This is a genomic window from Mycobacterium sp. RTGN4 (genome assembly GCF_033804635.1).
In the GTDB taxonomy this organism is placed as follows: domain Bacteria; phylum Actinomycetota; class Actinomycetes; order Mycobacteriales; family Mycobacteriaceae; genus Mycobacterium.
On the sequence record NZ_JAPZLB010000003.1, the window covers coordinates 227,244 to 283,483 of the forward strand.

Genomic DNA, 56,240 nt, shown 5'->3' on the forward strand with positions numbered 1-56,240 from the left:
CGTCCGCGTAGGCCGTCAGCAGCACCCGACGCGCGAGCGGGAAGATGTCCATCGCCTCTTCGAGGAACTCGATGCCGCTCATCTGGGGCATGCGGTAGTCGGCGACGAACACGGCAACGGTGTCACCGCGGAGCTTGAGCTCCTTGATGGCCGCCAGTGCGTCGGGTCCCGACTCGGCGCGGATGATGCGGTAACGCTCGCCGTAGTGGCGGCGTAGGTCGCGGGCAACCGCACGCGAGACTGCGGGGTCGTCGTCGACGGTCAGAATTGCGGGTTTACGTGGCTCGGGCGCAGGTCCAGTCATCGGTAATAAGTATGCGCTGCGCGTCCAACAGATATCGGGTCAGGAGATGTGCTTGAAGCGAACGCGCGGCCGGGACGCGCCATCGCCGGTAATGTGGCCCGTGACCTGGCCCGAGTGGGAACCGCGTGACCCGGTGATGGACGATTTTGGGCGGGCCGTTTGAGCGGGTACTATTGACCAACGGTGCGGTTTCCGCGCCGGCTCTTGCGTGCCCTGCCCTGGAATTACTGGAATTTCTCGTCACCGGCTCACGTTTTGTAGTCGGAGTTTCAGCTGCGCCACGGGGCACGACCCTCACTGCTCGACGGGCGGTGACGTGCGCCAAAGAATTCAGGACAACGGAGGACATGGCCAAGAAAGACGGTGCCATCGAGGTCGAGGGCCGGGTGGTCGAACCCCTGCCCAATGCGATGTTTCGCATTGAGCTGGAGAACGGACACAAGGTGCTCGCGCACATCAGCGGCAAGATGCGGCAGCACTACATCCGCATCCTCCCCGAGGATCGCGTCGTAGTGGAGCTTTCGCCCTACGACCTGACCCGGGGCCGCATCGTTTACCGCTATAAGTAACTACTTTCCAGTGACGAGCGCTTGCGCGAGTCACCGAACAATCCAGAAGGATCGAACAGCCGTGAAGGTGAACCCGAGCGTCAAGCCGATCTGCGATAAGTGCAGGGTGATCCGCCGGCATGGGCGGGTCATGGTGATCTGCTCCGATCCGCGCCACAAACAGCGTCAGGGCTAGTGCCCGAGGCTGGGCGCGACCGAAGCACCCACAACTGAATGCAGACCTCCCAGTACCAGTGAGCAGATTGGCTGCCCACACACGTCCGGCACGGAGGCCGGACCCCGCTAGCAAGCGGGAACGGACTGGGAAAAGACCTCCGCAAAGAGAAGGAAACACTGCCTGATGGCACGTCTCATGGGCGTTGACCTCCCGCGCGACAAGCGCATGGAGATCGCGCTGACCTATATCTACGGCATCGGCCGTACCCGCTCCCAGGAGATCCTCGCCGGTACCGGCATCGATCGGGATCTGCGCACCAAGGACCTCACCGACGATCAGGTGAGCCAGCTGCGCGAATACATCGAGGGCAACCTCAAGGTGGAGGGTGATCTGCGCCGCGAAGTGCAGGCCGACATCCGCCGCAAGATCGAGATCGGCTGCTACCAGGGCCTGCGGCATCGTCGCGGCCTGCCGGTGCGTGGCCAGCGCACGAAGACCAACGCACGCACCCGCAAGGGTCCGAAGCGCACCATCGCCGGCAAGAAGAAGGTCAGGTAACCCCGGATGGCACAAGCAAAGAAGGGCGGAGCTGCCCCCAAGAAGGGGCAGAAGACCCGCCGCAAGGAAAAGAAGAACGTTCCTCACGGCGCCGCTCACATCAAGAGCACGTTCAACAACACCATCGTGTCGATCACGGATCCGCAGGGCAACGTCATCGCCTGGGCGTCTTCGGGACACGTCGGCTTCAAGGGCTCGCGTAAGTCGACTCCCTTCGCCGCCCAGTTGGCTGCCGAGAACGCGGCCCGCAAGGCGCAGGAGCATGGCGTCAAGAAGGTCGACGTCTTCGTGAAGGGCCCCGGCTCGGGCCGCGAGACCGCGATCCGTTCACTGCAGGCCGCCGGACTCGAAGTCGGCGCCATTTCCGATGTCACACCGCAGCCGCACAACGGCTGCCGTCCGCCCAAGCGGCGCCGGGTCTAGGGAGGATCTGAACAATGGCTCGTTATACCGGACCCGTCACCCGCAAGTCGCGCCGCCTCGGCGTCGACCTCGTCGGTGGCGACCAAGCATTCGAGAAGCGCCCCTACCCGCCCGGCCAGCACGGCCGCGCGCGGATCAAGGAGAGCGAATACCGCGATCAGCTGCAGGAGAAGCAGAAGGCCCGCTTCACCTACGGCGTCATGGAGAAGCAGTTCCGCCGCTACTACGAGGAGTCGAATCGCGTCTCGGGCAAGACCGGCGAGAACCTGCTGCAGATCCTCGAGAGTCGGCTGGACAACGTCGTGTACCGCGCCGGGCTCGCCCGCACGCGCCGCATGTCACGTCAGCTGGTCAGCCACGGTCACTTCACCGTCAACGGCGTGAAGGTCGACATCCCGAGCTACCGCGTCTCGCAGTACGACATCATCGACGTGCGCGACACGTCGCTGAACACCGTGCCGTTCATCATCGCGCGTGAGCTCGCTGGCGACCGCCCCACCCCGGCCTGGCTTCAGGTCGTGGGAGAGCGCCAGCGCATCCTCATCCACCAGCTGCCCGTTCGGGCCCAGATCGACGTGCCGCTCAACGAGCAGCTCATCGTCGAGTTCTACTCGAAGTAACCGCTTTTCGCGGCACATGTTGAGGGTCACCCGACCATCAACACCAAACGGCATCAAATAGCGGATGTCGAGAAGGAGATAGAGAAACACATGCTGATCTCTCAGCGCCCCACCCTGTCCGAAGAGTCGCTTGCCGAGAACCGCTCCAAGTTCGTCATCGAACCGTTGGAGCCGGGATTCGGTTACACCCTTGGCAACTCGCTTCGGCGCACGCTGCTGTCGTCCATCCCGGGCGCCGCAGTCACCAGCATTCGCATCGACGGCGTGCTGCACGAGTTCACCACCGTTCCCGGGGTGAAGGAAGACGTCACCGACATCATCCTGAACCTCAAGGGCCTGGTCGTGTCCTCCGAAGAGGACGAGCCCGTCACCATGTACCTGCGCAAGCAGGGTCCCGGTGCGGTCACCGCCGGTGACATCGTCCCGCCCGCCGGCGTGACGGTGCACAACCCCGACATGCACATCGCGACACTGAACGACAAGGGCAAGCTCGAGGTCGAGCTCGTCGTCGAGCGTGGTCGTGGTTACGTCCCGGCCGTGCAGAACAAGGCCTCGGGTGCCGAAATCGGCCGCATCCCAGTCGATTCCATCTACAGCCCGGTGCTGAAGGTCACGTACAAGGTGGAGGCCACCCGCGTCGAGCAGCGCACCGACTTCGACAAGCTGATCCTCGACGTCGAGTCCAAGAATTCGATCACCCCGCGTGACGCGCTGGCCTCGGCCGGCAAGACGCTGGTCGAATTGTTCGGGCTGGCACGGGAACTCAACGTCGAAGCGGAAGGCATCGAGATCGGGCCGTCGCCCGCCGAGGCCGACCACATCGCGTCGTTCGCACTGCCCATCGACGACCTCGAGTTGACGGTGCGTTCGTACAACTGCCTCAAGCGCGAGGGTGTACACACGGTGGGCGAGCTCGTCTCGCGTACCGAGTCCGATCTGTTGGACATCCGCAACTTCGGCCAGAAGTCCATTGACGAGGTGAAGATCAAGCTGCACCAGCTGGGCCTGTCGCTCAAGGACAGTCCGGCCACGTTCGACCCGTCCGAGGTCGCCGGTTACGACGTCGCGACCGGCACGTGGAACAGCGATGCCAGCTATGACCTGGACGACACCCAGGACTACGCCGAAACCGAACAGCTCTAATCCACCAATCCGTCCCGGTCCTACCTGATACGGGGACCGGCCCCATTTAGGAGAAGTCGCAATGCCCAAGCCCACCAAGGGTCCCCGCCTCGGCGGGTCGTCCTCGCACCAGAAGGCGCTGCTGGCCAACCTGGCCACGTCGCTTTTCGAGCACGGCCGGATCAAGACCACCGAGCCCAAGGCGCGGGCATTGCGGCCGTACGCGGAGAAGCTCATCACCCATGCCAAGAAGGGCACGCTGCACAACCGGCGTGAGGTGTTGAAGAAGATCCGCGACAAGGACGTCGTGCACGTCCTGTTCGCCGAGATCGGTCCCTTCTTCGCCGACCGCGAGGGCGGCTACACCCGCATCATCAAGGTGGAGGCACGCAAGGGCGACAACGCCCCGATGGCCGTCATCGAACTGGTGCGGGAGAAGACGGTGACCTCCGAAGCCGACCGGGCCCGCAAGGCGCCGAAGGCAGCGAAGGCCGCTCCGGTGGTCGAAGACGCTCCCGTCGAGGAGACCGTCGAAGACGCCAAGGTCGAGGATGAGGCGATCGCCGACGCTCAGACCGCGGAAGCCGAAGAGGTCGACGCAGTCGAGGACGAGGTCGACGCACCTGCCGACGAAGACGAGAAGGCCGACGACGCCAAGTCGTAGTGATATGACGAACGCGCCCGCCATCGATTCCGGTGGCGGGCTTGTTCGTCTGCGTCTCGACATCGCCTACGACGGAACGGAATTCGCGGGCTGGGCCGCGCAGCTCGGACAACGCACCGTCGCGGGGGTGCTCGAGGAGGCGCTGTCGACGGTGTTCCGCGGCCCGGTGCAGGTGCGGGCCGCCGGGCGTACCGACAGCGGTGTGCACGCCGCCGGTCAGGTCGCGCACGTCGACGTGCCAGTCATCGCGCTCGACCACGCTCGGCCGCGACAGCCCCGGCCCGGTGAGCCCGAATTTGCATCGCTCGTGCGCCGGCTCGGCAAGTTCCTGCCCGCTGACGTTCGCGTGCTCGAGGTGGTACGCGCACCAGTCGGCTTCGATGCGCGATTCTCCGCGCTGCGCAGACACTACGAGTATCGGTTGTCGACCGCGCCGTACGGCGTCGAGCCGGACCTGGCCCGCTACGTCACGCCGTGGATGCGGCCGCTTGACGTCGACGCCATGGTCGAGGCCTCCCGAGCGCTGGTGGGGCTGCACGACTTTGCCGCGTTCTGTCGCCACCGCGACGGCGCCACCACGATTCGCGATCTGCAACGGTTGGATTGGACGCGTGACGGTGCCCGCATCACCGCGCACGTCGTCGCCGATGCGTTCTGCTGGTCGATGGTGCGCTCGCTCGTCGGCGCCCTACTGGCTGTGGGGGAGGGGCGTCGCGAACCAGCTTGGTGCGCCACGCTTCTCACAGCGGCGGGGCGGTCCAGCGACTTCGCCGCTGCGCCCGCGCGGGGGCTGACCCTGGTTCACGTGGACTACCCCGCTGACGACCAATTGCTGGCGCGGACCGAGGTCACCCGCGACGTGCGGTCGGCAGACGACGTCGGGCGCTAGATCCGGCCCGCGACGAAGTCGGCGGCCTGGTTGACCATGCCTGCGTTGATGTACGCATTGGCGAGGTGGGCTGGCCAGTTGTCCTTCCACGTATCCGGGTCGGCCGGGTTGCAGATCGGATCCGCGCCATGGCAGAGCTCGATGGTGCGCTCGGCGTAGACCCCGTTGAAGTTTCCGATGGGGCCTGCCCACTGGCTGCCGTTGCCAAAGAGCGCGACGGCGGCAATGTGCTGCTCCGCCTCGGGCGGCAAGGGATTGTCCCAGCCGAAGAACGAGAAGGGCACGGCCAGCACCACATCGGTCACGGCGGCGCCCAAGGAGTACCCGCCGAGCACGATCCGCGTGTTGGGGCAATTCGCGATGGTGTTCTGAACGTGCTGGCTCATGTCGTTGGCGCCGACGTCGATCTGGTTGTCGGCGGGATACCGCACCGCGTACATGGAGATGTTCTTCTTGGACTTGGCCCGTAGCGCACTGATGAGCGCATTGCCGATCTGACCGGGGCCTGCCGGCTCCAGCCGGCCGCGCGCGAACACCAACTCGACGTCGGAGCACGCGGCCGACGCCGACGGAAGGCCGCTTCCGGTAACGGCGGGTGCGACGAGCAGGACGCCCGCCGCGAGCACAGTGGCAGACGCGGCGACGATGGCCTTGACGAGGCGGCGGCGGATCACCAGCTGAATGCTAACTGAACGTTTGTCGTGAGTGTCGGCCGTGGGCTACAGCAGCCCGGCGATGAAGTTCGCCGCGGTGTTGGTCTGGCCGCCTGCGTACGCGCTGTGCGCGGGGACGCTCTCACCGTCGGTCTGACAGACCGGGTCGCCGCCGTTGCACAGGTCGATCGCACGTCCGCCCCAGACCGGGCTGGAGGTCAACGGCAGACCGAGCTTGGCCGACGGGTTGCCGAACGCGGCGATCCCAGCGACGAAGTCGGGCGCATTGGGCGGTAGCGGGTTGTCGAACCCGAACGATGGGAACGGCACCGCGGCGATGACGTCCATCACGGCCGCGCCCTGCGAGTAGCCGCCGAGCACAAGCCGCGTGTTGGGGCAGGCGCCCATCATGTACTGGACGTGTGCGCTGGCGTCGTTGGCGCCGTTGGCGGCGGCCATGAAGTCGTACGAGGCGGGGTAGTTCACCGCGTAGCTGCCGACCGAGCGGCCGCCGACCTTGCCACGCAGCTGGTCGACGAATGCTCCGCCGACCTTTCCAAGGCCGGGGGGCTCCGTGGTGCCGCGGGCGAAGATCACTTCGATGTCGGGGCAGTCAGCCGATGCGGTACCCAGTCCGCCGACGGCATGCGGCGACATAACGGGGAGGAGCAGAGCGGCGGAGGCAGTTAGCGCGGCGGTTGCGGTGGCAACGGCGAAGCGGCGCACTCGTCTGAACGTCACGCCAAATGATAACGCGAGATTGGCTAAACGAATCCGGCGACGTAGCTGGCGGCCTGTTGGGCGAGCCCCTTGGTCACGTAATCGCTGTGCGCGAAGGGGTTGCGGCCCCGCGAGCAGATCGGATCGCCGTCCGTGCACAGATCGATGGCGCGGTTTCCCCACACCGAGCTGGTCAGCGGATTGCTGAACTTCGTCGCGGGGTTGCCGAAGACGGCGACGGCCGCGATGGAGGACGCCAGGCTGCTGTCCAGCGGCGGCGCCGAGCCGATCTCGCCGATCTTGTTGCCAAGCGGTGGCACGCCCGCCAGCATGTCGACCACCGCGGCACCCTGCGAATATCCGCCGAGCACGATGCGGGTCGACGGGCACTGCGCCACGGTCGCGGCGATGTGTGCGGCGGCGTCGTTGGCTCCTTGGGCAGCGTCCAGGAAGTCGTAGCTGGCCGGGTAGTTCACCGCGTAGGTGGTGACAGTGCGGCTGCCGACCAACGGGCGCAGGGCATCGGTGAACGCGTCGCCGACGCGACCCAACCCTGGAGTGTCGTTGGTGCCGCGCGCGAACACCACGTCGATGTCGGAACAGGCACCCTCAGCGACCGCAGGGGCCGCGTTGATCAGGGCAGAACCGCACGCGATCACCGACGCGAGCGCGCCAAGCCGGGCCATCGATTTCAGCATTGTCACGTGGGCCATCTTCACATATGACGGTCAGCCACGACGAACCGTTTGCTCCGAGCAGGCGCCGTCCACGGGCGTTTCCGGCCAGCTGGCCTGCGCTACCTTTTCGGTCCGGTCACCCTGTCTGGCCAGCGCAAGTCCTACCAGCACGACCACGCCGCCGATGGCCTGCACGGGCGTCATCGCCTCGCCGAGCAAGACCCACGCGGTCAGTACCGCGAACAGCACCTCGGCAAGGCCGACGAGCGAGGCGAACCGCGGCCGTAGCCGAGCAATGCCCATGATGCCGAGGGTGTACGCGATCGCCGTCGGCACCAGCGCCAACGCGATCATCGGAACCACCCACGATGTCGTCCACCCCGCGATGACCGTGTCGTTGGTGGTGAAGGTCAGCGGCATCACGCCCGACAGCCCGAGGAGCGCCACCGTGATGGCACCGACGACGAGCCCGCCCGCGGCAAGTGTGATCGCGTGCAGGCTGCCTTCGGTGCCGTCGGCGCTCACCTCGTCGGACATCATGAAGTAGCACGCTGCGCAGACGGCCGCCGTCAGCGCCCAGCCGACACCGACGAGATTGATGTGCGCACTCGCGAAGACGTTCAGCACCAACATGATTCCGACGATTGCCAGTGCCGCTCCCGCGAGCGTCAAGTTGCTTGGCCGCTGGCGGGTGGTGGCCCACAGCCAACCCACGACGAGCACCGGTGCGGTGTATTCGAGCAGGAGCGCGACGCCAACGGATAGATGCGAGACGGCGTTGAAGTAGCAGAATTGTGCACCGGCAACCGGCACGATGCCGTACGCCAGGACCGTCTTCCAGTGCGCCACGGCGTTGCGTAACCAGTCGCGCTTCATCACCGTGGCGAACACGATCATTGCCAACGCGCCACCCGCTAGCCGGGCGGTGACGGCGGCGGTCGGGCTCCAGCCCGCTTCCATGAGTGACTTGGCCAAGGGGCCGGACATGCCGAACGCGAACGCGGAGGCGACTGCGAAGGTCAGTCCGAGTCGGAAGTGATCGACCGTGGGCTGGCGGGGATCCAACTGTGCGGTCATGCGACACCTCCAGAAATGTAATGAGTAAAATCAAAGTTGGTCATGACGCTACGGCCGAAAGGAGTCATGAGTCAAATGATTTTTACCTATGACACAGAACTCACTCTGCGGGCCGCGTGTGTGCTGGTCAACACCGGTCGCGTCGATGGTGAGCAGCTGGGTGACATGGCGTCCCTCGACGAATACCTCGATGGCTTCGGCTGGACCGGGCGACGCGATAGGGATACGGCCGAACTGGAGTCCGTGCATCGACTCCGCGACCGGATAGGCCGGATCTGGGCGGTTGCCGACGACGAGGAACGCGCCGTCGGTCAGGTCAACGCCCTCCTGTCCGATACCCGGGCGGCGCCGTGGTTGACCCGACACCCGGAGATGCCTGAATGGCACCTGCACCTGGCGTCGATCCACGACCCGCTGTGGCAGCGCATGGGTGCGGAGATGGCGATGGCACTGGCCGACCTCATCCGCGCCGGCGAGCTGCGCCGGCTCAAGACCTGTGCCGCGCCGGACTGTGAGGCCGTGCTCCTCGATCTGTCGCGCAACCGGTCCGGGAAGTTCTGCGACACCGGCAACTGCGGTAATCGTCAGCACGTGGCGGCGTACCGGGAGCGGCGGGCGTCTGACGCCGCCGACTAGCGGCTCACGGCGTCGGGGTCTGACCGAGGTTCTTGAACAAAGATTGCTGCACGACCTCCTGCACTGCGTCGGGCGTGACGCGACCGATTGCCCCGAGAAATGGCGAACCAGCCGGACTTTGGGCAGGCGCGGTTGTTGCCGCGATTTGTGAAGGGCGCCGAGTTGGGGCAGCTACCGGCCCGCCGAGGTCGTATTGAAAACCCGGGGGGACCGTTTGGTTCAAGTCGTCGAAGATCGGTGGAATGGGTCTCGCAGGTGGCTCTGGTCCGGCGTTCAGGATTGCGTCAGCCCCACCGGGGATTTGGCTCGTACCCGGGCTTCGTGGCGCGACGGGCGCGTAGGGCGGCGGCCACGTTTGCGATTGGTTGCCGTAGCGATCGATGGGCACGCTGGCGGATTGCTCGTCGTTGCGGGGCGCAACGGGCACCTCCGACCTACTCGACTTGCTCGTCGACGTCGCTGCGCCGCCCCCGCGCTCGACATCTCCGCTTCTGCTCAGGTCGTCGGCGCCTGGCGGGGTGGGTATCGGGTAAGGGTAGGAGGGATTGGTTTCGCCAGAGCTGTCACCAGTGGGATATCTCCCAGTGGCGTTGCCGGCCGAAGCCGGTGCGGTCGATGGCTGAGGCGATCGGGGGCGCGCCGCAAGTTGTTCGAGCGACTGCCTCCACGCCTGGAGATTGCTGAACAGTTGCTGGGCATAGTCAAGTGGTGCTGGCGCGACGGGAGGGGCGGCTGGCATCGGCGGCATACCCGGCATCACGAACGGCATGCCCGGAGGCGCGAACGGCAGGCCGGGAGGCGCGAACGGCATGCCCGGAGGCAGGAACGGCATGCCCGGCGGTGTGAAGGCCATGTTGGCGGCGAGCGCCGCCGCGGCGGCCGCTGCCTTCTCCAGAATGTCGCGCCAGATCTGGAGGTACGCAATCATCTGATGGTTGTAATCAGGCTGGGGCGCGGACATTTAATGACCTCCAGAGAGTGGGGGGATGGGGGACGTGGGGGCGCCGACCGCAGGTGCGGCCAGTGTGTCCAATGGATGTGGCAGCGACGCAAGGCAGTACTTGCTGTCCAGGTTGCGTAGGGCGCGGGTATCGGCAGGCTCGCGGTTCTCGATGTCGAAGACGTAGCAATAATCACCGGCCGGGGTAGGGAACCGAACCGGACTCGACAGTCCCTGATCGAGAAAGCCGTAGGGGAAGTCCCAGCCGAGTGTCGTGTTCTCCCGAAGGTCGAGACCGCCCGATTCCACCCAAACATAGTGGTCGAGAATGGCATTGACGGCGTGGCGTCCCGACTCGCACGCAGACTCCATCGATGTCACCCTGGTGAACGTCTTGTTCCACGTGCCCGCGAAAACCACCGAATTGTTGTGCACTTGATAGCCGCCATGGCGGGCCTGCCAGACATTGCGCTGCTCGAGATCTTCGAGCCACCAGTCTTCGGGCGGCAGGTAACTCCAGGACGATCCGTGCGGATTCCACGGTTCGGTCCCTGGCCGATTGGTCCAGTCCCCGACTATGGGAACGAGGTACGGGGTTTCGTTGCGGGCCACACAACCTTTGCCTTGACCCGGGCCGGCTTCCATCGTTAGGCCTCGGTCGAGTGCGTACCACACCGGCCACGGCAGAATGTTCTCCGCCACAATGCCTTTCTGGCTTGTGAGCGCAGCGACGAACTGTCGCCATACTTCTGCGGCGATTTCGTCGGCAGTGCAGTCGCGGGCCGCCTTGCCCCGGCCAGACTCGTCGACCAGGTGAGTGGAAGGGGTATTGAAATCCGCGATGTCGACTGAGAGCACCGAGATGTAGCCGTCGCGGTCGAGCGACGGTCGCTGCTCCCACATTCCAGTCTGGTTGATCGACGATAGGGCCCACGGAGTGCCGGTCAACAACATGTGTCCGCGGAGCAGCTGGAATTCCGTGTCGAAGTAGTACTGGATGCCGCACAGCGTTTGGAACCGATCCCATGGCACCCGGCCCAGCTGGTCCATCGCGTAGGGATCCCGCCGCGTCCAAGGGCGCGTCGACCCGGCTTGCAGCGGGCCGTCGGGTGGTGGCGCAGACGTGGTGAAACCGTCCAGCTTCGCCACCGTGCCTCCGGTCCCCGCCGCGCGCAACGCCGACGTGATGTATTCGGCCCCTGGCGCATCCACGGCGACGACCGTGTAGTCCGGAGCAACCTGGGTTCCGTCGGCGAGCGTCACGTGTACTCGGGGCCTCAGGTGGGGCGGCTGACTCGGGTCGAAGGCGGGCGGATCGAGGCATTGCGCCGCACCGCGGACGAAGCGGACACCGAGTGCGAGGAGGTGGCGGTACCAATTGTCGAACCACGCCTCGGTGGTAGGCCCATTGAGTACCCCGTCGGCCTTGTTGTCGCGGCGGTCCATGTTGAGGTAGAGCTGAAGATACGTGGACATGTTGGTGCGTGCGTCGCCCCACTGCGAATCGAGAGCCACTAGGACCCTTGGCATTTGGCGCAACAGCGCGTCGCAACGCGGCGAATAGGAGAACTGGTTCATCCCCGTTGTGCTGTCGTGTCCGACCAAGAAGTCGTAGGCGGACACGTTCTGCAGTTCTTCCGCACGACGCAAGGGACTGGTGACGAGGTAACGGAGCAGCCTGCTCATATACGTCGCGACATCGCTCGGAGTGAAGCCCAATGTTCCGAGTTGGCTAAGGATTCCGAAAAACTCAGCGGGGCTACGTGGGCGTTCGCTGGGAAAGACGAGGGACGGCTCGCCGTCTACCGTGATGCCCTTGGTGATTACCCGCCGGACGTTGTCGTAGACAGTGCGAGGGGTTGGTGTCCAGCAGGCCGTGCCGTTGGCCGTCTGCGTGAGCTGATAGACCGGGGTGCGTTGGAACAGGTCCCAGATGTGCAGGTAGAACGCCGGGAAGAAGCGAAAGCCATGTTCACCCGCGACAGCTCTACCGGGATTACGCGGCTGGCCCCTTCGGCCCGGGAACGGACGCAGCTCAGCTTTGCTCCCGTCGTGTGTGCCCACCGTTGAATACTGAGAAGCGGCGAGGCCGCCGAGCTTGACGGGCGGGTACGTCCATGCCGGCTCGGTTCCCAATCCGTTGCGCTCATCGGCGCGACCTTCGTACACCGTGACGACGAAGCCACGCTCCGCGAGCTCGTGAGCGGCGGTGAGGCCGGCGATGCCTGCCCCGAGCACCGCCACGGTGGGACGTCGTTCGCAGGATGCCGGCGTCGAGATGTGTTCGCTCATCGGCCCGCCCGGAGTTCGGACAGCAGTGCGGGCTGGGTGGACGCCCGGACCGCAGCGTGAACGTAGGCGAGCATTGTGTCGTGGGCTCGCTGGACGTCATCGAGTGAGCCTCGGACGGCCACCGAGCCGCCCTCGACGGCCTCGCCCAGTCCTACCCTGGCGTCGAGCAGGTCGAGGATGGCGGCTCGCGAGGTGAGGATTCGGGCACCGGCCATCTGCGCCGCACCGTCCGATACCTGAAGTCGGTCACCGCCGCGCAAGGTAAACACCTCGCCGTCGACGTCGAGTTCGACCACCATCGTGCCGAGCTCTGCGACTAGCAAGCGGTAACTGTCGGGCACCTCGTGCTCAAGGTGCCGGACCGAGCGCCGCAGTAACGACGAAACCCGTTCAGCCATGGAGGAACTCGAATACGCCGGTGCCAACGAAGTCGAAGTCTTCGCCGTTGATCGATCCGCTCGCCCGGACTGTACCGTCGGTTTCGCAGAGCACAGTCGATCGGTCGAGGCATGTCTCGCTCGGCTGCGCCAGCCGGGCATACGAGCGCGAGCGGAACTCGACGTCCACGTTGTCGCCTGCCCGCCTCGCGGTGATGTCGATCCGTTCTGGCGCACCCCGCACCTCGCCGTCCAGGAGCAGCCGCATCGGGGGCGGCAACGTGCAATCTGCTGCCCGGCTGAGCTGACCGACCGAACGCGTCTGTACCGCCGCGTGCCGGAATATCGCGGCGGGCTCATCGTGGTGCCACACGTAGAGTGCTTGGGTCAGACAGCGCAGCCGGCTCCGGTTGGTCGTCTGCAGGAACACCATCGACCACGGGTCCGCGGGTGCCGTGGGCAAAATGGTGCCCCACGTCCAACCAAAGTCGTCGCCCCACCAGAACCGACCCCAGTTGTGGTCGTGGTAGGCGAGGTCGTCTTTCATGTGGTGCTCCCGGCCGCCGATACGCAACCAGCCCTCAGCGCGCAGCCTCGGTACGAAGAGCCAATTTATCCGCCCGTCCCCCAGCGGTTGGTTGCGGACCACGAAGGGACTACTCGGCGAGGTGAAGTGCAATTCTCCCCGAATACCCTTGTCGGGTAGATCGATTGCGACACGATAGCCGTCGGGCAGCACGGTCATCCGGTTGGCGCCGATGGTCAGTTCACTCAGATCGGCTGAGACGTTCAGAGCGCGCTCGTCGAACCGCTCGATCGCGCCGCTCCAGTTCTCGTCGTGAGCGATCACGATGACCCGTGGCGCAAGTCGGGCTTCGTCAGTGCCGAAGCCTTCATTGAAGAGGCTGAAGTTGATCAACAGCCGCACGCCTTGCCCGTGGACCACGAAGTGATGCCACTCCTTGAAACCCGTTGGCCTGGCGCCGGCCAGCACTGGGGCGCGGTGAAAGTCGTTGCGTGCGAGCAGCGTGGTCATCGCAGCCAACGCCTAGTCGCCCAGCCCGGAGGGTCGGCTTCGATTCGGGGATAGTGTTGCGCCAGTGCGGGTTCGGCGAGCCGCTCGATCGCGTCTCCTAGGCTGGCGAGGCCTAACAGCAGGTGCACGAAGTCGTCGGAATCGCAGGAAGTCTCAGCTTGGAGGTTGCTATCGGCGGCCAGTGTGTGAACCAGCCGGGCCAGCCCGGCGAGGCCAACCAGATAGCCAATGAAGGTGCTCTGATCGGCGAGCGCTTCGTGGGGATCGGTGAGCGTCATGCGAACCCCTCGGGCCGCAAGCGCTCCAGAATGGAATCGTCGAGGCCCTGCCCCATCGCAATGTCGGCAAGCAGCTCCGCCCAGGCGTCGGGCGTGCCGTTGGGCGTGGCGAGGCCGTCGAGAACGTTGAGGCTCACCATCTCCCAGACGCGTCGGAGGTTCTCGACTGCCTCGGAAGCTACCAACGCGTCGCGCAACTGTGCACCTTGGGGTGTGGTTGCGTAGCGGCGACCCTCGGCAACGAGTAGATCGTGCAGCCGTCGGGCGGCCGCGGGGTTGCCGAGGACCGCGCGCCGCGCGCCGACAAGTAGGTCGAACGCCGTTCGTTCCGGTCCGTCGGTCTCGTCCGGTGGGACTGGGCGCAACTGCGGGGTCTGCTGCTCGATGAGGTCGAGAGTGAGCTCGCGGATCTGCTCGAGCTCCGCCAGCATGCCGGTAATGGCTTCGGTATTCATCGGGTCCGCCCGTGTACGTAGTCGACGAGGCAGGCAAGTGCGTCGCGGTGTTGGCTGGGCGGTAACCAATCGAGATTGGCTAGCGCGGCGGCGGCCTGGCGGGCATGCTCGGCGGCGACATCCCGAGCATGCTTGAGCGAACCGACGCGGTTCATCAATTCGTAGAGCCATCGAATGTCGTTGAGGCTCTTGGACTCCGAGTGGCGGTGTCCTTGCAGGCGAGCCGTGATTTCGGTGCGACCCGACTGCGAGAGTTGCCCGAGTCCGGTGAGTCGATCGAGCAGATCCGTCAGGTCTAACTCGCCGTCCGGGCTCGGGCGGCGCTTGGCCAGGATGTGCACCGCGCGATCCCGCTCGTTCGGTTCGGCACACCGCAAGGTGTGTAGGAGCATCAGCGTCCGCTTGCCCTCCCAGAGATCGCCCCCGATCTCCTTGCCGTATTCCTCCGGGTCCGCCCGCAGGTTCAGCAGATCGTCGGTGATCTGGAAGGCGGCTCCGAGATGCCGGCCGAGGGATTCCAGCGGCGTCAACCACTTCGCTTGGGCGCCAGCGGCAATCGCACCGGCCTGCAGCGGTGTGATGAACGAGTACCAGCTGGTCTTCAGTTCCACCATCTCGAGGTAGTCGGCGTCATCGAGCCGCCAGGTGTTGGACCGGACCCACTCGAGTTCCAGCGCCTGTCCCTCGACGGTCTGCCGAGTCATGTGCGCTACGGCCCGCAGGATGCGCAGGGCGGGGCCCAGCCCGACGCGCTCGACGTTGTCGAGCAGCGGCTGTAACGACAGCGACAGCATGGCGTCGCCGACATTGACGGCGATCGGGACGCCGTGGTCGATGTGCAGCGTGGGTTTGCCACGCCGCGACCACGATTCGTCCTCGATGTCGTCGTGGATGAGAAATGCGTTGTGGTAGAGCTCGAGGGTCGCCGCAGTCGGCAGGATCGCCTCGAGGTGGCCGCCGAGCCCGAGGCACATCGCGATGCTCAGCGCTGGCCGCAGCGCCTTACCGCCGCGCAGCGGGTAGTCAAGGATCAGTTCGTGGAGCGCCTTGGCTCTGCGTTCGTCGGGACCGTAGAGCCTCTTGATCTCGTCGTCGCAGGCGTCCTTGCTCAAGGCGAGATAGTCCTCCAGCGCGTTCGACGCGGCAGGGGCCCAATACGCCAGGGCCGGGGTCGAGGTCATTACGAAATGAAAGCGACGAGTCCGCCGACGTCCTTGACTCTCGTCACGAAGCTGACCCGGACTATGAGATCAATCGTGTTGGCGGCCGTGTCGCCGACGACTTCCAAACGTGGAGTAACGCTTACCGCGATGTCCACCGGCTCCTCACCCGGCGATGCCGCTGGCGCGCCGCCCTGCGCAATACGCTGGCGGCGGCCCACCATGTACCCCCGAACAGGGGTTGGAGGTGTCAGAGGGGCTACTTCAAGCGTGTCCACGCGATATACCGAGTTGACGTTCGCGGGGGTGAGCAGAGAGTTGTAGACGCTGTATCCGCTGACCAACTGGCTGAGAAAGATCAGCCCAAATACGTGCGTGACGCCAGCTGAGGGCGCGCGGTACCCGCCCTTCTCGACCATCGATCGCGCCATGATGAGCGAGTAAAGGAGTTCGGGCGGCGTCGCCGTCCCGACGCCGACAGTTTGCATGCCCGCGACGTGGAGTGCCGGGATCACGATGTCGTCGAACTTCCCAGCGAGTATGGCGGTGTTGGCGATCACCTTCGCGAGCACTGCATCGTGCGTCGGGGCGATCGCCTCGGCCAGCGTCACCGAGAAGGGCTGGGGCAGCGTCTGCAGCGGCAGGTAGCCCGGCGGCCCCGTCACGTTGTCCTGGCGCACCGTGGTCTGACTCGGGTCACCGGTCTCCCAGTGCGGGATGGCTTGCCAGGCAACGCTGGACTGTTCAAACGTCTCCCGAACCGCTTGGTTGGCAAGCGCCAACCGTTCCGCGCTCAAGTACATGACCGAGACCCCCCTCGTCGAATGTAACTTCAAATCATTGCAGACAACTTTGTCGTGAGTGTCATTTTTGCAGTAGTGCGATCTCTTGACCAGGGGTCATCTCGCCGCGGGCAACCGCGTCGCAATGCGCCAGGTGCAGCGGGGCGACGGGATCCTCGGGCAGCAACGCGCGGCATCGCTCGAAGGCGGCGCGCGCCTTGTCGACTTCGCCTGCGTCGAACAGGTTGAAGGCCTCGTCGTACGCGGGTTGTGCCGCGCGCTTCGCGGCACGAACCGGAGCTGAATCCTCGTCGTACACTTCGTAAATCGTCACCGGTCGACGTCGGTTGACCACCATGACGCGCTCCATGCGGCGGACGTCGAACTGCTCGGAATCAGCGAGGCGCTTATACGTGCGGTCGGAGATGAGCAGGGCGGAGCCGTAGCGCTTGTTGGTGCTCTCGATGCGTGCCGCCAGGTTCACCGCGTCGCCGATGATGGTGAGCACCATGCGGTTTACCCCGCCGACGAGCCCCACCGCGACCGCGCCGGTGTTGATGCCGATGCCCGCGCGCAGCTCCTCGGAGCCCAACGCCTTACGTTCCTGGTTGTGTTCCCGCAACGAGCGCAGCATGGCCAATCCCGCCCGGACGGCGTCGGGCTCGGACTCGAAGACGGCGACGATCTCGTCCCCGCGTACGTCTTGAATCATCCCGTTGTAGCTGATGATCGGGAGCTCGACGGCGCGCAGAAAGCCCATCGCCAAGTTGCCCGCCTCAGCGACGTTCATGTCCTCGATCATGGTGGTGTAGCCCCGGATGTCACTGATGAGCACGGTCATCTCGCGTTCGACCCGGTAACCGCTGCGGACGCGGCGAAGGTCGTCGATGTCGAGGATGCGCAGCAGTTCGTTGGGCACAAACCTCGATTGCACGTCCATCAGGGACTGTCGGTGTTCGTCGGCGGCCCGTAGTCGTGCCTCGAGCTGGAAGTTCCATAGGGGCGCGGCAGCCTGGGCGCACAGGAAGGCGACCGCCTCCTCGTGGTCGGCGTCGAAGTATCTGTCAGGCTGGTCCTGTTCGGCGTAGATCACACCGATTGTCTTGTCCTGCACCCTTATTGGGACGACGAGTTTGGACAGCCCCGATGCCTCATTTGGCTGCTGCTGTTGGCGCAGTCCCGGTGGCTGGCTGGCCAGTCGGACGGGGTCGGCGGCGACGATCAGCGGGGATCCGGCGTCCATCACGCGCCGCACGATGTTCGTGTCATAGGACACCTCGGTCCACGGCCCGTCCACAATCGAAATGTCGCCGTGATCATTGATGGCGCGGACCGACAGATTCTCCGTTCCACCGGTGAGGTACAGGACGCGGCCCGCACCGGTCGTGTCCGCGACCGAGCCCAGAATGATGTTGGCCAAACCGTCCGGGGTTCGTGCCCCTGACAGCGCGTGCAGCAGCTGATGCGCGCCGATCGGGTCGATCCCCGCCGAGTCCGTCTTGAGATCGCGTCGCAGTAGCCAGGGGTGCTCCCGCGCGAGCCAGTCCGTGCGCACCGCGAAGCCCAGATTCAGCCAGCGCTGGTACGCCGTCCGCAGCATGTGTTGGGAGAGCGTCGTCCGCCCGATGTCGGCATAGAGGGCGGCGGTCTCCTCGAGGGCGCGCGCACCGATCATTGGGAGATGGTTTTCCTCGGCCAGCTCAATCGCTTGGTGAAGGTAGCGCTCCGCGTCTGAACGTCGCCCGCGCGCTCGCGCCCACGCTCCCTGGATCAGGGCGTACGGTGCCGCGTAATTCTCCGGTGCGCCCGCCGCCCACTTGCGGTGCGACGCCAGTGCTTGACGCACGAAGCGGGCTGTCGAAGGGGCCCGCGGCGCGCATTCCAGCATGCTGAGGGCACCGACCATATAGACGAGTTGTGAGGTCGTGGTGCCGACCAGCCCGCCGAGATGCTCGATTGCCTCTGGCGTCGCGGCCACTGCGCCAGGGTGGTCGCCGCACCAGAAGTGCAGCCCCTGCTTCATCGCTGCGGCTACGCCAAGGGCCACCTCGTCGCCCTCAAGGCGGGCGGCCGGCAGCACCTCTCGCTCGTCGTAGCCGCTCTCGCCGGCGAGGAGGAACGGATCGGCACTGCGGCCCATCATATTGAGGCAAAGCTGCTGCATAGCCTGGCAAAGCGCGCTCGACACGGGCTGGGAACGGATGTGGGGGATCAGGGACCTGGCGAGGACGTCGATCTCCGCGAGCGGACGACCGACCCAGAATGACTGGGAGAGCAGGCACGCGACCAGAAATCCGGCGTATTCCTGGTCACCTTGGTCCAGCGCGCCCTCGACGGCATCGCGAAGGTCGCCAAGGCCGTCGCGAATGGGGTGGCGCCAATGGCGGATGAAGTTCACGTGCGTGAACACCGTCTGCGGGCGGGCCTCCCGGAATTCCGGGCGCTCGGCCAGCCGCATGGCTACCTCGCTGAAGCGCTGGCCGCCCGCGTGATCACCGAGCACCACGCGGATAACCCCGTAACCGCTGATGACCAGCGGGGAGTACGGCGTGTGGCCGTGGGCCAACGTGAGATCGAGCTGTTTTCGTACGAGCAACGGCATGAGGTTGGGCCGGACGAGGTACGACATGTTGCGCAGTTCGAGAAGAATCCGGTGGATCTCGATGACCAACTGGTCATCACAGTGCGGTAGCCGCAGCAGCCGCTCGGTGCTCCAGCGGCGCATCGTCATCATCATCCGGACGATCGCGTTGCCCATGCGTGGCTTGCCCGCGTCGGTCGGCACCCTTTCGCCGAGCTCGTCGAGCGCGGCAAGCCCGATCTCGAGCGCCTCTTGCAGACGGTTCTCGGTGACCCGCCCCTTGAGCCGGAGGTAAGCGACTCGCGCGCGGTCCGCGGGCTCGCGCAAGATCTCCTCGGCCTCGTCGAGGAGCGCATTTAGCGCCGTCACATCACCCACCAGCAATGCCGCGTCGGCGGCATCGAGATGCAGCTCCCGGGTCAGCTCAAAGTGCGTGGTCCAACGTTGCTCGCCGAGCAGATCCAAAGCGTTCCGGCAGTACCCGAACGCCAATGGAAACGAGGCCTGCGCCCGAGCCTTGCGCTCCGCCCGCCGTACTACTTCGACGAATCTGGTGCGTTCGACGTCGTCGGCCAGCCCCAGGCCACCGATGCCGACGTGGCGCGCGGCCTCGAACAGCCGATCGTCGCCCAGCGTGACCAGCCGTCGGCCGACGCGCAGATGAACGGCACGCATGTCGTCAGCGGACACGCCCGCGCGCGCTGCCTCGGCCACGCGATCGTGGCTGAACCGATAGCGGGCGTCGCGACTGATCGCGTTGGTGATCCGCTGGCCGTCCCCGTCGAGGGCCTCTAGCAGGCGAAGCTCGAGGCACGCCCAGAGCGCATGGGCCACGACGTCGGGCGACTGCGCGGCCGCTGCGGTCGCGTCGTCGAGGTCGAACTCGCCACCGATGCACGCCAGCGAACTCAACACCGCCCGGTCGTTCGGGCGCAGCTGAGCGAGGTAGCCGGCGAAGAACTCCGCGGCCGAGGCGGTGACCTCGATCGATGTCAGTACCCGCAGGTCCCAACTGGGTCGGCCGCCCAAGGTGGCCGGGAGGAGCGCACCCTCGCGTTGTGCGCGGTACAACAGTTGACGGACCTGCAGCGGATTGCCACCGGTGCGGTGGTGGAACTCGGCGGCCACGTCGCCGAGATCCACGCTCTGGCCGCACACGTCGGCGAGTAGTTCCTCGACGTGTTCGGGGGCCAGCGGTTCGAGCTGGATGGCGGTGAAGCGGTCCGGCTTAATGCCTGCAGCGCCGGGGTCGAACTCGCCCTGGCGATGTGCACCGAGCACCAACACGTTGCGCAGCGACATCGTCAACAGTTCGGCGAGCAGCAGCAGCGAATCTCGATCGGCCCATTGCAGGTCGTCGATCGCGAGCACCACCGGCCGGTAGGTCGCGGTGTCGGACACCAGCCTGATGGCCGCGCGGTGCAAACGACCACGAGGATCCGGTGCGTTGAGGTCAGCCGTATACGTTTGCTCGCCGACTACCTGTGACAGCTCGGGCACGAGGTCCCCGAGAATGCCGACCAGCCCAGGCATCCCGCCGACGACGTCTGCGCGCCATTGTGCGCGCTCGGCCGCACCGGTCGCGTCCATGGTGCCGACGATCGTCCTGAGCACATCGGCCAGCGCGGAATACGGTGCAGGTTCACCGTCGCGGCACCGTCCGTAAGCAAACACGCAATTTCGTCCAGAGACTTCTGCGCCAAATGCCTGTACGAGCGTCGACTTTCCTACGCCGGGAGTCCCGCCGAGCAGGACGCATCCTCCGCCGACGCGTTCGGCCGCTTGCACGGCCGCCCTGAGTTCGGCCAGTTCGTTCCGTCGGTCTGCGACTTTGCCCTGGAAGTCGACCGTGGGGGCCGTCATGGTGCGGTGTCTCCCATTTGGCGCACCAGTCGTGCGTCGGTGAGACACGGACCCCTCAAGGTGAAGCGCATCCCGCTTCCCCCTCTAATCGGAACACTCAGCAATCTTAAAGACCTCATCATCTCAGCGCGAGCTGAATATGCACATCCGTCAATCGGTTGATCCGGCGTCTGGTTCGGTGTTGATGGCGAACTTCGTTCTGACATAGCGGGGTATCGCGTTCGAGTCCCTTGTCGGCGTCCTACGGGTGGGCCCTCCGGGCGCCGAGAATCGGTGCGTTGGAGCAGATCCGGTAGCGCTTAGGCTGGGTACCGGGGGATTTCGTGGTTGGTGGTGAAAGTCGGCAAGCGTCGACGCGGCTGCAGGTGAGCGCTCAGCGCTTTCTGACGCGGCGCATGGAACATGCATTGGTGCGCAGGGACGTCGCGATGGACGACGACCCCATGCGTGCGCAATCACGTTCGCTCGCAGCGGGATGCGTGCTCGCGGCGATCGCCGTTGCGGGCTGCGCCATCATGGCCGTGGTGAAGCCGCACGGCACGCCCGGCGATGCGCCGATCGTGATGGCACGTGAATCGGGAGCGGTGTACGTGCGCCTCGGTGACACCCTCCATCCGGTCTACAACCTGGCATCCGCCCATCTGCTCGCGCGTACCAGCACCAAGCCGATCATCGTTGCGGAGGCAACGATCGCCGACGTGAAAAGAGGCCCCATGGTCGGCATTCCGGGCGCCCCGTCCACGATCGGCGCGCCGTTGCCGCAGCAACTGTGGACGGTGTGCGACGGCGAACGCACAGTCGTCATCGTTGGTGCGGGTCTTGCGCTCGATCCATCGCGCATCGTGCTCGTCACCCCGCGCGGCGAGAGTGCCGCGACCACCTATCTGCTCTACGAGGGGTGGCGGGCTGCGGTCGATCTCCGTGACCGGGCCGTTGTGCGGGCCTTGCGCCTCGATGGCATCGTCGCGCTTCCGGTGTCGCGCGCATTGCTCGACACCGTGCCCGAGGCGCCCGCGTTGGCCGTGCCTCGCATCGCCGGGGTCGGATCGACAGGCCCAGAATCATTGAGCGGGATTGTCATCGGAACCGTGGTGCGCGTCGCCAGGGCCGACGCCAATGAGTTCTACGTCGTCCTCGTCGACGGCGTGCAGCGCATCGGCGACGTCGCCGCGGACGTCATCAGGTTTGCCTATCGCGGACCCGACGAGATTCCGACGGTCACGCCAGCGGCCATCGCGAGAGTCAAGGCGGTTGCGACATTGCCGGTCGACACCTTCCCACGCCGTGCGAGCGCGCCCGTCGGCGCCAAAACCGGTGCCCTGGTGTGCGCGCAATGGCAGCGCAGCGAAATCGATGGGCAGTCGAGCACCACGGTGTTGACCGGCCGCCCGGCGGCGTTGGACGGCGTGCAGATCGCGGAGCTGGCCCAGGCTGACGGGGATGGTCCCAAGGTGGATGCCGTCGCACTACCCGGTGGCCGCAGCGCCGACGTCCGGTCCACCCGCGCCCTCGGCGATGACGGCATGACCGGACCGCGTTTCCTCGTCACCGATTCGGGTGTCGCGTACGGAATTCGGGACGACGAGGCCGCGACCCAGCTGGGCTTGACTGCACCGCCCGGGGCAGCCCCGTGGTCGATCCTGGGACACCTGCCACATGGACCTGAACTGAGCACCGACGCCGCGTCAGTCCTGCGCGACGGGCTCCCGCCGTCGTCGTAGCCGACCCGCCGAGAGCATCAGGGCCGCAGTGGCCACCGCAATGCACACGGCCGCGCCACCGAACGCCACTGTGCGGGTACGCAGGTCGGCCTTGCCGTTACCCACCGAACGCGGAGCAGAAGGTGCTGCGGTGCGGACCGGGTCCTGGCCCGGCGCCGCGCCGAGCGCCGCCAACGGATCTATCACGCCGTAGCCGACCAACGGGTCCCAACCGGCGGGAGGACGATGGGCCGTCTGCTCGATGCGTTGCATGACCTGTCGCGCCGTCAGTTGCGGAGCGCGAGCACGCATGAGCGCAGCGACACCCGAGACCACGGGCGCGGCATAGCTGGTGCCTGAAATCGGGTCCCCCTCAGCCGATCCCGGCGCCGAATCGATGAGGCTCTCACCGTCGCGGGCGAGTGAAACCACGCCTTCGCCCGGGGCCGCGACGTCCACCCACGGACCCGCCAGTGTGAATGGCGACGGCTGGCCATCCGCCCCGACCGACCCCACCGTCAACACGTAGTCGTCGTACCACGACGGGCTCACCACGACGTTGACGGCATCCCAGTCCGGGCGGCCGGGATGCGCAGGATCGGCAAGAGGGTTCTGCTCGGGGCATTGGCTGCCGACGTTGCCCGCCGCGGCGATGACGACCACGTTCTTGACGTCGACGGCGTAGGCCAGTGCAGCGCCGAGTGCGCCGTCTTCGATCCCGTCCCGTGCGGGTACGCACGCCACCGAGGAGATGTTGATGACTCCTGCGCCAAGATCGGCGGCGGTGCGCACGGCCATGGCCAGCGTCTCGACGTCCCCGACACCCGAACCCGCGCGGTCCTCCGAGCGGCGAAAAGCATTGCTCGACTGCCGGATCGAGATGATTCCGGCATCGGGTGCGATGCCGCCGAACGTTCCGACATCATCATCGTCGATCGGTGCGGCGGCGATGATTCCCGCGACGAGCGTGCCGTGTCCGTCGCAGTCCTGGGTGCCATCACCAGCCGATACGTAGTCCCCGCCTGCGACCAGACGTGGGAGCAACCGATGCCGCGCCACCCCGGTGTCGATGACGGCGACCGTCTGGCCCGAACCGCGCGAGAGGGGGCGAAGCGCCGCGACGTCGAAGTCCGTCAACTGAGTTGGGCGACCCTTCGGCGTAGCACGCATCGGGTACCCGCAGTCCCCGGTCTGTTCAGTCGGACCGGGCGGTGCGGGCGAGCGTGGTGCGGGCAACAACGAGCCGTTGACGGCTGGAGGTGCCACCGCAACGGCCGGAGGCGACGTCCAGGTCGCCATTGCCCCCAATCCAACGACGGCGGTGAGCCGCAGCGCCCGCTCCCACGTATTCGTCATGCCAGGTGGAGGTCCCGCGCCAGTGTATAGACACCAATGACCCAGCAGGCCAAGGGAACTACGGCCGCGAGCGCCGCGTAGTCGATCAGGTCGACGGCCCGGCTGTTGGTGGCCGTCAGTCTGCGCTGACGAAGCACTCCAAGTCCGAGCGCGCACACGGCTGCGGCGAACCAGTAGGCGTATTGAGGAACGACGACGGTCACGATTGCGAAAGCAGCTGTCGTGCCGAGCAATCCGCCGAACGTCAGCGTGATGCGCCGGACGGTGTCGGCGTGGGTCCTGCTGCGCAACAGCGTGACCAGACCGGCCACGCCAGTGAATGCCGCCCCGGTCACCGGTGGCAGCTCTGTTCGGAGGCACCCGAGGGCCACCAACACCGTCCCGACGACCACCGCTCCGACGCTGCCTGCGACGAGGCCCGTCAACGTTGCGTGACCGTCACCCGCCCGGGTGGCAGCGTCGCCCCGAGTGCTCAGCCCCGACAACAGGATTGCGACCCGCGGCGCCAACGCCAGCAGGCCGAGCGCTCCCGTCGCGAGGGCGGCGCCGATGGTCGCGACGGGCAGCACGGCGAACGTCGCGGCCGCGGCCGTGGCCGCGACCAGGGCCGAACACGACGCCGTCGCCGACAGTACTGCCGACGCCCCGCCGGTGAGCCTCGTCATCACGACTGCCACCGCGGACGCCGCCGAGGCGGCGAGCAACACATTGGGCGCGGCAGGCCCAGACGGCACGGCCAGGAAGCCGGCCGCCGCGGTGAGCGCCGCGCCTGCCACCGACAACGTTGGGCTGCGTCCGAGCAACGCGGCCCAACACACCGCAAATGCTCCGCACGCGGCGACGATCAGGTGGCCTGCGGCGTGAGTGGTGACTCCGGACCAGGCCAGCGCCGCCCCCGCAACCACTACTGCCCACATGCACACCGCGGCCCGGAGTTCCCCGTCGCACTCGCGCGGCGGACTGCCCGCGGAGGCGACGGTCCGGGCAGGCGCCCAGAAAGTCGACCGTGGGATCGGCGTGTGCACCGCCGTGAGCACCAGCAGCTCACCGTCGCGAACGCCATTGGCATCCAACGACATCGAATCATCAAGCGGGCCGCCGACGGTCCGGTCAAGGCGCCACCCATGAGTGCCTCGGGCCGGAGGCCACAGCTGTGCAACGTCGTTGACTGCCGGGAGCAACATTCCGACCGGTGTCTGCGCGCACACCGCGACGTCGACCGTGCGGACGTCGCCGTCGCCACCGGTCTGAATGGACAACCGACACACCGACACCGCCCCACCTCCCCCCGGAGTTATCGCTCGCATTCGCCACCGTAACCGAGCCACGGAGGTCGTCGACGCACCAAAGTTTCTGCCGCTGGCCGGAACCGAATCGGACCCCAGCGCGTCAAAGACTCTGATGGACTTCGTACGAGCAACGCGGCTACCGACGCCCCATATCGACGTCGGTGACGTTGACGTGGCCGGCCCACCCGACCTTCCCAAGCCGAGCCCGGCGAACCCGTTGGCACGGCTGTTGCCCGTGGCGATGGTCGTCGCAGGAGTGGGCATGATGGCGCTGTACTTCACATCGGGCATGGGCGTCGCTCGAAATCCGATGTTCGTGTTGTTTCCGGTCATGATGCTGGTGTCGGCGCTCGGCTCGCTGGCCTACGGTGCCCGCGGCGGCCAACGGTCGGCCGAGCTCGACGAGGACAGGCGAGACTACTTGGGTTACCTCGATGTGCTCGATGCCTCAGCCGCGAGAACCGCTGATGCACAACGTCGGTCGCTGTGGTGGAGCCATCCCGATCCGAGCGCGCTGTGGACGCTGGTGGGTGGTCCAAGGATGTGGGAACGCAGGCCGGGTGACGCCGACTACGTTCAGCTTCGGGTCGGGCTCGGGGGGAAACCGCTTTCGACACCGCTGGTGGCACCCGAGCTCGACTCGGGTCAGCACGATCCCGTGACGCACATGGCGTTGCAGCACCTGTTGGCAGCGCGGTCGGCGGTCACGGAGTTGCCTGTCACGATCGACCTCCCAGAGTGCCCCGTGGTGGTCGTCGAGGGGGACACCTCGGCTGCACGCGCGTTGGTGCGGGCGATGGTCTGCCAACTCGCGGTGTTTCACGGCCCGTCCGACGTCTCCGTCGCGGCCGTGGTCGATGGATCGTCGGCATCAGAATGGGACTGGCTGAAATGGCTTCCCCACCACCGATCGTCGTTGACGACGGATGCCGCGGGACCAGCGCGCATGACTCATCGCAGCATGCGGCAGGTCACGGCGACCACGGCGAAGCGCGTGCTGGTGATCGTCGACGCAGCGCTCGCGCAGGAGCACGGTCATGTGCCGGAGGGTATGACGGTGGTGACCGTCGGCGCGGCGCCGGGCGCCATGGAGACATTGCCCCGGGTGCGGATCGACTGCTCCGGTGACGCGTTCCCCGAGCGGCCCGACGCGTTGACCGCGATGCAGGCCGAGGTGTGTGCCAGACGCCTGGCCCCATTTCGCGAGGGCGCCGACGATGCGACCACGACTCCGGGGACGTGGGCGCAGTTGACGGGAATACCAGATCCCGAGCTGGCCTCACCGGAACTGCTGTGGCAGCCGCGCGCGGTCGAGCGACTGCTACGGGTCCCGATCGGTGTCGACGACCAGGGTGACCCCGTCGAGTTGGACATCAAGGAGGCCGCACATGGTGGCACCGGACCGCACGGGCTCTGCGTCGGGGCGACGGGTTCGGGCAAGTCGGAGTTCCTGCGCACGCTGACCCTTGGGCTGGTCGCCACCCATCCGCCCGAGGCGCTGAACCTTGTACTCGTCGACTTCAAGGGTGGGGCAACCTTTCTCGGCTTCGAAAGGCTACGGCACGTGGCTGCGGTGATCACGAACCTGGCCGACGAGGCACATCTGGTGGCGCGCATGCGTGACGCGCTGGCCGGGGAACTGACCCGGAGACAGGAACTGCTTCGGGCGGCCGGCAACTTCGCCAACGTCACCGCCTACGAAGCCGCTCGGACCCACGGCGCCGCGTTCGCCCCGCTGCCGACACTGTTCATCGTCGTTGACGAATTCTCCGAACTGCTGACTCAACATCCCGACTTCGTCGAACTGTTCGTGGCCATCGGCCGGGTGGGTCGATCGCTTGGCATGCATCTGCTCCTGGCCAGCCAACGACTGGAGGAGGGCAGGCTCCGGGGACTGGAGTCCCATCTGTCCTACCGGATCTGCCTGAAGACGTTCTCCGCAGCAGAGTCTCGCGCAGTACTCGGCACCACCGCGGCCTTCGAGCTACCCAACACACCGGGCGGCGCGTACCTGAAGAACGCGTCGGGTGAACTCGTGCGGTTCCGCACCGCGTTCGTATCTGGCCCGATGGCGGCGGCCCATCGGTCCGACTCATCGAGGCGGTCGGTGGGTGTTCCTACGCTGTTCACGGCTGCTCCGGTTGGGCGCGTCCACAAGGAATGTCCACCTGCGGAAGCCGGCCCGCGCAGCGTGCTCGACACGATGCTCGACCGCCTGGCCGAGGCGGGTACGCGTGCGCATCAGGTGTGGCTGCCGCCCCTGGCGGTCTCGCCGACGCTCGGCGCCGTACTCGCCGACGCGTCCCCGGCGCCCGGCCTGGTAGTGCCGATCGGGTTGGTGGACAATCCGTTTCAGCAACGGCGCGATGTCTTGCTCGCCGACCTGCGTGGGGCGGGAGGTCACGTCGCGGTGGTGGGCGGGCCGCGCAGCGGCAAGTCGACGACGGTCCGGACCTTGATCCTCGCGCTCGCCGCCACCCATGATCCGGCCGCGGTGCAGGTATACGGCCTCGACTTCGGCGGTGGCACGCTGTCGGCGGTGCGGTCGTTGCCGCACGTGGGAGCCGTCGCGGGCAGGTTCGATCGCGAGCTGGTGGGGCGGATCGTCGCGCACCTCCAAGCGGTCGTGCGCCGTCGGGAGGCCCAGCTCCGAACCGCGGACATCAGGCAGCACGGCGAGGTGTTCTTGGTGATCGACGGCTGGGCCGGGGTTCGGCAAGAGTTCGACGGGCTGGAGGAGGCTATTACCGCCATTGCCGCACAGGGGCTTTCCGTCGGCGTACACGTCGTGATCGCGGCTTCGCGGTGGGCCGAGCTCCGCCCTGCGCTCAAGGATCAGCTGGGCACCCGGATCGAACTGCGGCTCGGTGACCCCGCGGATTCTGAGCTCGATAGGAAGCGGGCCAGGCTGCTCGCCGAACGACCTGCCGGGCACGGCATCACTCGCGAAGGACTCGAGTTGGTGGTGGCATTGCCCCGGCTCGACGCGGTGGCGACGGCCCACGGTCTCGACGACGCCCTGCGCGCGGCGGCGGATGAACTGCGCCTGCGCCACCGCGGTCTGACGGCACCCGAAGTAGTACCGATGCCAACGCGGGTGGCCTACGAGGGGGTGGTCGCGCATTCGCCCGCGCATGTGGTGCTCGGGCTTGGCGGCGATGAGCTTCGTCCGATGGCCATCGACTTCACCGAATCACTACACGCGCTCATCCTTGGCGAGCCGCAGTGCGGCAAGACGAGTGCGTTGCGCACGCTGTGTCGGGAACTGGTGCGCATCAACGATCCTGGCACCGCGCGGCTGGTCGTCGTCGACCTTCGGCGCACGTTGCTCGGAGTGGTCGAGACCGAGCATCTGGGTGGCTACGCCATGTCGGTCGCGGCGGCCGAAGCTCACGTGGCCGACCTTGCCGTTCAGTTGACTGCCCGGCTGCCAGACGCCGGCGTCACCCAACGGCAGCTGAGGGAACGGTCGTGGTGGTCGGGTCCGGACATGTACGTCGTCGTCGACGACTACGAATTGGTGGCGGGCGTAGCGCGCAATCCATTGACGCCGCTGCTCGAGCTCTTGCCGCACGCACGGGATCTCGGGCTGCACGTCATCATTGCGCGCCGGGCCGGCGGCGCCGCGCGCGCGATGTTCGACCCCGTGTTGACCGGGCTGCGGGACGTCGGCTGCCTCGGACTGATGATGAGCGCGAGCCCCGACGAGGGTGTGTTGCTCGGCTCGGTGCGGCCATCGGCGCTGCCCCAGGGCAGAGCGACGATGATCAGGCGCGGACATCCGGATCAGCTCGTCCAGGTCGCATGGACCGATCCGCCATGACCGAACCAGTCGTGGTGGTCGGTCCGGCCTCGGTATGCGGGCCGGGTGTCGTCGAGACCACGTTGGCTTCGATCGCGCTCGAGGCGATCGACGACCGGCTCACCGTCGTTGCCGATCGCGTCGTCGCGGTTCGCGAATTGTGGGGCGACGTCATGCACGCGGCGCTCGCAGGCGAGCAAGGTTCAGCCGTGCTGGTAGTGCCGTCCTGGTGGCCTCGGTCGCGCGTCGAATTGGTGGAGAACGCGATGCTCGAATCGTGCGCGCACGTGACGGTGCTGCTGCGGGGGTGTAGCACTCGATCCGAACCATCGGAGGTCGTCGAGCTCGGGCAGGATTGCGTCGTCGTCCATACCGCCACCGGCGAGCGGTTCGTACTGCCCCGCGTCGGTCGCGCTGAGTGGGTGGCCGACAACGTGTTGGCGACGCTGTCCGCAACCACGTCTGTCGTGATCGACGTTCCGGATGGAGTGCCCGAATCGCCGTTGTTGGCAGCTGAACTCGTCCGCAGGCTGCGCAAGCGCGGCATCGCCGTGACTTCGTTGGACGACGACGGGGTGCGACGCGCCGTGTTGGCCAGTCGACGAGCCGAGCTGGGTGGGCCGGGTTCGAACCCGCGGCCCGCCCGCGCGCGCAAGCCGCGCATTGCGGTGCTCGTCGGCGCGTTGGCAGTCATCGCTGCGCTGGCCGGAGCGGCCTTGAATCCGGGTAGTCACGCGCTCGAGGCTGACGACGTGACGTGGGTTGTCGAGGGGCGGATCGCCGCCGAATTGCCAGCCGACTGGGTGGTGGAACGGGTGGTCTCTGGCCCGGGTTCCGCTCGGGTGCAGGTGCATTCGCCGTACGATCCGCACGTCGCCATCCACATCACCCAGGCTCGGGTGCGCGTAGAGGAGACGCTGCAGCAGACGGCCGAAGCGTTGAAGAGCGCGCTCGACGAGCAGCCTCGCGGACTCTTCGCTGACTTCGATCCCGACGCCCGCAGCGCAGACCGTCCCTCCGTCACGTACCGCGAAAGGAGGGCCGTTGTCGAGGTGGACTGGGTGGCGGTGCTCGATCGCGGTGTGCGAATCGCCGTCGGCTGCCAACACGCGGTCAACCAACCCGACCTGGACCCGGCGTGCGAGCGGGCGATTCGCACTGCGCATGTGGTGCCCTGAAATTGGTTCGTGGACAAGGGAACCGAACGCTGCTCGCCCGCGTCCTATCTATACATCACAACACAGAAACGGGGAGGGGAACGCGATGACGACACCTGCGAGCGGCGCACTGAACACTGACTTCGGGCTGATGACCGCGGTGGCAGGCGGAATCGACACCCGCAACGACGAGGTGCGCGCCATGCTCCGCGCATTCATCGGCCAGATGACGACCGTGCCTGCTTCGGTCTGGGGTGGCGTGGCCGCTGCACGGTTCCGGGAGGTGGCCGACCGCTGGGACGCCGAGTCGACGAGGTTGTACGCGTCGTTGCAGCGGATCGCGGACACCATCAGGCTCAACGAGCGCACGCTGCGCGAGGTCGCAGAGGCACATTCGCACACCATCTCCGCTACCTCCCATTCGCTGTAAACAACTGTCCGCCAACCCGAATGGAGTTCTCATGGATCCGGTTCTGTCATATGACTTCGGTGCGATCGAACACACCGTCCGTCAGGAGATTCACGCCACATCGGCCCGGTTCAACGCTGCGCTGGATGACTTGCGGGCGCAGATAGCTCCGTTGCAGGCCATGTGGACGCGACAGGCGGCCGAGGCATACCGCATCGAGCAGTCGCGGTGGGACCAGTCGGCGGCGGCGCTGAACGACATCCTGTTCAGGCTCGGCAACGCCGTCCGCGACGGTGCGGAGGACGTCGCGGACACCGATCGTCGCGCCGCAGGGGCATGGGGCTAGAAGCGGCCCCGACCCAGACACCCAGACCCTGTGCGGTCCCGCTCGGAAGGGAGAGCCAAGCGGGACCGCACAGTATTTCTCAGCGGCCCAAGTTCCGCTGCCGGATGCTGGCCTGAGCGGTTAGCCCTCGCAGGCCACGCCGTCACCGTCGCGATCCTGGCTGGCTTTATAGTCCGAGTCGCCCTGCGGAATGTTGTAGCGACCGTCGTTATGCGCGGCGGTGCAGTTCTTGTACGGCCCTGACTCGGCGAGCGCGGTAGGCGCAGCGATGATGCCTAGCCCTACTAAGAGAGCGGCAGCTGTCAGTGTCGTGCGGACCATGGAATCCCCTTGCAGTTGGTTGTCGGGGAGACCTTAACTTAAATTAACGGGGCCGTAAGAAAAGTGTGGATTGACCGCCTGCGGCAGTGTCACCATGACAGCGAGAAGCGTCACCACCATCGGTGCGCACAGCGGAAGGGCGTCGACCAGCACCGGAAGCGAATTCGAGGGCCAGCGCGGCCGTCGGCCCGCGATCTGGATGAGCGTTTTGACCTGCGATGACGCTCACCGGTAAGCTGCCTCGTTGGCGTGCGGTATGTCTTCGGACGCACGGGGTGCTCGGGTCTACGTCGGTCGCCGAGCCCACCTCAGCCACACCCGCCTGACCGGCAGCCCGGGAGCATCCCGGGGATCACCCGAGAAAAGAAGAGGTAACGCTGTGCCTACGTACACGCCGAAGGCGGGTGACACCACACGCACGTGGTACGTCATCGACGCCACCGACGTGGTGCTCGGCCGGCTCGCCGTTGAAGCAGCCAAGTTGCTGCGCGGCAAGCACAAGCCGACATTCACGCCCAATGTCGACGGCGGCGATTTCGTCATCGTCATCAACGCCGAGAAGGTCGCCATCAGCGGCGACAAGCTCACCAAGAAGTTCCTCTACCGCCACTCGGGTTTCCCCGGTGGTTTGCGTGCCCGCGCACTCGGCAACGAGTTGGCCAAGCACGCCGACAAGGTCGTCGAGAACGCGATCGTCGGCATGCTCCCGCACAACAAGCTGAGCCGTGAGGTGCAGAAGAAGCTCAAGGTCTACGTCGGGCCTGAGCACCCACACACCGCGCAGCAGCCGGTTCCGTTCGAGATCAAGCAGGTAGCACAGTGACCGATCCCATCGAAGAGACCGAGGTCGTCGAGGTCGTTGAGACCGACGCCGCCGAGACCGAAGCCCCTGAGGCCACTGAGGCACCTGAAGCCGAGGCCCCCGTGGTCGAAGCCGTCGAAGAGGTCGCCGAGGCCCCAGCCGCTCCTGCGCGCGAGCCCATCGTCCTCGACCGCCCGGTCCAGACCGTCGGCCGCCGCAAGGAGGCCGTGGTGCGAGTGCGCCTGACCCCCGGCACCGGCAAGTTCGAGTTGGACGGCCGCTCGTTGGAGGCCTACTTCCCGAACAAGGTGCACCAGCAGCTGATCAAGGCTCCGCTGGTGCTCGTCGATCGCCTCGACTCGGTCGACATCTTCGCCCACCTCGATGGCGGCGGCCCCTCCGGCCAGGCCGGCGCACTGCGCCTGGCCATCGCCAGGGCGCTGATCATCGTGCAGCCCGAGGACCGGCCGCCGCTGAAGAAGGCCGGCTTCCTCACGCGTGACCCGCGTGCCATCGAGCGCAAGAAGTACGGCCTCAAGAAGGCCCGCAAGGCGCCTCAGTACAGCAAGCGCTGATCTGCACATCGCTGTTTGGCCACGAGCAGTGCGCGACCAGGACCAATTGCGTCCGGACGCGCACTGCTCGTGCTGGTTTTAGGAGACTGCGCTTTCCATGGGTCGACTCTTCGGTACCGACGGCGTCCGCGGCGTTGCCAATCGCGAGCTGACCGCCGAGCTGGCGTTGGCGTTGGGCTCGGCGGCTGCACGGCTCGGCACGTCGCACCACGCTCGTCGGGTGGCCGTCGTGGGCCGTGATCCGCGGGCCAGTGGCGAAATGCTCGAAGCCGCCGTCATCGCTGGCTTGACGAGTGAGGGCGTCGACGCGTTGCGCGTCGGCGTACTGCCGACCCCTGCGGTGGCCTACCTCACCGGTGCCTATGACGCCGAGTTCGGTGTCATGATCTCGGCGTCGCACAATCCCATGCCGGACAACGGCATCAAGATCTTCGGCCCTGGCGGCCACAAGCTGGATGACGCGACCGAGGACCGCATCGAGGAACTCGTCGGCGGCGGACCCGGCGTCCGGCCGGTCGGTGCAGGCATCGGGCGAGTGGTCGACGCGCCGGACGCGCTCGAGCGCTATCTGCGTCACGCTGCGTCGACCGTCACCACGCCGGCGCGCGGGTTGACCGTCGTCGTCGACTGCGCACACGGTGCCGCGTCCACGGCCGCACCGCAGGCCTACCGGGCCGCAGGCGCGAACGTCATCGCGATCAACGCCGAACCCAACGGGCTCAACATCAACGAACGGTGTGGTTCCACCCACCTGGACGTTCTGCAGAAGGCGGTCGTCGCGCACAGCGCGGACCTCGGTCTGGCCCACGACGGCGATGCCGACCGCTGCCTCGCCGTGGACGCCACCGGTCAGGTCATCGACGGCGACGCGATCATGGTGGTGCTTGCGCTGGCCATGCGCGACGCCGGTGAACTCGCATCCAACACCCTGGTCGCGACGGTGATGAGCAATCTGGGCCTGCACCTGGCGATGCGCTCGGCGGGCATCGAGTTGCGTATCACCAGCGTCGGCGACCGCTACGTGCTCGAGGAACTGCGGGCGGGTGAGTACTCGCTTGGCGGCGAACAGTCCGGCCACATCGTGATGCCAGCATTCGGGACGACGGGCGACGGCATCGTCACCGGGTTGCGGCTGATGTCGCGGATGGCGCAGACGGGGATGACGTTGGCCGCACTGGCCCAACCGATGCAGACCCTGCCGCAGGTGCTGATCAACGTGGCCGTGTCCGACAAGGCCACCGTCGCCGAGGCACCCGACGTCCGCACCGCGGTGGCACAGGCCGAGGCCGAACTCGGCGACACCGGCCGAATCCTGCTGCGACCCTCGGGAACCGAACAGGTGGTCCGCGTCATGGTGGAGGCCGCCGACGAAGACACCGCGCGAATCGTGGCGGCGCGGGTCGCCGAATCCGTCAGCGCTCAGGACTGATCCGAGGGGAACCAGCCGAGCGGCTGGCGCGTCCTAACTTCATGGGACAACGTGCGAACGTCGATATCGGTGCCGTGCTGGCCGCCGCAGGGAGGTGCGACGACGTCGCGGTGCTCGTGGACCACGCCGCGCGCACACATCTGACCACCTTGAGGTTCGGCGGTTCAGCGGCGGGCCGGTCGTATGTGGCCCGCGGAGCGGACGTGCGCGGCGCGATCGACCAGCTCGGCGACGACATGCGCACCTGGGCCAGGGCATGCATCGAGATCGCCTGCTGTCTAAGGGCTTCCGCGGACGGTTACGTGACGGCCGAGGCGCGCGGCGCGGCCCGGTTGGGCTGACGATGGCTGCCGAGTACGACGTCGACGGCAGGCTCGCCGAGGGCCGGTCGGCCGTCGACGACTTCGCCGAGTACGTGCAGGCGTGCCAGCAGCTGGGGCATCAGCACCCCGAGTTGGCGCGGCTGGCTGAGCAATACGCGGCCGAAGAGGGGTTGAACCTCAGCGCGCTGGATACGGATGCCGAAGCGGTCGCCGCCGCTGCTGCGCTGGCGGACGATGCGGTACGCCAACACGCCGACCTGATCGCGGCGCTCACGGGCGCTTGGGCAGGCCCAGGCGCGGCAGCGGCACTGGACTTCCTGCTGCGTCATCATCAGGCGGCGGCGACCGCCGCGGCGGCGGTGCGCGAGGCGGCCGGGGCGCTCGTCGCGCTCCGTGACGAGCTGTGGAAGGCCGTCGACGCCAAGGTCGCCGCGACGCTGGCCATCGACGAACGGGTCGTCGCTCAACGCGCTACCTGGTTGGCCGCCGCTCGCACCGTGGCGACCGGTCCGGGGGACCGCTCCGTGGCCAGTGAGCTCATCGATCAGCAGGTTGAACCGTTCGTGGCCAACGATATTCGCGCGGACTGGCTGGAGGCGATGCGTGCGGGCTCGGCGTCCGTCTCGGCGGCCTACGACACCGCGGTCGCCCGGATGGGTGCGGGTACGCAGCCGATCTTCGAGGTCCCCGGTGCGTTGGGGCCGGAGTGGGTCGCGCCGCTCGAACAATCCCCGGCTACCGCCAGCGGGGCGATCGCCGCATCGGTTCGCGATCCGCTGCCATCACCCGTTGGCGCGTCGGCGGGTGTGGTGCCCGCGGCCGTTGCGATGCCTGCGCCGGCTCCCGGTACGGGACTGGCGCCGCCAGCGCCCTTCATGCCCGAGCCGCAGCCGCAACCGATTTCGTCCACTGGGGCAGCGCCGCCCGGTGACCTCGGTGGTGGTGTGCCCGGTCTCGGCGGCGCGTCCGGTCTCGGCGGGATGGGGCTGTCCGGGATCGGGCAGCAGCTGTCCGATCTCATCGGCGGCCTCGTCGGAGCTTCCGCTGACGCAACGCCCGAACTACCTGAACTCGATTCGCCAGACGTACAGGAACCCGATGACGAAAGCGACGACGCGTCCGACGAGGAGGAGCCTGCCAAGGATCCCGACGCCGAGGAACCTGCGGAAGCCGAACCTGCCGACGCGGCAGTCGAATCCGCGACGGACGTACCGGACGAGGCCGACGGTCCGACAGAACCACCGCCGCCGGAGCCATCTCCCGCGCCGGTTCTCGCGGAGCCTGGCCCGATCCCGCCCCCGGACCTCGAGGTCCTGCCCGAGCCGAAGACCCCGTGTGAGATCGCTGCCGACGAGCTACCCCAGGTGGGGGAGTGATTGAAGCGGTGACTCGCCCTCGGGCAGTAGCTCACTCACGTCCACGACCCTGGGCAATCGCACGGTGAACGACGTGGACCCAGGGCAACTCGCGACGTCGATGGTTCCATCGTGGGCAATGATCACGGCACGCGTAATGGCCAGCCCCAGACCGGTACTGCCTGCCGTGCGGGACCGTGAACCGTCGCCGCGGGCGAACCGTTCGAAGATTTCTGACAACAGCTCGTCGGGGATGCCGGGCCCGTCATCGTTGACCGTGATGATGACTGAACCGTCGGACCCGGGTCGCAACGACGTGACGATACGAGTGCCTGGAGAGGTGTGAATGCGGGCGTTCGACAAGAGGTTGCCCAGGGCTTGTTGCAGGCGTAGCCGATCACCGAGGACGAAGAGCGGCTCATCGGGAATTTCCAAGGGCCAACGGTGTTCTCGGCCTGAAATATGAGCGTCGCTGACCGCGTCGACGACGAGTCTGGAGATGTCGACTTGTTCGCGATCCAGCGGGCGTCCTTCGTCGAGCCGGGCGAGGAGCAACATGTCCTCGACGAGCCGAACCATCCGCCGCGACTCGGCGTGAACCCGGCCCAAGGCGTAGACCAGGTCGTCGCGATCACCGTTGGCCTGTTCGTCGGCAATGCTGTTCACGAGTCTGCGGGCTACTTCGGTATAACCCTGGATCGACGCGAGCGGTGTCCGCAGCTCATGGCTCGCGTCGGCGACGAACTGGCGCACCCTGGTCTCGCTTGCGTGACGTACCGTTAGCGCCTCGGCGACGCGGTCCACCATGTGGTTGAAGGCGAGGCCGAGCCGACCGACCTCGGTGTGGGACGTCATCGGATCAATGGGTTCAAGCGGTGTAGGCAGTCGAACCTCGCCCTCATGCAGGGGCAGTCCTGCGACGTGTTGTGCTGCCAACGACATACGGTTCAGTGGGCTGAGTTCGCGCCGGATGACGATGATCCCCGCGGATACAGCGAGCGCAAGGGCGGCCAGCGAGAACCCGCCGATGATCCAGGCTGCCGACGTCAGGGTGTCGTTGACCCCAGCTAGCGGCAACCCGGTAACGACGAGTTCGGGGCGCCCTGCCGTGTGCCCGGCGACGAGTCGGTATTCGCCCACGCCGTTCAAACGCACGCTGACAACGTGGCCCGGCGCGACGTCGGCGAGTTGAGCCATCGCCGCGGGCGTTAGTGCTTGGCGATCCCCGCTCGCCGCGATGACCGCCGCCTCCGTCACCCCGTCGTCGTCGGTCACTACCGCTCCGACCGTGCCCGCCGATTGCCCGGGGCCATCGAGAAAGATCGGTCCAGGACCGGCGAACCGTACGAACGGCGGAGGCCCGAGTTCGAAGAACGTGGTAGAGCGCGACTGCGCTTCGGCGAGTTGCTCGTCTACTTGTCTAATGAGGAAGTGCCGCAACGCAATCAAGGTCCCAAACCCCACGGCGATGCAGAGCCCAAGCCCAAGCACGGCGACGACGCATACCAGGCGGGTCCGTAAAGACCAGGCAAATGGGCGGATCAATCGCGCCGTTCGGGTCGATTGAGTCGATGCAGCTATCCCGGCGCGCTCACTGCGCTTTGAGGACATAGCCAACCCCGCGGACCGTGTGAATCATGGGATCGCGTCCAACGTCGATCTTCTTACGCAGGTAGGAGATGAAGAGCTCGACCACGTTCGATCGACCATCAAAGTCGTAGTCCCATACCTGGTGCAGGATCTGGGATTTCGTAAGCACGCGTCGGGGGTTGTGCATCAGGTACCGCAGCACTTCGTACTCGGTCGCCGTCAGCTGGACGTCAACGCCGCCTCGCCTGACCTCGTGGCTGTCCTCGTCCAGCACCAAATCCCCGACGACGAGTTGCGCACTGCTGGAAACGATGCCGCAGCCGGTTCGGCGCAGCAGTGCGCGTAGCCGGAGGACCATCTCCTCGACGCTGAACGGTTTGGTGACGTAGTCGTCGCCGCCGGCGGACAGACCCGCGATGCGGTCCTCGAGCGTGTCCTTCGCGGTGAGCAAGAGTATCGGCAGTTCGGGCCTGATGGCGTGAAGCTCCGCGAGCACCTGCAGTCCGCTCATGTCAGGCAACATCACGTCCAGCACGACCACGTCTGGCGTGCTCGCACTGGCCTTCTCGATTGCGGTCGCGCCGTTGGCGGCGGTCGCCACCTTCCAGCCTTCGTAACGCAGCACCATCGATACCAGCTCGCCAAGCGCAGGCTCGTCGTCGACGACGAGGACCTCGATGGGGTTACCGTCCGGCCGCGTCATCCGGATCGGGGCGGTGTTGATTGCCGACCCGAGCTCGTTGTCTGCATGTCGCACTGACCCATGGTGGTCGTAGCGATTAGCGATCGTCTGTGCATTCTTTATGCGTGAGCTATGAATGGCCGCATTTGCGTAGGCGTGTCACCGAGCGGGCATCCCGAGAATCGCTAATTCCCTTGGGCCCCACAGGAAGAGCATACGAATTCGCTAACACACCGATAAGCGGATACCGCAGGTTTCTGGACGCGCTTAATCGGGACCCGTGTCAGGGTGGTGCGGTCGACGGAATACGTCGGCAGCATCGAAAGGAGTTGATGAATGGACTCGCGATCACGCGTCGCGCTCCGTCGGCGAATCGCAGCCGTTGCACTGAGTGGCGGCATCGCGTTCACGGCAACGGGTTTCGTCACCGGAGTGGCCAGCGCAGCGCCGCCACCGCCATGCCCTCCCGGGGCGCCATGCGGCCCGGGAGGACCTGGCCCTGGCCTGCCGCCGCCAGGACCCGGCCCTGGCCTGCCTCCGGGACCCGGGCTATTGCCGCCAGGACCCGGACCGTGTCTGCCGCTGGCTCCGTGCCCGCCGCGGTGAGCTGATCGGTCTGAAGCCGGATGGCCCGGCGAGCAGGGGGTCCCTGCTCGCCGGGCCATCCGGATTAGCCAGTTGGACTGTTAGCGGCTGCGCGAGCCGCGTGACGGTGCCGACGTGGTCGTGTACGAGCGCGGTTCTCCGCCTCGCGAGCGGTTGCCGCGTGATCCGTTGCCCGAGCGGGGATTGGCCGCCCCTTGGTGATTGCGTCCCGATCCGCCGCGGCGACGGGCGCCACCACCCTGGCCGCCGCCCTGCCGGGCAGGTGCCTGCGATGCAGGCGTCTCAAGGATGATCGGTCCGCTGAAGTCGCGCTCGCCCGGTGCGATCTCCTGCAGCACCGGGTGCGAGGCACCGCTGAAGCGGGTGATCGTGGGCTTGACGCCGGCCTTGCGGGTCAGGGTGCGAACGTCGGACACCTGGGAGTCGATCATCAGGGTCACGACGGTGCCCTCGGCCCCGGCGCGCGCGGTGCGACCCGAACGGTGCAGATACGCCTTGTGTTCCACGGGCGGGTCGGCGTGCACCACCAGGTTGACGTCATCGACGTGGATGCCGCGGGCCGCGATGTCGGTGGCGACGAGTACGCCCGCCGAACCGTCGGAGAACGCCGCGAGATTGCGCGTGCGGGCATTTTGAGACAGGTTGCCGTGCAACTCGACTGCGGCTACACCGCGCGAGTTCAGCTTGCGGGCAATGCCTTTCGCGCCGTGCTTGGTGCGGGCGAAGACGATGGTGCGGCCGGGGGAGGCCGCGAGGTCGGTCAGCACCTCGATGCGTGCGGCGTTGTCGACGTGGAGCACGTGGTGCACCATCGCCGATACCGGCGACTGCTCCGAATCGACGCTGTGCACGATCGGCTGGTGCAGGTAACGCTTGATCAGCACGTCCACACCACCATCGAGGGTGGCGGAGAACAGCATTCGCTGGCCATTGCTCGGGGTCTTGTCCAGCAGGCGCTTGACCGGCGGAAGGAAGCCGAGATCGGCCATGTGGTCGGCCTCGTCGAGCACGGTGATCTCCACCGCGGACAGGTCGGCGTGGCGGGACTGCACGTGGTCCTCGAGCCGGCCGGGGCAGGCGATGACGATGTCGACACCCTCACGCAGCTTGCTGATCTGCGGTCCGGGGCTGACCCCGCCGAAGATGGTGACCGACCGCAGGTCCATGGCCTTGGCCAGTGGTGCCAGCGCCGCATCGATCTGTGCGACGAGCTCGCGGGTCGGGGCGAGGATCAGTGCACGCGGACGTCCGGCTCGGCGGGGGGTGGAGCTATTCGCGAGCCGCGCCACGACGGGCAGCAGGAAGGCGTAGGTCTTGCCGGAGCCGGTGCGGCCGCGGCCCAGGACGTCGCGCCCTGCCAGTGAATCCGGCAGTGTCGCAGCCTGAATGGGGAAGGCGCTCTCGATGCCGGTGGCGGCGAGGGCGGCAACGACGGCCGCGGGCAAGCCGAGGTCGGCGAAGGTGGGCATGGTGTTGCCAATGGGTTCAGAAATTGGCATGGGGACAGACAAGGTGAAAACTCCGAAAGTTGAAAGGTCGTCCTGCCCGGCGCGGGTGTTCCCGCGGCGCTCGGTTGACGATCGAGAGGCGGCAAAAGGCAGAACAGACGATGCCGCTGACGCCAGTCTATCGGACGATCGGACAATGTCCGAACAATGAGGCGTGCATCACGCCGTCAGCGCCACCAATTCCTCGACGTAGCGGACCTGTTCGGCGGTTTCGCCCGCCAGCGGATGCACCAGCAGCGTGGTGACCCCGGCCTCGGCGTACGCCGCAAGCCGCTCCTTGACGAAGCCGCGCGGGCCGATCAGGTTCGTGTGCCGGACCAGCTCGTCGGGCACGGCTGCGATGGCTTCGGCCTTCTTGCCTGCCAGATACAGGTCCTGGATCTGGTTGGCGACCTCGCCGAAGCCGTAGTTGGTGGCCAGGTTGTGATAGAAGTTCTTGCCCCGCGCTCCCATGCCACCGATGTACAGCGCCAGTTGAGGTTTCGCCCACGCGAGCCTTTCTTCGACGTCATCGCCGATCGCCAGGCTGGCCGAGACCATCACATCCAGTGGACCGAGTTCTGGGGCCCGCTTGGCGAAGCCCGACCGGAGTGCGTCGCCCCATACCGAGTCGGCCTTCTCCGGGTAGAAGAACACCGGCTGCCAACCTTCGGCTATTTCGGCGGTCAGTTCGACGTTCTTGGGGCCGAGGGCCGCGATCGTGATCGGAATACGTTCGCGCACTGGATGATTGATTAGATGCAACGGTTTGCCAAGTCCGGTGCCGCGGTCGGCTGGCAGCGGAATCTGGTAGTGCTTGCCGTCGTAGGCGACGTTTTCGCGGCGCCACACCTGACGGCAGATGTCCACGACCTCGCGGGTGCGACCCATCGGTGCGTCGAAGGGAACGCCGTGGAAGCCCTCCATCACCTGAGGTCCCGAAGTGCCGATGCCCAACCGGAATCGGCCGTCCGAGACGTAGTCGAGCCCCGCCGCCGTCATCGCGAGGAGCGTCGGGGTACGCACGTAGATGGGCACCACGCCGGAACCGAGCTCGATGGTGGAGGTCTTCGCGGCCAGGTAGCCGAGTTGGCTGATCGCATCGAATGAGTAGGCCTCGGCGACCAGTGCGATGTCGACACCGATCTTCTCGAACTCGACGACTTGATCGGCGGCCTCGCGGAAGTCGCCCGCGTAGCTGAGAAAGATTCCAGTGCGCATAGAGGTCACAGGTGTTTTATACACCCAACCGGTTGGTTGGCATAATGTGGCTAGCGCTTCAACAGCGCGACCACCTTGTCTTCCGGGGAGAGCGGCAGTGCGTCGGGATCCGGAGCGACCGTCTTGGGCAACGAGGCCTCGGGGTCGCTGAACTCTTTGTAGGCCTTGTCGCCGGTCAGGGTGTGCAAGAGGTAGCCCGTCAGCAGCGCGCGGACGGTTTTCTGCGTGCGACGGTCGGCGCCAGGTAGCCCGACCACGCGCGTGAGTCGGAAGCCCTCGACCATCCCACCGCGCTCGGCCTTGGCCACGGTGCGCACCGTCGCGCTCCGCCAAGCGGTCGACAGCGCCGTCGCATTGGACGTGATGCTGGAGGGGTCGTCCGGAGCGACGACAATCAGTCCAGGCACCCGGAGCCCCTTGGCGGGCTCTTCGGCGGGCGGTTGCGTGACGGACGGGAAGAGCGCAACAGCGGCCTTCAGCTTGGCCGGCATGCCCGCCGCGGCGAACACGGCCGCCGATCCGCCGAAACCATGGCCGACGACACCCAGCTTCGTGGGGTGCACGCTGATCTTGCCGGTGCCCAGTCGCACCCCTGCCACGATGTCGAGAGTGGTGCCCAAGTCGAACGCCAGGTTGAGCACGGACGGCGCGACCCCGGTCTCGGTATTTGGCGCGGCCGCGACGATGCCCCAGGACGCAAGGTGCTCAAGGGTTCCGTGATAGCGATCGGCGCCCGCCAGCCAGTCGTGGCCGAACGCCACCCCAGCCAGGTTCATCCCGGACTCGGGCGTGTAGACGACACCCGGCAGTCCGGCAAAGGCCAGGTCACCGCGCAATACGCGATGCGGGCCTCGTCGGGTCAATGCAGCGAAGAGCTTCTTCGTCCCGGCCACCCGTTGAACTTATCTCACCCCGCCGTTCACCACCCCGGGGCTACGTTCCCTGGATGAAGTTGCGCCTTCCCGCCACCTGCCCGTCCGCGGGTTGACGTGTCGGCTCGGCAGGCGCTGGCGGGCGTGGCGTTGCTTGGGGAGGTTGCTGCGCGGTCACGGCGGGCAGGAGCGTAGCGACCGGGGAATGATCACGACAGGGCTCGGAGGCGACGCCTGCACTACCCTAGGTATCCGTGTGTGGAATCGTCGGCTACGTCGGGCAGCGTCCTGCCCGCGGCATCGTCGTCGACGCGCTGCGTCGGATGGAGTACCGCGGATACGACTCGTCGGGCATCGCACTGCTCGACGGCAACGGCGGGCTGACCGTCCGACGGCGTGCAGGACGCCTCGCCAACCTGGAATCAGCGCTCGACGAGGTCGGCGGTGACGAGCTCGCAGGCAACGCGGGCATGGGCCACACCCGTTGGGCGACTCACGGCAGGCCCACCGACCGCAACGCGCATCCGCACCGCGACGCCTCGGGCAAGCTCGCGGTGGTCCACAACGGCATCATCGAGAACTTCGCGGCGCTGCGCGTCGAACTCGAGGCCACCGGGGTTGAGTTCGCCAGCGATACCGACACCGAGGTCGCCGTGCACCTGGTGTCCTGGCAGTACCACCACGGCCCTACCGCAGGCGACTTCGTCGGCTCCGTGATGGCCGTGCTGCCGCGGCTGGAAGGCCATTTCACGCTGGTGTTCGCCAACGCCGACGATCCCGGCACCATCGTGGCGGCCCGCCGCTCCACTCCGCTGGTGATTGGCGTCGGCGACGGGGAGATGTTCCTGGGCTCCGACGTCGCGGCGTTCATCGAGTACACCCGCGAGGCCGTCGAACTAGGTCAGGACCAGGCCGTCGTGATCACTGCCGACGGTTTCCGGGTCACCGACTTCCACGGCAATCCCGACGTCGAATACCGGCAGTTTCACATCGACTGGGACATGTCCGCCGCCGAAAAGGGCGGCTACGAGTACTTCATGCTCAAGGAGATCGCCGAGCAGCCCGCTGCCGTCGCCGACACCCTGCTCGGGCATTTCGTCGACGGCCGCATCGTGCTCGATGAACAACGGCTGAGCGATCAAGAATTGCGCGAGATCGACAAGGTCTTCATCGTCGCGTGCGGCACCGCCTACCACTCCGGGCTGCTGGCCAAGTACGCCATCGAGCACTGGACCCGGTTGCCGGTGGAGGTCGAGCTCGCCAGCGAGTTCCGCTACCGCGACCCCGTGCTCGACCGCAGCACGCTGGTGATCGCCATCTCGCAGTCCGGCGAAACCGCCGACACCCTTGAGGCGGTCCGGCACGCCAAGGAGCAGAAGGCCAAGGTGCTGGCGATCTGCAATACCAACGGGTCGCAGATTCCTCGGGAATGCGACGCGGTGCTCTACACCCGGGCGGGGCCGGAGATCGGCGTCGCATCCACCAAGACGTTCCTGGCGCAGGTCACCGCCAACTATCTCGTCGGCCTGGCGTTGGCGCAGGCCCGTGGCACCAAGTACCCCGACGAGGTGGAGCGGGAGTATCAGGAGCTCGAGGGGATGCCCGATCTCGTCGCGAGGGTGCTGGCCTGCATGGAGCCCGTCACCAAATTGGCCCATCGGTTCGCCGCGTCACCGACGATCCTGTTCCTCGGTCGTCACGTCGGTTATCCGGTGGCGCTTGAGGGCGCGCTCAAGCTGAAGGAACTGGCGTACATGCACGCCGAGGGCTTCGCGGCGGGTGAGCTCAAGCACGGGCCCATCGCGTTGATCGAAGACGGCCTGCCCGTCATCGTCGTGATGCCGTCGCCCAAGAACGCGGCCATGCTGCACTCCAAGCTGCTGAGCAACATCCGCGAGATTCAGGCGCGCGGCGCGGTCACCATCGTCATCGCGGAGGAAGGTGACGACACCGTTCGGCCCTACGCCGATCACCTGATCGAAATCCCTGCGGTGTCAACGCTTTTCCAGCCGCTGCTGTCCACCATTCCGCTGCAGGTATTCGCCGCCGGTGTCGCGCAGGCGCGCGGCTACGACGTCGACAAGCCGCGCAACCTCGCCAAGTCCGTCACCGTCGAATAGCGCGGCTACGCCGGCAGGCAGACCAACCGCTGGGTGAAGGCTTTTCCGCTTTCGAGGGTAATGCCGTTGTTGGTCGCGCCGGTCACCACTCCATCGCGGCTCACCCGGCCCGAGTACAGCTGGTGCTGACCGTTGTCGTAATCGACGGAGACGTTGTAGCGGCGGCCATCATCCGTGATTCCGCCTCGCACGCTGCCGGTCTTGGATTCGCCCCGGTTGTTGCTGGCGGTAGCATCGCCCGTCGCCAGCTTGCCGTTCGAGAAGAAGGTCACAGACCAGCCTGTGTCGGGTTCGAAGATGACTGATTCTCCGTCGAATCCCCATATCCCGTCGCACTGCGGCGCGAGCGGAAGCGGCGGCATGGCATGTGCCATCACTGGCATGCTGAGCAGGCCTATCGCGCTCACTGTCGCCATCGAGGCGCGGATCACCGTTTGTTTCATCGTCGAGTCCCCCTAGTTGTCGACGTCAAGAATATGGCGGGAGACGATTCGACAAATCGGGTGTTTCCCTATGCTTTCGGGCCCAGGGGCGCTCGCGGGCTAGCTTGCGGAGGGCGCGAACACCGGCACGTAGACGCTCTCGTCGTCGACGTCCTGGCGCTCGAATGCGACCTGGACAGGCATGCCGATGTGCACCGAATCCGGCTCGCAGTCAACGATGTTCGCGGCGATCCGCAGGTCCTCTTGCTCCTCCAACTGCACGATAGCGATGACGTATGGAGGCGGAACCATCGGATTGAAGGGGTGGTAGTTGACGGTGTAGGTGAAGACTTCTCCGCGGCCCGACACCGGCTCGGCCACCAACTCGCCGCCACAATCCGGACAACAGGACGTCGGCGGGCTCGCCCATAGCGCACACCCCGTACAGCGTTGGATCAACAGTTCGGCGTTGGCGCCCCCGGTCCAGAACGCTCGATTGTGTTCCTGGCGTTCGGGAATGATCCGCCCTGGCGCATCCGTCTGCGCATCACCTGGCATGACGGCTAACGTACATTCAATTGGCTCGCAATACTAACTAAAATAACAATGAAACTGAGCGGACGGTGCCGGTGGCCAACTTTGAAAAAGACGCGATCATCAGCGGTCTCGGGATATCCCGGATCGGGCGCCGGACGGGCATCCCCGGCCTGGAGTTGACGCTGGACGCCGCCCGCGACGCCATCGCCGACGCCGGGCTCAACCTGTCGGACATCGACGGGATCGCGACGTTGGGGGATGTGCCGCGGGCCGAGGTGACGGCCGGGCTTGGCATCGAGGCGGCCAACCAGAGTTCCGGGTTCGACACCGGCGGGGTCATCTCCCCGGTCATGTCGGCCATGCTTGCCGTCGCGGAGGGCCGGGCGCGGCACGTGCTGGTCTACCGGACCGTGCAGATGCTGGGCGGTTCGATGCTCGGCGGCGGCGCGCCGATGGAACCCAACGTGTTGACGAATCCTCCCGTCGAGCCACACGTGTCTGGTACGCGACGCAAGCTCGGGTCCATCGGTGACATCGGTGAACTGCTGGCCGCGCACGCATACTCCGCGTCCAACTGGGTGGCGATGCATTGTCGCCGCCACATGGAGCTCTACGGCACCACCAAGGAGCAGTTGGGCTGGTTGGCTATCAACAGCAGGCGCAACGCTGGCCTCAATCCACTTGCTGCGTACCGGGATCCGATGACGATGGACGACTATTTGTCGTCGCGCCCGGTGTCCACGCCGCTGAGCCTTTACGACTGCGACGTGCCAGTCGACGGCTCCATCGCACTGGTGGTCTCGCGCGCCGACTACTCATCCGACTGTCCGAACCGTCCGATCAATGTCGAGGCGATCGGTGGGGCGTACGGCTCGGGGGGCTGGTTTCACCGCGACGACTTTCCCAACATGGCCTCGACCGAGGCCGCGGCGCAGATGTGGTCGCGGACCGACCTCACCCCCGCTGACGTCCAGGTGGCCGAAATCTACGACGGCTTCACCTATCTGACGTTCGCGTGGCTCGAGGCGCTCGGGTTGTGCGGAACTGGAGAAGCGGGCCCGTTCGTCGAGGGTGCAACGCGAATTGCCCTCGACGGGGAGCTGCCGCTGAACACGTACGGCGGCCAGCTTTCCGCCGGGCGCATGCATGGGTACTGGCTGGTGCACGAGGCCTGTCTGCAACTGCGCGGTCAGGCCGGTGATCGGCAGCTTGCGCGGCGCCCCGAGGTGGCCCTCGCCGCAGCCGGTGGCGGACCGATCGCCGGGTGCATGCTGCTGACCGCGCGCTAGCCGGCGTGCTCGGCCAGGAAGGGCCGGATCAGCGCGACGACCGCATCCAGCCGGCTCTCCAGGAGGAAGTGGCCACCGTCGAGCAGATTGATCTCGGCCTTTGGCAGGTCGCCGGTGAACGCCAGCGCACCTGCGGGGCCGAAGATCTCGTCGTTGCGGCCCCAGACCGCGAGCACCGGAATCTGCGAGCTCCGGAAGTACTCGTGCACCCGTGGGTACAGGTCGACGTTGGTGATGTAGTCGGCGAACAGCGCCAGTTGAATCTGGATGGCCGCCTCGCTGCTCGCCACCGCGGCGTGGGCGTTGACCCAGGCATCCGGATCGACCACGGTCGGGTCCGAAACGCCATGCGTGTACTGCCATTTCAGCCCGTCGATGCTAATGAGGTCGCGCAGGACCTTCGCGTTGGCCTCCGAGCGGTCCCGGCCGTAGGCGAACAGCGGTTCCATGGCATCGCCGACGAAGCCCTCCACGTAGGCGTTGCCGTTCTGCGTGACGATGGCGGTGATCCGGTCGGGGTGCCGCAGCGCCAGTCGCCATCCCACCGGCGCGCCGTAGTCCTGAACGTACAGCGAATAGTGCTGCAGTCCAAGGTGATCGAGAAGTCCGTCGACGTGGTCGGCCAGTGCGTCGAACGTGTACTCGAATTCGTCGGTGCTCGGCGCGTCGGAGTGCCCGAACCCGACGTAGTCCGGGGCGATCACGTGATAGCGGTCGGCGAGGGCGGGGATCAGGTTGCGGTACATGTGCGAACTGGCCGGGGTGCCGTGGAGCAGCACGATTGCGGGTGCGTCCGACGGGCCGGCCTCGCGGTAGAAGATGCGACGGCCCGCGATCTCGGCGAAGCGATGGTGAGTGGCCATGACTAACCTCCATAAATTCCTAATAGGGTTAGAAGTGATTCAACAACCATTCGGTCTAACCTGTCAAGTGAGCTATGATGGTTAGTGTGAAACCCACGGACTGGCAGGCGGTGCTGGTCGCCTTGCTGAACACCACGCCGGTGGTCGACGGTGCCGCGATCGACCTGCTGGCCGACGCCCCGGCCGCGCGCTCCTGGTTGCGGGCCCACGGCGGCGACCGGTCCGATGACCTCGACGTCGTCCGGCAGGTGCGGGACGCGCTTCAGCGGGTCGTCTGGGGCGAGTCCGCTCCCGAGGAATTGGCCGCCTACCTCACCGGTGTCCGCCAAGTGCCCCACATCGCCGCTGACGGCCTCACGTGGTCGCTGGCCGATGCCGACTGGGCCGCCCGGGTGGTCTTGGCCTGGGGCGCCGTCGAAGCCGAGGCGCCAGGCCGCCTGCGCCCGTGCGCGAACGAGGAGTGCCGACTCTTTCTGCTCGACCGCAGCCGCGGAGGGACGGGGCGCTGGTGCTCGATGAGCGGCTGCGGGAACCGGATGAAGGCGCGCCGCCACTACCACCGGACGTCAGGTGCGAGCGAGGCCGTCCAGTAGGTCGTTCGTCGCTTGCTCGGCAAGGTGTTCCGGGTCTTCGTCGATGCCCACGTGGTGGAGGTCGCCGCCGATGGCGAGCGCAGCGATGCCGTGCACCATCGACCACATCGTGCCCGCGAGCTTGAGCGGATCGTCGCCGTGCAGCAGCCCAGCCTCAATGCCCTCGTTGATCACCCCGAGCAGGGTGTCGAATGCTTGAGCGCCTGCTGTCAGCAGGCCGGGGTGATCCGCCTTGTCCTTCGTCTCGGCGCCGAACATCACCTGGTAGTAATCCGGATGTGCGACGGCCCAGCGCACGTAGGCACGGCTGAGTTCGGTAAGCCTGGCGCGTGGGTCCGAGATGCCATGGCCGGCGGCCGCACTGGCCTCGGTTAGCTCGAGGAAGCCCTGCTCCGCGACGGATGCGAGCAAGTCGGCCTTGTCTGCGAAGTGGCGGTAGGGCGCCGCGAGGCTGACGCCCGCGCGCCGGGCGGCCTCGCTCAAGGTGAAGCCCTTCGGGCCCTTTTCGGTGACCAGGGCCAGTGCCGCTTCGGTGAGCGCCCGTTTGAGATCCCCGTGGTGGTAGCTGGCGCGCGCCTTCTTCGCCGTTGACATGTTGACGACTTTAACATTCGGAGTATGTTAAAGACATTTACATCGATTGAGAGGAACCGGAAATGTCGAATCGACGAACCGCCGGATGGGCCGTCGTCAAAGCTCGTCTGCTGCGGCCGAATGCCAAGGCCGACGCGCTGGCGCCCTCGGGCCGATGAATACCGTCGTCATTGGGCACCCGGCCGCCGAGCATGCCGAGCGGTTGGTCGCCGAGGTGCGCGACGACCCGGCGGCCCGAATACGGTTCGCGGCCGATGCGTATGCGGGCTCGGCGCGGTATCGGCCCTACGCCAGCGCGATCGTCGCCTTCATGCGTTGGCAGGACAGTCGCGGCGTGCTCAACTCGCCGCTCGACGACCGTCCGGGCAGTGCGTGGTGGCGGGCGGTCAACGAACGGCTGCTCCGCGACACGTGCGAGGCGGGCATCCTCATGCGACGCGGCAGCGGGGAAGCGTCGCGGCCGAGCGTCGCGCGGTGGGTCGAGTTCTTCGAGGCGCCGTCGGCCACGTCGTGGTACCGCGCCCACAACGCCAGCATCGTCGCCGGTTATCTGGCGCAACAGGAGCTCGCAGCGGCCGAGCTGCCTGTCGAGCGGTTCGTCATGAACGTCGTGCTCCTGCGTGTGCTCTACGCCCAGGCGTTGGTGTCTGACGGCGGCCTGGCCCTGGGTCGGCTGTCGTTCCTCAGCCGACTCATCGGCCATCCGAGGGCCAGGATGGCTGGCGCATTCCTGGCGATCGCGAATGTCGTGCCCGCCGACTACCCGATCGAGACGCCGACCGTCGAGGCGCTCATAGGCCTCGAGAATCCGCTGGGCCGGCTGCTGGACTATGCGGTGATCGGGCCGCGTCTCGACGCGCTGTATGCCTCCGCCGCGGATGCGCTCGACGAGCCGCGTCTGCTTGGACTCGTCCGCAACGGAGCGCCCGTCTACGCCTGGCCGTACGAGCGCCGTCAGGTCTGGCGGAAGCCGCGCGCCCATTACCTGACATCCCTCGCCGGGGCGCTCATCCGGCCCCAGACCTCAAGGGTGACGACGTAACCTAGGGCCGATGCGGCACTACTACACCGCCGACGCGATTCGCGCGGCCGAGGCGCCGCTGCTGCAGAGCCTGCCCGAAGGGGCACTGATGCGTCGGGCCGCGTACGGCCTGTCAGTCGCGATCGCCAGGAAATTGAGCACTGACACCGGCGGCTGCTTTGGCCGGAGCGTGTGCGCGATCGTCGGTTCCGGAGACAACGGCGGTGACGCGCTGTGGGCCGCGGCGTTCCTGCGCGGGCGTGGTGTCGCGACGACGGCGCTGCTGCTCAGCCCGGACCGCACCCACGGTGCGGCGTTGGCCGGGTTCACGCGTGCTGGTGGCCGCATCGTGGAAAGCGTCCCTGCGGCAACCGATCTGGTGATCGACGGCGTCGTCGGCATTTCGGGCTCGGGGCCGTTGCGTCCTGCGGCGGCCAAACTTTTCGCCGCCATCGACGAACGTGGTACGCGCGTGGTGGCCGTTGACATACCGAGCGGTCTCGACGTCCAGACCGGGGCGGCCGACGGTCCGCACGTGCACGCCGCCTTGACCGTTACCTTCGGCGGGCTCAAACCCGTTCACGCCCTTGGTGATTGTGGCGTCGTCGAGTTGGTCGACATCGGACTGGACCTGCCGCCCACCGACGTCGCGGCGTTCGAGGCCGCCGACGTCGCCGCCAACTGGCCCGTCCCGGGACCTCGCGACGACAAGTACACCCAGGGCGTCACCGGTGTGCTCGCCGGCTCGGTGACCTACCCCGGCGCGGCCATCCTGTGCACGGGCGCCGCGGTGGCGGCCACCTCGGGCATGGTCCGCTACGCGGGGAGCGCCGCCGACCACGTCGTCGACCACTGGCCGGAGGTGGTGGCCGCGCCGAGCGCCGCCGCAGCAGGCCGGGTGCAAGCCTGGGTCGTGGGGCCAGGGCTCGGCACGGACGAATCCGGTGCCGCCGCACTGTGGTTCGCGCTCGGTACCGATCTCCCGGTCGTCGTGGATGCGGACGCGCTGACCATCCTCGCCGCGCATCCCGACCTACTGGCGGGCCGCAAGGCGCCGACCGTACTGACGCCGCACGCAGGCGAGTTCGCCCGGCTCGCAGGTCATCCGCCAGGAGCGGATCGGGTCGCCGCTACCCGCAAGCTCGCCGCGCACTTCGGCGCGACCGTCCTACTGAAGGGCAACGTCACCGTCGTCGCCGAGCCTTCGGGTGAGACCTACCTCAATCCGGCAGGCCAGTCCTGGGCGGCCACGGCAGGCTCCGGGGATGTGTTGTCCGGTGTCATCGGCGCGCTGCTGGCGGCCGGACGGCCCCCTGGCGAGGCTGCCGCGATGGCTGCGTTCGTCCACGCCGGGGCGGCCAACGCTTCGGCCGACGAACCGGGACCGCGGCCGGCACCGACGTCAGCGTCGGGAATTCTTGGTCACCTCCGTGCATCGATCGCCAAACTCTAGAAGGGACAACACATGTCACGAAGGCACAAGCCAGCCTCCTCGATCTCGCCGGCCTACACCGGCAGGTTCTCGATGGCGCCGGTGCCGACGCTGAGGATGCCCGACGAGTGTATGGAAGCAGAGGCCGCATACCGGTTCATTCACGACGAGCTCATGCTCGACGGCAGTTCCCGACTCAACCTCGCGACGTTCGTCACCACGTGGATGGACCCCGAGGCCGAGAAGCTGATGGCCGAGACGTTCGACAAGAACATGATCGACAAGGACGAATACCCCGCCACCGCGGCGATCGAGCAGCGCTGCGTGTGCATGGTGGCCGATCTGTTCCACGCCGAAGGGCTACGTGACGACGATCCCAGCAGCGCGATCGGAGTGTCGACGGTCGGCTCCAGCGAGGCCGTGATGCTCGGCGGGCTGGCGATGAGCTGGCGGTGGCGCGCGAAAGTCGGTGACGGGTGGAAGAAGCGGACGCCAAACCTGGTGCTGGGCTCCAACGTTCAGGTGGTGTGGGAGAAGTTCTGCCGCTACTTCGACGTCGAGCCACGCTACCTGCCTGTCGAGGAGGGCCGGTACGTCATCACGTCCGAGCAGGTGCTCGCGGCCGTCGACGAGGACACCATCGGCGTGGTCGCCATCCTCGGCACCACCTACACCGGTGAGCTCGAACCGATCGCCGAAATCTGTGCCGCGCTGGACAAGCTGGCGGCCGACGGCGGAGTGGACGTGCCGGTGCACGTCGACGCCGCGAGTGGCGGCTTCGTGGTGCCCTTCCTGCACCCCGACCTGGAGTGGGACTTCCGGCTGCCCCGGGTGGTTTCCATCAACGTGAGTGGGCACAAGTACGGATTGACCTATCCGGGCATCGGTTTCGTGGTGTGGCGCAGTGCCGAGTACCTGCCCGAGGAACTGGTGTTCCGGGTGAACTACCTGGGCGGCGACATGCCGACGTTCACGCTGAACTTCTCCAAGGGTGGGAACCAGGTCATCGGCCAGTACTACAACTTCCTGCGGCTGGGTCACAGCGGCTACACCCAGGTCATGAACTCGCTCTCGCAGACCGCGCGATGGCTTGGGGATCAGCTCCGCGACAGCGAGCACTTCGAGGTCATCACCGACGGTTCGGCTATCCCCGTGATCGCCTTCCGGCTGACGGGCGACCGGGGCTACACGGAGTTCGACGTGTCGCATTCGCTACGCGCGTACGGCTGGCAGGTGCCCGCCTACACGATGCCCGACGATGCGACGAACGTCACCGTGCTGCGCATCGTGGTGCGGGAGGGCTTCTCCGCCGACCTGGCCAGAGCGCTCAAGGACGACCTCATCACCGTGCTGAAGAGCCTCGACGAACTCAAGCCCAACGGGCACTTCGACGTGGCGCAGCCGTTCGCACACTGAGCCAACTCGGGTTGGACAGTGCGTTCTGGGACAATCGGAAGCAAATGACCGTGCAACCGACTGACCTCACCGTCCCCGCCGCTCAGGCGGTGGTTGACCTCGGCGCCATCGCCCACAACGTGCGGCTGCTCAAGGAACGTGCGGGATCGGCCCAGGTCATGGCTGTGGTGAAGGCCGACGGATACGGGCACGGAGCAGCCCAGGTGGGGCGGGCCGCGATCGCAGCGGGGGCCTCCGAACTGGGCGTCGCGACGCTCGACGAAGCGCTGGCGGTGCGCGCGGGCGGAATCACCGCGCCGCTGCTGTGTTGGCTGCATGCGCCAGGGACCGACTTCGCGCCGGCATTGGCCGCCGAGGTGCAGTTAGGCGTGTCCTCGGTGCGCCAACTTGGGGAGGTGCTCGACGCGGTGCACCGCACTGGTCGCACGGCCGTCGTCACGGTCAAGGTGGACACCGGCCTGAACCGCAACGGCGCCGGCGCCCCCGAGTTTCCCGCCCTGCTGACCGCGCTGCGCCAGGCCGCCGCCGACGATGCCATCCGGTTGCGCGGCATCATGTCCCACCTCGCTTGCGGTGACGATCCGGGCAGCCCGGTGAATGACCTTCAAGCCCAACGGTTCTCGGACTTCCGGGCGCAGGCCCGCGATGCTGGCGTCGAGTTCGAAGTGGCGCACCTGAGCAACTCGCCCGCGGCGATGACCCGTCCGGACCTCGCGTACGACATGGTCCGGCCTGGAATCGCGGTGTACGGGCAGACGCCGATCCCAGCGCTGGGGGACATGGGGCTGGTCCCGGCGATGACGTTGAAATGCACCGTCGTTCGGGTCCATTCGCTCAAGGCGGGTGACGGTGTTTCCTATGGTCACACCTGGATCGCCGACCGCGACACCAGCGTTGCGCTGCTGCCGATCGGTTATGCCGACGGCCTCTACCGCAGCCTTGGTGGACGCATCGATGTGCTGATCAACGGACGCCGTCGATCCAGCGTCGGCCGCGTCTGCATGGATCAGTTCGTCGTCGACCTCGGCCCTGGACCGGTCGACGTCGTGGAGGGCGACGAAGCGATCCTGTTCGGCCCCGGCGATCAGGGCGAGCCGACCGCACAGGACTGGGCCGAGTTGCTCGGCACCATCAACTACGAGGTCGTCACCAGCCCACGTGGCCGAGTTAGGCGGGTCTACCGTTGAACGTCGAGGAACCGCAGCGGCGCCGCGGCCGAATTCGCAACGCGCGTTGGATGGCTGGCGCGGCCGGAGTCGCCGCGGTCGGCGGGCTCGCCGGCACCACCGTCGCCCGCTCGTTGACCCGCCGCGTGACCGCCGACGATCCCTACGTCGATGAGGACTTCCTCCTGCTCGACGCGGACCGCGGTTACGTGGTCACCACCTCTGACGGCGTGCCGCTGGCAGTTCGCGAGGTCGGACCCGAGGACGCGCCGCTGACCGTGGTGTTCTCCCACGGATTCTGTCTGCGCATGGGCGCCTTCCACTTTCAGCGCGCACGGCTCACCGAGCAGTGGGGGCCGCAGGTGCGCATGGTCTTCTACGATCAGCGCGGCCACGGGCAGTCCGGGGACGCCCCGCCGGAGACGTTCACCGTCGAACAACTCGGTCAGGATCTCGAAGCCGTGCTGTCCGTGATGGCGCCACACGGGCCGGTCGTGCTGATCGGTCATTCGATGGGCGGCATGACGGTGCTGTCCCATGCCCGCCAGTTCCCGCAGCGCTATCCCACTCGCATCGTGGGCGCTGCGTTGATCTCTTCGGCCGCTGAGGGGGTGGCGCGGTCGCCGCTTGGGGAGATCCTGAAGAACCCGGCCCTGGAGGCGGCCCGCCTTGCCGCGCGCTACGCACCCAAGACCGTCCATCGCACCCGCGGTGCCGCCAGGTCGGTCATCGGTCCCGTGTTGAGGGCGGCGTCGTACGGGGACGCGAAGGTCAGCCCCAGCGTTGTGGCGTTCTCCGAGAAGATGATGCACGACACGCCGATTGCCACGCTCGTCGGATTCCTGCACGCGCTGGAGGTTCACGACGAGACCGCGGGACTGGTCGCGCTGGCCAAGGTGCCCACGCTCATCGTGTGCGGTGATCACGACCTGCTGACCCCGCAGGAGTGCTCTGAGTACATGGCCGACGCGCTCCCGAAGGCCGAGCTCCTGATCGTCGGCGGCGCAGGACATCTCGTGCAGCTCGAGCAGCCCGAGATCGTCGACGACGCGCTGGTGCGGTTGGTGGAGCGGGCTACCCCGTCAAGGTTGGTCGCGATGACCCGGCGGCTGCGTGAACGGGCCCGTAACCATGGGTGAGCGGCGCCCCGAACGGCTGGAGGGCACGGCCGAGCTGGCGACCGCCGCCGACACCATTGCGCTCGGTGCCCGACTGGGCGGCGACCTCCGTGCCGGTGACGTCGTGGTGCTCTCCGGTCCGCTGGGAGCGGGAAAGACGGTGCTGGCCAAGGGTATTGCCGAGGCCATGGACGTGGACGGCCCCGTGACGTCGCCGACGTTCGTCTTGGCCCGCGTTCACCCGCCGCGCAAGACCGATGCCCCGGCGATGATCCACGTGGACATGTACCGACTGCTCGATCACGCAGGCGTCGATGTGCTCGGCGAGCTGGATTCGCTGGATCTCGACACCGAACTCGACGATGCCGTGGTGGTCGTGGAGTGGGGCGAGGGCCTGGCCGAGCGGCTGTCGGAGCGCCACCTCGACGTGCGGCTCGAACGCGCCCGCGACACCGAGCTGCGCACTGCTGTCTGGCGGTGGAGCCGACCATGACGTCGTACGTGCTCGCGATCGACACCGCCACCCCGGCCGTCACCGCAGGGGTGGTGCTGCGCAACACGTCCGGGGTCGACGTGCTTGGGGAGAAGGTGACGCTCGACGCTCGCGCGCACGCCGAGCAACTCACGCCGAACGTGTTGGGTGCCATGGCCGATGCGGGGCTGACGATGGGGGAGCTGAGTGCGGTCGTCATCGGCTGCGGTCCTGGCCCCTTCACGGGCCTGCGAGTGGGGATGGCGACCGCCGCCGCGTACGGGCACGCACTCGGCATCCCCGTCCACGGCGTCTGCAGCCTCGATGCGATCGGGGGCGACACCACGGGCGAGGTGTTGGTCGTGACCGACGCCCGGCGCCGGGAGGTCTATTGGGCGCGCTACCGCGACGGCGTGCGCGTCGCCGGTCCGGCCGTCAACGCCCCCGCCGACGTGCCCGTCGACGCCGATGCGGTTGCGGGAGCTCCGGAACAGGTTGCCCTGTTCGACCTTCCGCGCCTCGCGCCCACCTATCCGACCGTGTCGGGGCTGGTGCGGGCCGTTGATTGGACGGTGGCGCCTGCCCCGTTGATCCCGTTGTATCTGCGCAGGCCCGACGCCAAGCCTGCGAGCGAGCGCACGGTGCGAAAGTGACCGTCGGCTACGACGAATTGACCGCCGGCGACGCAGACGGCTGCGCAGAACTGGAAGCGCAACTGTTTCCGGGCGACGATCCCTGGCCTGCAACGGCATTCGTCCGTGAACTTGAATCGGAGCACAACCACTACGTCGCTGCCCGCATTGACGGAGTGCTCGTCGGATATGCAGGCATCACCCGGCTGGGCCGAAAGCCACCCTACGAGTACGAGATCCACACCATCGGGGTGGACAAGACTCATCAGGGTGAGGGCATTGGTCGAGGGCTGCTCGATCGGCTGCTCGACATCGCGTCCGGCGGCGTGGTGTTCCTCGAGGTTCGTACCGACAACGACGCGGCCATCGGCCTGTACGAGAGCGTAGGTTTCGCCGCGGTCGGAGTGCGC

The 56,240-nt window shown here is 66.8% G+C and carries 54 protein-coding genes and 1 pseudogene (2 of these 55 cut by a window edge); 30 read left to right on the plus strand and 25 right to left on the minus strand.

Annotated features, from left to right (window positions below; genetic code table 11):
* Positions 1–304, minus strand: the 5' portion of a protein-coding gene (locus SLQ30_RS08015; RefSeq protein ID WP_319445734.1) for an FAD-dependent oxidoreductase. Its footprint begins 1,394 nt before the window's first position; 304 of the gene's 1,698 nt are visible here — the first part of the coding sequence; its start codon is at positions 302–304; its stop codon lies off the left edge, out of view.
* Positions 305–651: 347 nt separating this feature from the next.
* Between SLQ30_RS08015 and infA the strand changes: the two genes are divergently transcribed.
* From infA to truA, 8 genes are all read left to right on the plus strand, one after another.
* Entirely contained in the window at positions 652–873 is a 222-nt protein-coding gene (gene infA, locus SLQ30_RS08020; protein ID WP_005140011.1) for a translation initiation factor IF-1, read from the plus strand.
* Positions 874–934: 61 nt separating this feature from the next.
* Complete coding sequence (gene rpmJ, locus SLQ30_RS08025) at positions 935–1,048, plus strand: 50S ribosomal protein L36 (RefSeq protein ID WP_003879483.1); 114 nt, start codon at positions 935–937, stop codon at positions 1,046–1,048.
* Positions 1,049–1,213: 165 nt separating this feature from the next.
* Positions 1,214–1,588, plus strand: coding sequence for a 30S ribosomal protein S13 (gene rpsM, locus SLQ30_RS08030; protein ID WP_319445735.1), 375 nt, complete (start codon positions 1,214–1,216; stop codon positions 1,586–1,588).
* Between the two features lie 6 nt (positions 1,589–1,594).
* Entirely contained in the window at positions 1,595–2,011 is a 417-nt protein-coding gene (gene rpsK, locus SLQ30_RS08035; RefSeq protein WP_149375640.1) for a 30S ribosomal protein S11, read from the plus strand.
* Positions 2,012–2,025: 14 nt separating this feature from the next.
* On the plus strand, positions 2,026–2,631 hold the full coding sequence (gene rpsD / locus SLQ30_RS08040) for a 30S ribosomal protein S4 (protein ID WP_319445736.1): 606 nt from the start codon (positions 2,026–2,028) through the stop codon (positions 2,629–2,631).
* Positions 2,632–2,721: 90 nt separating this feature from the next.
* Positions 2,722–3,774 carry a DNA-directed RNA polymerase subunit alpha gene (locus SLQ30_RS08045; RefSeq protein WP_319445737.1) on the plus strand — a complete coding sequence of 351 codons (1,053 nt, stop codon included), beginning with the start codon at positions 2,722–2,724 and terminating at the stop codon, positions 3,772–3,774.
* A 61-nt stretch (positions 3,775–3,835) separates the two neighbouring features.
* Complete coding sequence (rplQ, locus tag SLQ30_RS08050; protein WP_319445738.1) at positions 3,836–4,417, plus strand: 50S ribosomal protein L17; 582 nt, start codon at positions 3,836–3,838, stop codon at positions 4,415–4,417.
* A gap of 4 nt (positions 4,418–4,421) precedes the next feature.
* On the plus strand, positions 4,422–5,306 hold the full coding sequence (gene truA / locus SLQ30_RS08055) for a tRNA pseudouridine(38-40) synthase TruA (protein WP_319445739.1): 885 nt from the start codon (positions 4,422–4,424) through the stop codon (positions 5,304–5,306).
* On the opposite strand, the gene SLQ30_RS08060 is transcribed toward truA, so the two are convergent.
* From SLQ30_RS08060 to SLQ30_RS08075, 4 genes are read right to left on the minus strand one after another with little or no spacing between them, the layout of a single operon-like run.
* Positions 5,303–5,989, minus strand: coding sequence for a cutinase family protein (locus SLQ30_RS08060; RefSeq protein WP_319446071.1), 687 nt, complete (start codon positions 5,987–5,989; stop codon positions 5,303–5,305). The genes truA and SLQ30_RS08060 overlap by 4 nt on opposite strands.
* A 36-nt stretch (positions 5,990–6,025) precedes the next feature.
* Positions 6,026–6,700, minus strand: a complete 675-nt coding sequence (locus SLQ30_RS08065) for a cutinase family protein (protein WP_413467960.1) — start codon at positions 6,698–6,700, stop codon at positions 6,026–6,028.
* Positions 6,701–6,723: 23 nt separating this feature from the next.
* On the minus strand, positions 6,724–7,392 hold the full coding sequence (locus SLQ30_RS08070) for a cutinase family protein (RefSeq protein WP_319445740.1): 669 nt from the start codon (positions 7,390–7,392) through the stop codon (positions 6,724–6,726).
* Between the two features lie 15 nt (positions 7,393–7,407).
* Entirely contained in the window at positions 7,408–8,433 is a 1,026-nt protein-coding gene (locus tag SLQ30_RS08075) for an EamA family transporter (protein ID WP_319445741.1), read from the minus strand.
* Between the two features lie 75 nt (positions 8,434–8,508).
* Here SLQ30_RS08075 and SLQ30_RS08080 point away from each other — a divergent pair, with 75 nt between their 5' ends.
* Positions 8,509–9,069 carry a CGNR zinc finger domain-containing protein gene (locus SLQ30_RS08080; RefSeq protein WP_319446073.1) on the plus strand — a complete coding sequence of 187 codons (561 nt, stop codon included), beginning with the start codon at positions 8,509–8,511 and terminating at the stop codon, positions 9,067–9,069.
* Between the two features lie 541 nt (positions 9,070–9,610).
* On the opposite strand, the pseudogene SLQ30_RS08090 reads toward SLQ30_RS08080, so the two are convergent.
* The 8 genes and pseudogenes from SLQ30_RS08090 to SLQ30_RS08125 all read right to left on the minus strand — a co-directional run.
* Positions 9,611–12,301, minus strand: a pseudogene (locus SLQ30_RS08090) (NAD(P)-binding protein); the annotation flags it as partial.
* Positions 12,298–12,699, minus strand: coding sequence for an SCP-2 sterol transfer family protein (locus SLQ30_RS08095; RefSeq protein WP_319445744.1), 402 nt, complete (start codon positions 12,697–12,699; stop codon positions 12,298–12,300). The pseudogene SLQ30_RS08090 and the gene SLQ30_RS08095, both read right to left, overlap by 4 nt.
* A complete protein-coding gene (locus SLQ30_RS08100; RefSeq protein WP_319445745.1) occupies positions 12,692–13,714 on the minus strand; it encodes a hypothetical protein in 1,023 nt (340 codons plus the stop codon). The genes SLQ30_RS08095 and SLQ30_RS08100 overlap by 8 nt, the downstream gene beginning before the upstream one ends.
* Entirely contained in the window at positions 13,711–13,992 is a 282-nt protein-coding gene (locus SLQ30_RS08105; protein WP_319445746.1) for a hypothetical protein, read from the minus strand. The genes SLQ30_RS08100 and SLQ30_RS08105 overlap by 4 nt, the downstream gene beginning before the upstream one ends.
* On the minus strand, positions 13,989–14,447 hold the full coding sequence (locus tag SLQ30_RS08110) for a hypothetical protein (protein WP_319445747.1): 459 nt from the start codon (positions 14,445–14,447) through the stop codon (positions 13,989–13,991). Before SLQ30_RS08110 ends, SLQ30_RS08105 begins: the two co-directional genes overlap by 4 nt.
* Positions 14,444–15,628: a polyprenyl synthetase family protein gene (locus tag SLQ30_RS08115; RefSeq protein WP_319445748.1), complete on the minus strand. Its 1,185-nt coding sequence runs from the start codon at positions 15,626–15,628 to the stop codon at positions 14,444–14,446. Before SLQ30_RS08115 ends, SLQ30_RS08110 begins: the two co-directional genes overlap by 4 nt.
* On the minus strand, positions 15,628–16,410 hold the full coding sequence (locus SLQ30_RS08120; protein ID WP_319445749.1) for a hypothetical protein: 783 nt from the start codon (positions 16,408–16,410) through the stop codon (positions 15,628–15,630). Before SLQ30_RS08120 ends, SLQ30_RS08115 begins: the two co-directional genes overlap by 1 nt.
* A gap of 61 nt (positions 16,411–16,471) precedes the next feature.
* Positions 16,472–20,833, minus strand: a complete 4,362-nt coding sequence (locus SLQ30_RS08125; RefSeq protein ID WP_319445750.1) for an AAA family ATPase — start codon at positions 20,831–20,833, stop codon at positions 16,472–16,474.
* Between the two features lie 323 nt (positions 20,834–21,156).
* Here SLQ30_RS08125 and eccB point away from each other — a divergent pair, with 323 nt between their 5' ends.
* Positions 21,157–22,554: a type VII secretion protein EccB gene (eccB, locus tag SLQ30_RS08130; RefSeq protein WP_319445751.1), complete on the plus strand. Its 1,398-nt coding sequence runs from the start codon at positions 21,157–21,159 to the stop codon at positions 22,552–22,554.
* Here eccB and mycP read toward each other — a convergent pair.
* Both mycP and eccD read right to left on the minus strand, forming a co-directional pair.
* Positions 22,519–23,889 carry a type VII secretion-associated serine protease mycosin gene (gene mycP, locus SLQ30_RS08135; protein WP_319445752.1) on the minus strand — a complete coding sequence of 457 codons (1,371 nt, stop codon included), beginning with the start codon at positions 23,887–23,889 and terminating at the stop codon, positions 22,519–22,521. The two genes, eccB and mycP, sit on opposite strands and share 36 nt — an antisense overlap.
* Complete coding sequence (gene eccD, locus SLQ30_RS08140; RefSeq protein WP_319445753.1) at positions 23,886–25,148, minus strand: type VII secretion integral membrane protein EccD; 1,263 nt, start codon at positions 25,146–25,148, stop codon at positions 23,886–23,888. The genes mycP and eccD overlap by 4 nt, the downstream gene beginning before the upstream one ends.
* A gap of 142 nt (positions 25,149–25,290) precedes the next feature.
* Here eccD and eccCa point away from each other — a divergent pair, with 142 nt between their 5' ends.
* The 4 genes from eccCa to SLQ30_RS08160 all read left to right on the plus strand — a co-directional run bounded on the left by eccCa (position 25,291) and on the right by SLQ30_RS08160 (position 30,892).
* On the plus strand, positions 25,291–29,001 hold the full coding sequence (eccCa, locus tag SLQ30_RS08145) for a type VII secretion protein EccCa (protein ID WP_319445754.1): 3,711 nt from the start codon (positions 25,291–25,293) through the stop codon (positions 28,999–29,001).
* On the plus strand, positions 28,998–30,158 hold the full coding sequence (locus SLQ30_RS08150) for a type VII secretion-associated protein (protein WP_319445755.1): 1,161 nt from the start codon (positions 28,998–29,000) through the stop codon (positions 30,156–30,158). The genes eccCa and SLQ30_RS08150 overlap by 4 nt, the downstream gene beginning before the upstream one ends.
* Positions 30,159–30,243: 85 nt before the next feature.
* Positions 30,244–30,567, plus strand: coding sequence for a WXG100 family type VII secretion target (locus tag SLQ30_RS08155; RefSeq protein ID WP_319445756.1), 324 nt, complete (start codon positions 30,244–30,246; stop codon positions 30,565–30,567).
* Positions 30,568–30,598: 31 nt separating this feature from the next.
* The gene (locus SLQ30_RS08160; protein WP_319445757.1) at positions 30,599–30,892 is read left to right on the plus strand and encodes a WXG100 family type VII secretion target; all 294 of its coding nucleotides are present in this window, start codon (positions 30,599–30,601) and stop codon (positions 30,890–30,892) included.
* Between the two features lie 120 nt (positions 30,893–31,012).
* Here SLQ30_RS08160 and SLQ30_RS08165 read toward each other — a convergent pair whose 3' ends face one another.
* Positions 31,013–31,213, minus strand: coding sequence for an excalibur calcium-binding domain-containing protein (locus tag SLQ30_RS08165; RefSeq protein WP_319445758.1), 201 nt, complete (start codon positions 31,211–31,213; stop codon positions 31,013–31,015).
* Between the two features lie 379 nt (positions 31,214–31,592).
* On the opposite strand from SLQ30_RS08165, the gene rplM reads away from it, so the two are divergent.
* From rplM to SLQ30_RS08190, 5 genes are all read left to right on the plus strand, one after another.
* Positions 31,593–32,036 (plus strand): 50S ribosomal protein L13, encoded by a 444-nt coding sequence (rplM, locus tag SLQ30_RS08170; RefSeq protein ID WP_319445759.1) that lies wholly within the window; start codon positions 31,593–31,595, stop codon positions 32,034–32,036.
* 101 nt (positions 32,037–32,137) lie between these two features.
* Positions 32,138–32,590 carry a 30S ribosomal protein S9 gene (gene rpsI / locus SLQ30_RS08175; RefSeq protein ID WP_319446074.1) on the plus strand — a complete coding sequence of 151 codons (453 nt, stop codon included), beginning with the start codon at positions 32,138–32,140 and terminating at the stop codon, positions 32,588–32,590.
* A gap of 97 nt (positions 32,591–32,687) precedes the next feature.
* Positions 32,688–34,019, plus strand: a complete 1,332-nt coding sequence (glmM, locus tag SLQ30_RS08180) for a phosphoglucosamine mutase (protein ID WP_319445760.1) — start codon at positions 32,688–32,690, stop codon at positions 34,017–34,019.
* 41 nt (positions 34,020–34,060) lie between these two features.
* On the plus strand, positions 34,061–34,360 hold the full coding sequence (locus SLQ30_RS08185) for a type VII secretion target (RefSeq protein WP_319445761.1): 300 nt from the start codon (positions 34,061–34,063) through the stop codon (positions 34,358–34,360).
* 2 nt (positions 34,361–34,362) lie between these two features.
* A complete protein-coding gene (locus SLQ30_RS08190) occupies positions 34,363–35,718 on the plus strand; it encodes a hypothetical protein (protein WP_319445762.1) in 1,356 nt (451 codons plus the stop codon).
* Here the strand turns inward: SLQ30_RS08190 and SLQ30_RS08195 are convergent.
* From SLQ30_RS08195 to SLQ30_RS08215, 5 genes are all read right to left on the minus strand, one after another.
* Complete coding sequence (locus SLQ30_RS08195; RefSeq protein ID WP_319445763.1) at positions 35,698–37,146, minus strand: sensor histidine kinase; 1,449 nt, start codon at positions 37,144–37,146, stop codon at positions 35,698–35,700. The genes SLQ30_RS08190 and SLQ30_RS08195 overlap by 21 nt on opposite strands.
* 142 nt (positions 37,147–37,288) lie before the next feature.
* Entirely contained in the window at positions 37,289–37,990 is a 702-nt protein-coding gene (locus tag SLQ30_RS08200) for a response regulator transcription factor (protein ID WP_319446075.1), read from the minus strand.
* Positions 37,991–38,655: 665 nt separating this feature from the next.
* On the minus strand, positions 38,656–40,044 hold the full coding sequence (locus SLQ30_RS08205; protein ID WP_319446076.1) for a DEAD/DEAH box helicase: 1,389 nt from the start codon (positions 40,042–40,044) through the stop codon (positions 38,656–38,658).
* A 198-nt stretch (positions 40,045–40,242) separates the two neighbouring features.
* On the minus strand, positions 40,243–41,283 hold the full coding sequence (locus tag SLQ30_RS08210) for an LLM class F420-dependent oxidoreductase (protein WP_319446077.1): 1,041 nt from the start codon (positions 41,281–41,283) through the stop codon (positions 40,243–40,245).
* A gap of 50 nt (positions 41,284–41,333) precedes the next feature.
* Positions 41,334–42,176: a dienelactone hydrolase family protein gene (locus SLQ30_RS08215; protein ID WP_319445764.1), complete on the minus strand. Its 843-nt coding sequence runs from the start codon at positions 42,174–42,176 to the stop codon at positions 41,334–41,336.
* A 233-nt stretch (positions 42,177–42,409) separates the two neighbouring features.
* On the opposite strand from SLQ30_RS08215, the gene glmS reads away from it, so the two are divergent.
* A complete protein-coding gene (glmS, locus tag SLQ30_RS08220) occupies positions 42,410–44,275 on the plus strand; it encodes a glutamine--fructose-6-phosphate transaminase (isomerizing) (protein WP_319445765.1) in 1,866 nt (621 codons plus the stop codon).
* Positions 44,276–44,280: 5 nt separating this feature from the next.
* On the opposite strand, the gene SLQ30_RS08225 is transcribed toward glmS, so the two are convergent.
* Positions 44,281–44,718, minus strand: a complete 438-nt coding sequence (locus tag SLQ30_RS08225) for a hypothetical protein (RefSeq protein ID WP_319445766.1) — start codon at positions 44,716–44,718, stop codon at positions 44,281–44,283.
* Between the two features lie 99 nt (positions 44,719–44,817).
* Complete coding sequence (locus SLQ30_RS08230) at positions 44,818–45,255, minus strand: Zn-ribbon domain-containing OB-fold protein (RefSeq protein WP_319445767.1); 438 nt, start codon at positions 45,253–45,255, stop codon at positions 44,818–44,820.
* Positions 45,256–45,326: 71 nt separating this feature from the next.
* Between SLQ30_RS08230 and SLQ30_RS08235 the strand changes: the two genes are divergently transcribed.
* Positions 45,327–46,523, plus strand: a complete 1,197-nt coding sequence (locus SLQ30_RS08235; RefSeq protein WP_319445768.1) for a thiolase family protein — start codon at positions 45,327–45,329, stop codon at positions 46,521–46,523.
* Here the strand turns inward: SLQ30_RS08235 and SLQ30_RS08240 are convergent.
* On the minus strand, positions 46,520–47,386 hold the full coding sequence (locus tag SLQ30_RS08240) for an alpha/beta fold hydrolase (protein WP_319445769.1): 867 nt from the start codon (positions 47,384–47,386) through the stop codon (positions 46,520–46,522). The genes SLQ30_RS08235 and SLQ30_RS08240 overlap by 4 nt on opposite strands.
* Positions 47,387–47,463: 77 nt before the next feature.
* On the opposite strand from SLQ30_RS08240, the gene SLQ30_RS08245 reads away from it, so the two are divergent.
* Complete coding sequence (locus SLQ30_RS08245; protein WP_319445770.1) at positions 47,464–47,979, plus strand: CGNR zinc finger domain-containing protein; 516 nt, start codon at positions 47,464–47,466, stop codon at positions 47,977–47,979.
* On the opposite strand, the gene SLQ30_RS08250 is transcribed toward SLQ30_RS08245, so the two are convergent.
* Positions 47,953–48,573, minus strand: coding sequence for a TetR/AcrR family transcriptional regulator (locus tag SLQ30_RS08250; RefSeq protein ID WP_319445771.1), 621 nt, complete (start codon positions 48,571–48,573; stop codon positions 47,953–47,955). The two genes, SLQ30_RS08245 and SLQ30_RS08250, sit on opposite strands and share 27 nt — an antisense overlap.
* Before the next feature lie 154 nt (positions 48,574–48,727).
* Here SLQ30_RS08250 and SLQ30_RS08255 point away from each other — a divergent pair, with 154 nt between their 5' ends.
* The 8 genes in view from SLQ30_RS08255 to rimI are tightly spaced (at most 50 nt apart) and all read left to right on the plus strand, a layout consistent with a single transcriptional unit that may run on beyond the window.
* On the plus strand, positions 48,728–49,615 hold the full coding sequence (locus tag SLQ30_RS08255; RefSeq protein ID WP_319445772.1) for a hypothetical protein: 888 nt from the start codon (positions 48,728–48,730) through the stop codon (positions 49,613–49,615).
* A 10-nt stretch (positions 49,616–49,625) separates the two neighbouring features.
* Positions 49,626–51,047: an NAD(P)H-hydrate dehydratase gene (locus tag SLQ30_RS08260; protein WP_319445773.1), complete on the plus strand. Its 1,422-nt coding sequence runs from the start codon at positions 49,626–49,628 to the stop codon at positions 51,045–51,047.
* Between the two features lie 12 nt (positions 51,048–51,059).
* Complete coding sequence (locus tag SLQ30_RS08265; RefSeq protein ID WP_319445774.1) at positions 51,060–52,442, plus strand: glutamate decarboxylase; 1,383 nt, start codon at positions 51,060–51,062, stop codon at positions 52,440–52,442.
* A 44-nt stretch (positions 52,443–52,486) separates the two neighbouring features.
* On the plus strand, positions 52,487–53,629 hold the full coding sequence (gene alr, locus SLQ30_RS08270) for an alanine racemase (protein WP_319445775.1): 1,143 nt from the start codon (positions 52,487–52,489) through the stop codon (positions 53,627–53,629).
* A gap of 50 nt (positions 53,630–53,679) precedes the next feature.
* Positions 53,680–54,747, plus strand: coding sequence for an alpha/beta hydrolase (locus SLQ30_RS08275; RefSeq protein WP_319445776.1), 1,068 nt, complete (start codon positions 53,680–53,682; stop codon positions 54,745–54,747).
* Positions 54,740–55,219, plus strand: coding sequence for a tRNA (adenosine(37)-N6)-threonylcarbamoyltransferase complex ATPase subunit type 1 TsaE (tsaE, locus tag SLQ30_RS08280; RefSeq protein ID WP_319446078.1), 480 nt, complete (start codon positions 54,740–54,742; stop codon positions 55,217–55,219). Before SLQ30_RS08275 ends, tsaE begins: the two co-directional genes overlap by 8 nt.
* Positions 55,216–55,851, plus strand: a complete 636-nt coding sequence (gene tsaB, locus SLQ30_RS08285; protein ID WP_319445777.1) for a tRNA (adenosine(37)-N6)-threonylcarbamoyltransferase complex dimerization subunit type 1 TsaB — start codon at positions 55,216–55,218, stop codon at positions 55,849–55,851. Before tsaE ends, tsaB begins: the two co-directional genes overlap by 4 nt.
* Positions 55,848–56,240, plus strand: partial view of a ribosomal protein S18-alanine N-acetyltransferase gene (gene rimI / locus SLQ30_RS08290; RefSeq protein ID WP_319445778.1) — the 5' portion only. The gene runs 60 nt beyond the window's last position; only the first 393 of its 453 coding nucleotides appear in the window; it begins with the start codon at positions 55,848–55,850; its stop codon lies beyond the right edge, outside the window. The genes tsaB and rimI overlap by 4 nt, the downstream gene beginning before the upstream one ends.

What these genes read in the sequence shown, in the direction of transcription:
- SLQ30_RS08115 (WP_319445748.1), bottom strand. Translation starts at nt 15,628, where the DNA reads ATGACCTCGACCCCGGCCCTGGCGTATTGGGCCCCTGCCGCGTCGAAC.
- SLQ30_RS08200 (WP_319446075.1), bottom strand. Translation starts at nt 37,990, where the DNA reads ATGACGCGGCCGGACGGTAACCCCATCGAGGTCCTCGTCGTCGACGAC.
- SLQ30_RS08230 (WP_319445767.1), bottom strand. Translation starts at nt 45,255, where the DNA reads ATGCCAGGTGATGCGCAGACGGATGCGCCAGGGCGGATCATTCCCGAA.
- SLQ30_RS08255 (WP_319445772.1), top strand. Translation starts at nt 48,728, where the DNA reads ATGAATACCGTCGTCATTGGGCACCCGGCCGCCGAGCATGCCGAGCGG.
- SLQ30_RS08160 (WP_319445757.1), top strand. Translation starts at nt 30,599, where the DNA reads ATGGATCCGGTTCTGTCATATGACTTCGGTGCGATCGAACACACCGTC.
- SLQ30_RS08165 (WP_319445758.1), bottom strand. Translation starts at nt 31,213, where the DNA reads ATGGTCCGCACGACACTGACAGCTGCCGCTCTCTTAGTAGGGCTAGGC.
- rpsM (WP_319445735.1), top strand. Translation starts at nt 1,214, where the DNA reads ATGGCACGTCTCATGGGCGTTGACCTCCCGCGCGACAAGCGCATGGAG.
- SLQ30_RS08125 (WP_319445750.1), bottom strand. Translation starts at nt 20,833, where the DNA reads ATGACGGCCCCCACGGTCGACTTCCAGGGCAAAGTCGCAGACCGACGG.
- SLQ30_RS08045 (WP_319445737.1), top strand. Translation starts at nt 2,722, where the DNA reads ATGCTGATCTCTCAGCGCCCCACCCTGTCCGAAGAGTCGCTTGCCGAG.
- SLQ30_RS08070 (WP_319445740.1), bottom strand. Translation starts at nt 7,392, where the DNA reads ATGGCCCACGTGACAATGCTGAAATCGATGGCCCGGCTTGGCGCGCTC.
- mycP (WP_319445752.1), bottom strand. Translation starts at nt 23,889, where the DNA reads ATGACGAATACGTGGGAGCGGGCGCTGCGGCTCACCGCCGTCGTTGGA.
- SLQ30_RS08075 (WP_319445741.1), bottom strand. Translation starts at nt 8,433, where the DNA reads ATGACCGCACAGTTGGATCCCCGCCAGCCCACGGTCGATCACTTCCGA.
- SLQ30_RS08095 (WP_319445744.1), bottom strand. Translation starts at nt 12,699, where the DNA reads ATGGCTGAACGGGTTTCGTCGTTACTGCGGCGCTCGGTCCGGCACCTT.
- tsaB (WP_319445777.1), top strand. Translation starts at nt 55,216, where the DNA reads ATGACGTCGTACGTGCTCGCGATCGACACCGCCACCCCGGCCGTCACC.
- SLQ30_RS08245 (WP_319445770.1), top strand. Translation starts at nt 47,464, where the DNA reads ATGGTTAGTGTGAAACCCACGGACTGGCAGGCGGTGCTGGTCGCCTTG.
- tsaE (WP_319446078.1), top strand. Translation starts at nt 54,740, where the DNA reads ATGGGTGAGCGGCGCCCCGAACGGCTGGAGGGCACGGCCGAGCTGGCG.
- SLQ30_RS08155 (WP_319445756.1), top strand. Translation starts at nt 30,244, where the DNA reads ATGACGACACCTGCGAGCGGCGCACTGAACACTGACTTCGGGCTGATG.
- infA (WP_005140011.1), top strand. Translation starts at nt 652, where the DNA reads ATGGCCAAGAAAGACGGTGCCATCGAGGTCGAGGGCCGGGTGGTCGAA.
- alr (WP_319445775.1), top strand. Translation starts at nt 52,487, where the DNA reads ATGACCGTGCAACCGACTGACCTCACCGTCCCCGCCGCTCAGGCGGTG.
- truA (WP_319445739.1), top strand. Translation starts at nt 4,422, where the DNA reads ATGACGAACGCGCCCGCCATCGATTCCGGTGGCGGGCTTGTTCGTCTG.
- SLQ30_RS08190 (WP_319445762.1), top strand. Translation starts at nt 34,363, where the DNA reads ATGGCTGCCGAGTACGACGTCGACGGCAGGCTCGCCGAGGGCCGGTCG.
- SLQ30_RS08120 (WP_319445749.1), bottom strand. Translation starts at nt 16,410, where the DNA reads ATGTACTTGAGCGCGGAACGGTTGGCGCTTGCCAACCAAGCGGTTCGG.
- SLQ30_RS08100 (WP_319445745.1), bottom strand. Translation starts at nt 13,714, where the DNA reads ATGACCACGCTGCTCGCACGCAACGACTTTCACCGCGCCCCAGTGCTG.
- SLQ30_RS08250 (WP_319445771.1), bottom strand. Translation starts at nt 48,573, where the DNA reads ATGTCAACGGCGAAGAAGGCGCGCGCCAGCTACCACCACGGGGATCTC.
- SLQ30_RS08080 (WP_319446073.1), top strand. Translation starts at nt 8,509, where the DNA reads ATGATTTTTACCTATGACACAGAACTCACTCTGCGGGCCGCGTGTGTG.
- SLQ30_RS08275 (WP_319445776.1), top strand. Translation starts at nt 53,680, where the DNA reads ATGGCTGGCGCGGCCGGAGTCGCCGCGGTCGGCGGGCTCGCCGGCACC.
- SLQ30_RS08105 (WP_319445746.1), bottom strand. Translation starts at nt 13,992, where the DNA reads ATGACGCTCACCGATCCCCACGAAGCGCTCGCCGATCAGAGCACCTTC.
- SLQ30_RS08240 (WP_319445769.1), bottom strand. Translation starts at nt 47,386, where the DNA reads ATGGCCACTCACCATCGCTTCGCCGAGATCGCGGGCCGTCGCATCTTC.
- rpsK (WP_149375640.1), top strand. Translation starts at nt 1,595, where the DNA reads ATGGCACAAGCAAAGAAGGGCGGAGCTGCCCCCAAGAAGGGGCAGAAG.
- eccCa (WP_319445754.1), top strand. Translation starts at nt 25,291, where the DNA reads ATGGACTTCGTACGAGCAACGCGGCTACCGACGCCCCATATCGACGTC.
- SLQ30_RS08210 (WP_319446077.1), bottom strand. Translation starts at nt 41,283, where the DNA reads ATGCGCACTGGAATCTTTCTCAGCTACGCGGGCGACTTCCGCGAGGCC.
- SLQ30_RS08225 (WP_319445766.1), bottom strand. Translation starts at nt 44,718, where the DNA reads ATGAAACAAACGGTGATCCGCGCCTCGATGGCGACAGTGAGCGCGATA.
- glmM (WP_319445760.1), top strand. Translation starts at nt 32,688, where the DNA reads ATGGGTCGACTCTTCGGTACCGACGGCGTCCGCGGCGTTGCCAATCGC.
- SLQ30_RS08260 (WP_319445773.1), top strand. Translation starts at nt 49,626, where the DNA reads ATGCGGCACTACTACACCGCCGACGCGATTCGCGCGGCCGAGGCGCCG.
- SLQ30_RS08265 (WP_319445774.1), top strand. Translation starts at nt 51,060, where the DNA reads ATGTCACGAAGGCACAAGCCAGCCTCCTCGATCTCGCCGGCCTACACC.
- SLQ30_RS08185 (WP_319445761.1), top strand. Translation starts at nt 34,061, where the DNA reads ATGGGACAACGTGCGAACGTCGATATCGGTGCCGTGCTGGCCGCCGCA.
- rplQ (WP_319445738.1), top strand. Translation starts at nt 3,836, where the DNA reads ATGCCCAAGCCCACCAAGGGTCCCCGCCTCGGCGGGTCGTCCTCGCAC.
- SLQ30_RS08110 (WP_319445747.1), bottom strand. Translation starts at nt 14,447, where the DNA reads ATGAATACCGAAGCCATTACCGGCATGCTGGCGGAGCTCGAGCAGATC.
- rpsD (WP_319445736.1), top strand. Translation starts at nt 2,026, where the DNA reads ATGGCTCGTTATACCGGACCCGTCACCCGCAAGTCGCGCCGCCTCGGC.
- SLQ30_RS08205 (WP_319446076.1), bottom strand. Translation starts at nt 40,044, where the DNA reads ATGCCCACCTTCGCCGACCTCGGCTTGCCCGCGGCCGTCGTTGCCGCC.
- SLQ30_RS08150 (WP_319445755.1), top strand. Translation starts at nt 28,998, where the DNA reads ATGACCGAACCAGTCGTGGTGGTCGGTCCGGCCTCGGTATGCGGGCCG.